Annotated in this window: 65 protein-coding genes, 1 tRNA gene and 1 pseudogene (1 of these 67 cut by a window edge); 49 read left to right on the top strand and 18 right to left on the bottom strand. The window is 64.9% G+C overall.

Annotated features, from left to right (window positions below; genetic code table 11):
- From DDT93_RS19485 to DDT93_RS19505, 5 genes are all read left to right on the top strand, one after another.
- On the top strand, window positions 1–356 hold a 356-nt coding region (locus DDT93_RS19485; RefSeq protein WP_456297928.1), incomplete at its 5' end, for an EF-Tu C-terminal domain-related protein.
- Between the two features lie 220 nt (window positions 357–576).
- On the top strand, window positions 577–891 hold the full coding sequence (rpsJ, locus tag DDT93_RS19490; protein WP_008756422.1) for a 30S ribosomal protein S10: 315 nt from the start codon (window positions 577–579) through the stop codon (window positions 889–891).
- 18 nt (window positions 892–909) lie between these two features.
- Complete coding sequence (gene rplC / locus DDT93_RS19495; RefSeq protein WP_109467568.1) at window positions 910–1773, top strand: 50S ribosomal protein L3; 864 nt, start codon at window positions 910–912, stop codon at window positions 1771–1773.
- The gene (gene rplD, locus DDT93_RS19500; protein ID WP_109467569.1) at window positions 1770–2387 is read left to right on the top strand and encodes a 50S ribosomal protein L4; all 618 of its coding nucleotides are present in this window, start codon (window positions 1770–1772) and stop codon (window positions 2385–2387) included. Before rplC ends, rplD begins: the two co-directional genes overlap by 4 nt.
- Window positions 2384–2680 (top strand): 50S ribosomal protein L23, encoded by a 297-nt coding sequence (locus DDT93_RS19505; RefSeq protein WP_109467570.1) that lies wholly within the window; start codon window positions 2384–2386, stop codon window positions 2678–2680. The genes rplD and DDT93_RS19505 overlap by 4 nt, the downstream gene beginning before the upstream one ends.
- Before the next feature lie 428 nt (window positions 2681–3108).
- On the opposite strand, the gene DDT93_RS19510 is transcribed toward DDT93_RS19505, so the two are convergent.
- Window positions 3109–3522: an SRPBCC family protein gene (locus tag DDT93_RS19510; RefSeq protein ID WP_109467571.1), complete on the bottom strand. Its 414-nt coding sequence runs from the start codon at window positions 3520–3522 to the stop codon at window positions 3109–3111.
- A gap of 452 nt (window positions 3523–3974) precedes the next feature.
- Here DDT93_RS19510 and rplB point away from each other — a divergent pair, with 452 nt between their 5' ends.
- From rplB to rpmD, 19 genes are all read left to right on the top strand, one after another.
- Window positions 3975–4817 carry a 50S ribosomal protein L2 gene (gene rplB, locus DDT93_RS19515; protein WP_109467572.1) on the top strand — a complete coding sequence of 281 codons (843 nt, stop codon included), beginning with the start codon at window positions 3975–3977 and terminating at the stop codon, window positions 4815–4817.
- A 3-nt stretch (window positions 4818–4820) separates the two neighbouring features.
- Window positions 4821–5099: a 30S ribosomal protein S19 gene (gene rpsS, locus DDT93_RS19520; RefSeq protein ID WP_109467573.1), complete on the top strand. Its 279-nt coding sequence runs from the start codon at window positions 4821–4823 to the stop codon at window positions 5097–5099.
- Window positions 5100–5102: 3 nt separating this feature from the next.
- Window positions 5103–5483 carry a 50S ribosomal protein L22 gene (gene rplV / locus DDT93_RS19525; protein ID WP_109467574.1) on the top strand — a complete coding sequence of 127 codons (381 nt, stop codon included), beginning with the start codon at window positions 5103–5105 and terminating at the stop codon, window positions 5481–5483.
- On the top strand, window positions 5483–6190 hold the full coding sequence (rpsC, locus tag DDT93_RS19530; protein ID WP_109467575.1) for a 30S ribosomal protein S3: 708 nt from the start codon (window positions 5483–5485) through the stop codon (window positions 6188–6190). Before rplV ends, rpsC begins: the two co-directional genes overlap by 1 nt.
- A gap of 12 nt (window positions 6191–6202) precedes the next feature.
- Window positions 6203–6616 (top strand): 50S ribosomal protein L16, encoded by a 414-nt coding sequence (rplP, locus tag DDT93_RS19535; protein ID WP_109467576.1) that lies wholly within the window; start codon window positions 6203–6205, stop codon window positions 6614–6616.
- 116 nt (window positions 6617–6732) lie between these two features.
- Window positions 6733–7509, top strand: coding sequence for a polysaccharide deacetylase family protein (locus DDT93_RS19540; protein WP_109467577.1), 777 nt, complete (start codon window positions 6733–6735; stop codon window positions 7507–7509).
- Window positions 7503–8354: a GNAT family N-acetyltransferase gene (locus DDT93_RS19545; protein ID WP_109467578.1), complete on the top strand. Its 852-nt coding sequence runs from the start codon at window positions 7503–7505 to the stop codon at window positions 8352–8354. The genes DDT93_RS19540 and DDT93_RS19545 overlap by 7 nt, the downstream gene beginning before the upstream one ends.
- Window positions 8355–8401: 47 nt before the next feature.
- Window positions 8402–9022 carry a 2OG-Fe(II) oxygenase family protein gene (locus DDT93_RS19550; protein ID WP_109467579.1) on the top strand — a complete coding sequence of 207 codons (621 nt, stop codon included), beginning with the start codon at window positions 8402–8404 and terminating at the stop codon, window positions 9020–9022.
- A gap of 195 nt (window positions 9023–9217) precedes the next feature.
- On the top strand, window positions 9218–9424 hold the full coding sequence (rpmC, locus tag DDT93_RS19555; RefSeq protein ID WP_109467580.1) for a 50S ribosomal protein L29: 207 nt from the start codon (window positions 9218–9220) through the stop codon (window positions 9422–9424).
- Between the two features lie 15 nt (window positions 9425–9439).
- Window positions 9440–9670: a 30S ribosomal protein S17 gene (rpsQ, locus tag DDT93_RS19560; RefSeq protein ID WP_109467581.1), complete on the top strand. Its 231-nt coding sequence runs from the start codon at window positions 9440–9442 to the stop codon at window positions 9668–9670.
- Between the two features lie 123 nt (window positions 9671–9793).
- On the top strand, window positions 9794–10162 hold the full coding sequence (gene rplN / locus DDT93_RS19565) for a 50S ribosomal protein L14 (protein WP_088635293.1): 369 nt from the start codon (window positions 9794–9796) through the stop codon (window positions 10160–10162).
- On the top strand, window positions 10162–10473 hold the full coding sequence (rplX, locus tag DDT93_RS19570) for a 50S ribosomal protein L24 (RefSeq protein WP_109467582.1): 312 nt from the start codon (window positions 10162–10164) through the stop codon (window positions 10471–10473). Before rplN ends, rplX begins: the two co-directional genes overlap by 1 nt.
- Complete coding sequence (gene rplE / locus DDT93_RS19575) at window positions 10466–11029, top strand: 50S ribosomal protein L5 (protein WP_109467583.1); 564 nt, start codon at window positions 10466–10468, stop codon at window positions 11027–11029. The genes rplX and rplE overlap by 8 nt, the downstream gene beginning before the upstream one ends.
- 18 nt (window positions 11030–11047) lie before the next feature.
- Window positions 11048–11353 carry a 30S ribosomal protein S14 gene (gene rpsN, locus DDT93_RS19580; protein WP_109467584.1) on the top strand — a complete coding sequence of 102 codons (306 nt, stop codon included), beginning with the start codon at window positions 11048–11050 and terminating at the stop codon, window positions 11351–11353.
- Between the two features lie 12 nt (window positions 11354–11365).
- A complete protein-coding gene (gene rpsH / locus DDT93_RS19585) occupies window positions 11366–11758 on the top strand; it encodes a 30S ribosomal protein S8 (RefSeq protein WP_109467585.1) in 393 nt (130 codons plus the stop codon).
- Between the two features lie 10 nt (window positions 11759–11768).
- Window positions 11769–12302, top strand: coding sequence for a 50S ribosomal protein L6 (gene rplF / locus DDT93_RS19590; protein ID WP_109467586.1), 534 nt, complete (start codon window positions 11769–11771; stop codon window positions 12300–12302).
- Window positions 12303–12313: 11 nt separating this feature from the next.
- Window positions 12314–12673, top strand: coding sequence for a 50S ribosomal protein L18 (gene rplR, locus DDT93_RS19595; protein ID WP_109467587.1), 360 nt, complete (start codon window positions 12314–12316; stop codon window positions 12671–12673).
- Between the two features lie 175 nt (window positions 12674–12848).
- On the top strand, window positions 12849–13427 hold the full coding sequence (rpsE, locus tag DDT93_RS19600) for a 30S ribosomal protein S5 (RefSeq protein ID WP_109467588.1): 579 nt from the start codon (window positions 12849–12851) through the stop codon (window positions 13425–13427).
- 5 nt (window positions 13428–13432) lie between these two features.
- The gene (rpmD, locus tag DDT93_RS19605; RefSeq protein ID WP_109467883.1) at window positions 13433–13618 is read left to right on the top strand and encodes a 50S ribosomal protein L30; all 186 of its coding nucleotides are present in this window, start codon (window positions 13433–13435) and stop codon (window positions 13616–13618) included.
- An 81-nt stretch (window positions 13619–13699) separates the two neighbouring features.
- Here the strand turns inward: rpmD and DDT93_RS19610 are convergent, their stop codons facing one another.
- A complete protein-coding gene (locus tag DDT93_RS19610) occupies window positions 13700–14176 on the bottom strand; it encodes a hypothetical protein (protein WP_109467589.1) in 477 nt (158 codons plus the stop codon).
- Window positions 14177–14515: 339 nt separating this feature from the next.
- Here DDT93_RS19610 and DDT93_RS19615 point away from each other — a divergent pair, with 339 nt between their 5' ends.
- The 8 genes from DDT93_RS19615 (at window position 14516) to rplQ (ending at window position 20355) form a co-directional block, all read left to right on the top strand.
- A complete protein-coding gene (locus DDT93_RS19615; RefSeq protein WP_109467590.1) occupies window positions 14516–14734 on the top strand; it encodes a DUF1127 domain-containing protein in 219 nt (72 codons plus the stop codon).
- Between the two features lie 282 nt (window positions 14735–15016).
- A complete protein-coding gene (gene rplO / locus DDT93_RS19620) occupies window positions 15017–15490 on the top strand; it encodes a 50S ribosomal protein L15 (RefSeq protein ID WP_109467591.1) in 474 nt (157 codons plus the stop codon).
- A 109-nt stretch (window positions 15491–15599) separates the two neighbouring features.
- A complete protein-coding gene (gene secY / locus DDT93_RS19625; RefSeq protein WP_109467592.1) occupies window positions 15600–16964 on the top strand; it encodes a preprotein translocase subunit SecY in 1365 nt (454 codons plus the stop codon).
- Window positions 16961–17605, top strand: a complete 645-nt coding sequence (locus tag DDT93_RS19630) for an adenylate kinase (protein WP_109467593.1) — start codon at window positions 16961–16963, stop codon at window positions 17603–17605. Before secY ends, DDT93_RS19630 begins: the two co-directional genes overlap by 4 nt.
- Before the next feature lie 195 nt (window positions 17606–17800).
- Complete coding sequence (gene rpsM / locus DDT93_RS19635) at window positions 17801–18169, top strand: 30S ribosomal protein S13 (protein WP_109467594.1); 369 nt, start codon at window positions 17801–17803, stop codon at window positions 18167–18169.
- 12 nt (window positions 18170–18181) lie between these two features.
- A complete protein-coding gene (gene rpsK / locus DDT93_RS19640; protein WP_109467595.1) occupies window positions 18182–18571 on the top strand; it encodes a 30S ribosomal protein S11 in 390 nt (129 codons plus the stop codon).
- A 115-nt stretch (window positions 18572–18686) separates the two neighbouring features.
- Entirely contained in the window at window positions 18687–19703 is a 1017-nt protein-coding gene (locus tag DDT93_RS19645; protein WP_109467884.1) for a DNA-directed RNA polymerase subunit alpha, read from the top strand.
- Window positions 19704–19932: 229 nt separating this feature from the next.
- Complete coding sequence (gene rplQ / locus DDT93_RS19650) at window positions 19933–20355, top strand: 50S ribosomal protein L17 (protein WP_109467596.1); 423 nt, start codon at window positions 19933–19935, stop codon at window positions 20353–20355.
- A gap of 70 nt (window positions 20356–20425) precedes the next feature.
- Here the strand turns inward: rplQ and DDT93_RS19655 are convergent, their stop codons facing one another.
- Window positions 20426–20881 (bottom strand): host attachment family protein, encoded by a 456-nt coding sequence (locus tag DDT93_RS19655; RefSeq protein WP_109467597.1) that lies wholly within the window; start codon window positions 20879–20881, stop codon window positions 20426–20428.
- 1 nt (window position 20882) lies between these two features.
- A complete protein-coding gene (locus DDT93_RS19660; RefSeq protein WP_109467598.1) occupies window positions 20883–21116 on the bottom strand; it encodes a hypothetical protein in 234 nt (77 codons plus the stop codon).
- Between the two features lie 136 nt (window positions 21117–21252).
- Here DDT93_RS19660 and DDT93_RS19665 point away from each other — a divergent pair, with 136 nt between their 5' ends.
- The 11 genes from DDT93_RS19665 (at window position 21253) to DDT93_RS19715 (ending at window position 31955) form a co-directional block, all read left to right on the top strand.
- A complete protein-coding gene (locus DDT93_RS19665; RefSeq protein WP_109467599.1) occupies window positions 21253–22632 on the top strand; it encodes a trypsin-like peptidase domain-containing protein in 1380 nt (459 codons plus the stop codon).
- A 4-nt stretch (window positions 22633–22636) separates the two neighbouring features.
- The gene (locus DDT93_RS19670) at window positions 22637–23959 is read left to right on the top strand and encodes a replication-associated recombination protein A (protein WP_109467600.1); all 1323 of its coding nucleotides are present in this window, start codon (window positions 22637–22639) and stop codon (window positions 23957–23959) included.
- A 6-nt stretch (window positions 23960–23965) separates the two neighbouring features.
- Window positions 23966–24307: a RidA family protein gene (locus DDT93_RS19675; RefSeq protein WP_109467601.1), complete on the top strand. Its 342-nt coding sequence runs from the start codon at window positions 23966–23968 to the stop codon at window positions 24305–24307.
- Between the two features lie 66 nt (window positions 24308–24373).
- A complete protein-coding gene (gene crcB, locus DDT93_RS19680) occupies window positions 24374–24757 on the top strand; it encodes a fluoride efflux transporter CrcB (RefSeq protein ID WP_109467602.1) in 384 nt (127 codons plus the stop codon).
- Window positions 24754–25809: an RluA family pseudouridine synthase gene (locus DDT93_RS19685; RefSeq protein ID WP_109467603.1), complete on the top strand. Its 1056-nt coding sequence runs from the start codon at window positions 24754–24756 to the stop codon at window positions 25807–25809. The genes crcB and DDT93_RS19685 overlap by 4 nt, the downstream gene beginning before the upstream one ends.
- A complete protein-coding gene (locus tag DDT93_RS19690; RefSeq protein WP_109467604.1) occupies window positions 25794–26480 on the top strand; it encodes an HAD-IA family hydrolase in 687 nt (228 codons plus the stop codon). The genes DDT93_RS19685 and DDT93_RS19690 overlap by 16 nt, the downstream gene beginning before the upstream one ends.
- Window positions 26477–27184, top strand: coding sequence for an ATP12 family chaperone protein (locus tag DDT93_RS19695; RefSeq protein WP_109467605.1), 708 nt, complete (start codon window positions 26477–26479; stop codon window positions 27182–27184). The genes DDT93_RS19690 and DDT93_RS19695 overlap by 4 nt, the downstream gene beginning before the upstream one ends.
- Window positions 27185–27407: 223 nt before the next feature.
- Window positions 27408–28424, top strand: a complete 1017-nt coding sequence (locus tag DDT93_RS19700) for an amino acid ABC transporter substrate-binding protein (protein ID WP_109467606.1) — start codon at window positions 27408–27410, stop codon at window positions 28422–28424.
- Between the two features lie 129 nt (window positions 28425–28553).
- Window positions 28554–29822, top strand: coding sequence for an amino acid ABC transporter permease (locus tag DDT93_RS19705; RefSeq protein WP_109467607.1), 1269 nt, complete (start codon window positions 28554–28556; stop codon window positions 29820–29822).
- Window position 29823: 1 nt separating this feature from the next.
- Window positions 29824–31152, top strand: a complete 1329-nt coding sequence (locus DDT93_RS19710) for an amino acid ABC transporter permease (protein WP_109467608.1) — start codon at window positions 29824–29826, stop codon at window positions 31150–31152.
- A gap of 11 nt (window positions 31153–31163) precedes the next feature.
- Window positions 31164–31955: an amino acid ABC transporter ATP-binding protein gene (locus tag DDT93_RS19715; RefSeq protein ID WP_109467609.1), complete on the top strand. Its 792-nt coding sequence runs from the start codon at window positions 31164–31166 to the stop codon at window positions 31953–31955.
- An 85-nt stretch (window positions 31956–32040) separates the two neighbouring features.
- Here the strand turns inward: DDT93_RS19715 and DDT93_RS19720 are convergent, their stop codons facing one another.
- The 8 genes from DDT93_RS19720 to ttcA form a co-directional block, all read right to left on the bottom strand.
- Window positions 32041–32538: a SixA phosphatase family protein gene (locus DDT93_RS19720; protein ID WP_109467610.1), complete on the bottom strand. Its 498-nt coding sequence runs from the start codon at window positions 32536–32538 to the stop codon at window positions 32041–32043.
- Window positions 32535–33146 carry a ferredoxin gene (locus DDT93_RS19725; RefSeq protein WP_109467885.1) on the bottom strand — a complete coding sequence of 204 codons (612 nt, stop codon included), beginning with the start codon at window positions 33144–33146 and terminating at the stop codon, window positions 32535–32537. Before DDT93_RS19725 ends, DDT93_RS19720 begins: the two co-directional genes overlap by 4 nt.
- A gap of 37 nt (window positions 33147–33183) precedes the next feature.
- Window positions 33184–34047, bottom strand: a complete 864-nt coding sequence (argB, locus tag DDT93_RS19730) for an acetylglutamate kinase (RefSeq protein ID WP_109467611.1) — start codon at window positions 34045–34047, stop codon at window positions 33184–33186.
- A 96-nt stretch (window positions 34048–34143) separates the two neighbouring features.
- Complete coding sequence (gene yihA / locus DDT93_RS19735; RefSeq protein WP_109467612.1) at window positions 34144–34800, bottom strand: ribosome biogenesis GTP-binding protein YihA/YsxC; 657 nt, start codon at window positions 34798–34800, stop codon at window positions 34144–34146.
- Complete coding sequence (locus DDT93_RS19740; RefSeq protein ID WP_109467613.1) at window positions 34797–35540, bottom strand: MOSC domain-containing protein; 744 nt, start codon at window positions 35538–35540, stop codon at window positions 34797–34799. The genes yihA and DDT93_RS19740 overlap by 4 nt, the downstream gene beginning before the upstream one ends.
- A complete protein-coding gene (gene yidC / locus DDT93_RS19745; protein ID WP_109467614.1) occupies window positions 35537–37378 on the bottom strand; it encodes a membrane protein insertase YidC in 1842 nt (613 codons plus the stop codon). The genes DDT93_RS19740 and yidC overlap by 4 nt, the downstream gene beginning before the upstream one ends.
- A gap of 201 nt (window positions 37379–37579) precedes the next feature.
- A complete protein-coding gene (locus DDT93_RS19750) occupies window positions 37580–39130 on the bottom strand; it encodes a putative bifunctional diguanylate cyclase/phosphodiesterase (protein ID WP_109467615.1) in 1551 nt (516 codons plus the stop codon).
- Window positions 39131–39193: 63 nt separating this feature from the next.
- The gene (gene ttcA, locus DDT93_RS19755; RefSeq protein WP_109467886.1) at window positions 39194–40063 is read right to left on the bottom strand and encodes a tRNA 2-thiocytidine(32) synthetase TtcA; all 870 of its coding nucleotides are present in this window, start codon (window positions 40061–40063) and stop codon (window positions 39194–39196) included.
- 99 nt (window positions 40064–40162) lie between these two features.
- Between ttcA and DDT93_RS26560 the strand changes: the two genes are divergently transcribed.
- Window positions 40163–41080 (top strand): alpha/beta fold hydrolase, encoded by a 918-nt coding sequence (locus tag DDT93_RS26560; protein WP_157960235.1) that lies wholly within the window; start codon window positions 40163–40165, stop codon window positions 41078–41080.
- Here DDT93_RS26560 and yidD read toward each other — a convergent pair.
- The 3 genes and pseudogenes from yidD to rpmH all read right to left on the bottom strand — a co-directional run bounded on the left by yidD (window position 41077) and on the right by rpmH (window position 41909).
- On the bottom strand, window positions 41077–41310 hold the full coding sequence (gene yidD, locus DDT93_RS19765; RefSeq protein ID WP_109467617.1) for a membrane protein insertion efficiency factor YidD: 234 nt from the start codon (window positions 41308–41310) through the stop codon (window positions 41077–41079). The genes DDT93_RS26560 and yidD overlap by 4 nt on opposite strands.
- Window positions 41307–41746, bottom strand: a pseudogene (gene rnpA / locus DDT93_RS19770) (ribonuclease P protein component). The gene yidD and the pseudogene rnpA overlap by 4 nt, the downstream one beginning before the upstream one ends.
- A 28-nt stretch (window positions 41747–41774) precedes the next feature.
- Window positions 41775–41909: a 50S ribosomal protein L34 gene (gene rpmH / locus DDT93_RS19775; protein WP_109467619.1), complete on the bottom strand. Its 135-nt coding sequence runs from the start codon at window positions 41907–41909 to the stop codon at window positions 41775–41777.
- A gap of 247 nt (window positions 41910–42156) precedes the next feature.
- On the opposite strand from rpmH, the gene DDT93_RS19780 reads away from it, so the two are divergent.
- From DDT93_RS19780 to DDT93_RS19800, 5 genes are all read left to right on the top strand, one after another.
- The gene (locus DDT93_RS19780) at window positions 42157–42888 is read left to right on the top strand and encodes a TVP38/TMEM64 family protein (protein WP_109467620.1); all 732 of its coding nucleotides are present in this window, start codon (window positions 42157–42159) and stop codon (window positions 42886–42888) included.
- Window positions 42888–44303 carry a dihydrolipoyl dehydrogenase family protein gene (locus DDT93_RS19785; RefSeq protein WP_109467621.1) on the top strand — a complete coding sequence of 472 codons (1416 nt, stop codon included), beginning with the start codon at window positions 42888–42890 and terminating at the stop codon, window positions 44301–44303. Before DDT93_RS19780 ends, DDT93_RS19785 begins: the two co-directional genes overlap by 1 nt.
- Before the next feature lie 17 nt (window positions 44304–44320).
- Window positions 44321–45706, top strand: a complete 1386-nt coding sequence (locus tag DDT93_RS19790) for a sensor histidine kinase (protein WP_109467622.1) — start codon at window positions 44321–44323, stop codon at window positions 45704–45706.
- 54 nt (window positions 45707–45760) lie between these two features.
- Window positions 45761–45837, top strand: a tRNA-Arg gene (locus DDT93_RS19795).
- Window positions 45838–46121: 284 nt separating this feature from the next.
- Window positions 46122–46793, top strand: a complete 672-nt coding sequence (locus tag DDT93_RS19800) for a hypothetical protein (RefSeq protein ID WP_109467623.1) — start codon at window positions 46122–46124, stop codon at window positions 46791–46793.
- A 12-nt stretch (window positions 46794–46805) separates the two neighbouring features.
- Here DDT93_RS19800 and DDT93_RS19805 read toward each other — a convergent pair whose 3' ends face one another.
- The 3 genes in view from DDT93_RS19805 to DDT93_RS19815 are tightly spaced (at most 30 nt apart) and all read right to left on the bottom strand, a layout consistent with a single transcriptional unit that may run on beyond the window.
- Window positions 46806–47681, bottom strand: coding sequence for a transglutaminase family protein (locus DDT93_RS19805; protein WP_109467624.1), 876 nt, complete (start codon window positions 47679–47681; stop codon window positions 46806–46808).
- Between the two features lie 4 nt (window positions 47682–47685).
- Window positions 47686–50076, bottom strand: coding sequence for a circularly permuted type 2 ATP-grasp protein (locus DDT93_RS19810; RefSeq protein WP_109467625.1), 2391 nt, complete (start codon window positions 50074–50076; stop codon window positions 47686–47688).
- 30 nt (window positions 50077–50106) lie between these two features.
- Window positions 50107–53158 carry the 3' portion of a transglutaminase family protein gene (locus tag DDT93_RS19815; RefSeq protein ID WP_109467626.1) on the bottom strand. The gene runs 350 nt beyond the window's last position, so 3052 of the gene's 3402 nt are visible here — the last part of the coding sequence; the start codon falls outside the window, past its right edge; it ends in the stop codon at window positions 50107–50109.

Genomic DNA, 53158 nt, shown 5'->3' on the forward strand with positions numbered 1-53158 from the left:
CGCTGCTGCGCGGCGTTGACCGTGAAGGCGTCGAGCGTGGCCAGGTTCTCTGCAAGCCGGGCTCGGTGACTCCGCACACCAAGTTCGAAGCCGAAGCCTACATCCTGACCAAGGAAGAAGGCGGCCGTCACACCCCGTTCTTCGCGAACTACCGTCCGCAGTTCTACTTCCGGACCACCGACGTGACCGGGACCGTGACGCTGGCCGAAGGCACCGAAATGGTGATGCCGGGCGACAACGTCTCCTTCGGCGTCGAGCTGATCGCACCGATCGCCATGGAAAACGGCCTCCGCTTCGCAATCCGCGAAGGCGGCCGCACCGTGGGCGCCGGCGTGGTGTCGAAAATCGTCGAGTAAGGTTCGCCTGACCCGATGACCCCGGCCCTGCGCCGGGGTCTCTTCCCGCCAAAGGCTTCGGTCCGAGGCGGGTTCCATTTTGAGGGCCAAGCGCCAAGGCCCCGGAGACGCTCCGGACCGGCGCAAGGCCCGAAAGACAAAAGGTTCGACGAGGGGCCCTGATGAGCATGGCTCCTCCTCTCAACTTGAAAAGCCCTTGAAGGGGACGACTGACATGGCAATGCAAAGCCAAAACATCCGTATCCGGCTGAAGGCGTTCGATTACCGTGTGCTGGATGCCAGCACGCAGGAAATCGTGAACACCGCCAAGCGGACCGGCGCCAACGTACGTGGCCCGATCCCGCTGCCGAACAAGATCGAGAAATTCACCGTTCTGCGTGGTCCCCACGTCGACAAGAAATCCCGTGACCAGTTCGAAATCCGCACGCACAAGCGCCTGCTGGATATCGTTGATCCGACCCCGCAGACGGTGGACGCGCTGATGAAGCTCGACCTCGCCGCCGGCGTGGACGTCGAAATCAAGCTGCAATCGTAAGCGAGGAGGGCAGTAGACATGTTGCGCTCTGGAATTATCGCAAAGAAAGTCGGGATGACCCGCCTCTTCCTCGAAGACGGCAAGCAGGTCCCCGTTACCGTTCTGCAACTGGACAAGCTGCAGGTCGTGGCACAGCGTACCGCTGAGAAAGACGGCTACACCGCCGTTCAGCTCGGCGCGGGCTCGGCCAAGGCCAAGCGCGTGAGCCAGGCGATGCGCGGCCACTTCGCCGCCGCGTCGGTGGAACCCAAGCGGAAGATCGCGGAATTCCGCGTCGACCCCGAGAACCTGATCAACGTCGGTGAGGAAATCACCGCTGACCACTACTTCGCTGGTCAGTACGTCGACGTTGCCGGTACCTCGATCGGTAAAGGCTTCGCCGGTGCCATGAAGCGGCACAACTTCGGCGGTCTGCGCGCCTCGCACGGTGTGTCGATCAGCCACCGTTCGCACGGTTCGACCGGTCAGTGCCAGGATCCGGGCAAGGTCTTCAAAGGCAAGAAGATGGCCGGTCACATGGGTGCCGTGCGCGTCACCACCCAGAACCTCGAAGTCGTGAAAACCGACGCCGAGCGTGGCCTGATCATGGTCAAGGGTGCGGTTCCGGGTTCCAAGGGTGGCTGGGTCACCGTCAAGGACGCCGTGAAGAAGCCGTTCCCCGAGAACGCGATCCTGCCCGCCGCGCTGAAGTCGGCCGCCGAAGCTGCTGCCAAGGCCGCTGAAGAAGCTGCCGCCGCTGCTGCCGCCGAGGCCGAAGCAGAAGCCAAGCGTCTCGCCGAAGAGCAGGCCGCCGCTGAAGCAGCCGCGCTGAAGGAAGCTGAAGCCTCGATCGAAGCCGACAAGGCCGAGGGCGAAGCCGAGAAGAAGGAAGGCGAAGAATGAAACTCGACGTCATCAACCTGGACGGCAGCGCAGCCGGCAGCGTGGACCTGGACGAGGCCCTGTTCGGTCTCGAGCCCCGCGCAGACATCCTGCACCGCGTGGTCCGCTGGCAGCGTAACAACGCGCAGGCCGGTACCCACAAGGTCAAGACCCGCTCGGAAACCAGCTACTCGACCAAGAAGATCTATCGCCAGAAGGGCACCGGCGGCGCACGCCACGGTGACAAGAACGCGCCGATCTTCCGTCACGGTGGTATCTACAAGGGCCCGACCCCGCGCAGCCACGGTCACGACCTGACCAAGAAGTTCCGCAAGCTGGGTCTGCGTCACGCGCTGTCCGCCAAGGCCAAAGCCGGCGAACTGGTCGTCATCGCCTCTGCAGAGGCTGACGGCAAGACCAGCGCGCTGGCCAAGCAGGTCGCAAAACTCGGCTGGAAGCGTGCGCTGATCATCGACGGCGCCGCAGTCAACGAGAACTTTGCCAAGGCCGCCCGCAACATCGAAGGTCTGGATATCCTGCCGTCGATGGGCGCAAACGTTTATGACATCCTCAAGCGTGACACCCTGGTGATCACCAAGGCGGGTGTCGAAGCACTGGAGGCTCGACTGAAATGAGCGCGAAGGCAGAACACTACGACGTGATCCGCAAGCCGATCATCACCGAGAAAGCCACCATGGCCTCCGAGGCCAACGCGGTTGTTTTCGAAGTGTCGATCGACAGCTCCAAGCCGCAGATCAAAGAGGCCGTCGAGGCTCTCTTCGGTGTCAAGGTGAAGGCGGTCAACACCACCATCACCAAGGGCAAGGTCAAGCGGTTCCGCGGCCAGCTGGGCAAGCGGAAGGACATCAAGAAGGCCTACGTGACCCTCGAAGAGGGCAACACGATCGACGTGACCACCGGTCTGTGATCCTGACCGTCCCGGGCTCGCCTCGGGACATCGGAGGAATTGCAGAAACCGCTGGCCGCGCGGCCCCGGATCAGGTCCGGGGCGGGTCGGACCAGAACAGAAGCCCCTCGCGGAAACGCGGGGGGCTTTTTCACTTGATCCACCCCGTCCCGGACTTGATCCGGGACCCCGCGGGGATCGCGGCAACCCGATGGTCTAGAGGCCGCGGATCGGGTCCGGGGCGCAGTGCACAAGAACGAAGCCCCTCGCGGATATTCGGGGGGCTTTTCACTTTCTCCACCCCGTCCCGGACTTGATCCGGGACCCCGCAGGGATCGCAGCAAACCGTTGGCCGCGCGGCCCCGGATCAGGTCCGGGGCGCGTTACGTTGGAAAACAAAGCCCCCTGCGGGAAGCCGGGGGAGACTTTGCCTTCAGCCCGCTCCGCCCTCAGAGACGCTCCACATACCCCTTGAAACTGTCGAGGATGGCCTGCCACCCCTGCCGCTGCATCTCGGCGGGGTTCTGGCTCTCCGCATCAAAGGTGGTCCTGACGCGGGTGTCACTGCCTTCGGGGATGAACTCCACTTCGACCATTCGGTCGTCATCCATGCGAGAGACCAGCTTGCGCCCGGGCACGACCTCGTCATGCGTCATGCCGAGATCGAAGCCGAAGCCGCCGTCCTTGGCCTCCATGCGGGCGTTGTACCGCCCGCCCGGTCGAAGGTCATTTTCGGCGGACGGGCAATGCCAGTCTGGCGACGCAAAGTTCCATGACGTGATATGTTCGGGTTGGGTGTAGCATTGCCAGACCAGGTCCGGTGCGGCGCCGACCAGCGCCTCGATGGTGATCTTCTCGCTCATGTGTCCTCCGGTGATATCAGGGTGGCCTCCGCCTCGGATGGATCAAGGCTGACACGTCACGGCAAATCAACCGCGAACCGGCTGGGGACGACACAGGCGGCTGGAGGTCGCCGACTGCGGTTGAGGGCTTTGGGGGAAACCGGCGGTCCCGGCAGGAGACAGGCCTTGACCCGGTAAGGACTCTCTAATAGATGGACCCATCGCCGAGGCCCCGGGATTCGTTCCGGGGCCTCGTGATATTGTCCCGTCACCGTTCCGGGCCCGACCCGGAACCTCGTGCAGGGGCCCCGGAGATCATCCGGGGCGGGGTAGGGACGCACTGAACCGGGGACCTTCGGGGCCCTAGAACCCGGGTAGTCTGTCGGATGCGGCCTGTTCCAGCTGCACGGCAAGTACCCAATACATAGCGGTCCAGATCATCGGGCCGCGTTTGCTAACGGAAGACAGAAAGCATGGCACTCAAGTCGTATAAGCCGACGACGCCGGGCCAGCGCGGGCTGGTGCTGATCGACCGTTCGGAGCTGTGGAAAGGACGCCCCGTCAAAGCCCTCACCGAGGGTCTGACGAAGTCGGGCGGCCGGAACAACACCGGACGTATCACCTCTCGCCGTCGCGGCGGTGGCGCAAAGCGCCTCTATCGTATCGTCGATTTCAAGCGGACCAAGTTCGACGTTGCAGGCATCGTTGCCCGCATCGAATATGACCCGAACCGGACCGCGTTCATTGCGCTGATCCAGTATGATGATGGCGAGCAAGCCTACATCCTGGCCCCCCAGCGTCTCGCAGTCGGCGACAAAGTCGTCGCAGGCGCCAAGGTCGACATCAAGCCCGGTAACGCGATGCCCTTCTCGGGCATGCCGATCGGTACGATCGTCCACAACATCGAGATGAAGCCCGGCAAGGGCGGCCAGATCGCACGCGCTGCAGGCACCTACGCCCAGTTCGTCGGTCGCGATGGCGGCTACGCCCAGATCCGCCTGTCCTCGGGCGAACTGCGCATGGTCCGTCAGGAATGCATGGCCACCGTCGGTGCCGTGTCCAACCCGGACAACTCGAACCAGAACTTCGGTAAAGCCGGTCGTATGCGCCACTATGGCAAGCGTCCGAGCGTCCGCGGCGTGGTTATGAACCCGATCGATCACCCCCACGGCGGTGGTGAAGGCCGGACCTCCGGTGGTCGTCACCCGGTGACGCCCTGGGGCAAGCCGACCAAGGGTGCCAAGACCCGCAACCGTAACAAGGCGTCGAGCAAGCTCATCATCCGCTCGCGGCATGCCAAGAAGAAAGGGCGCTAACATATGTCTCGCTCTGTATGGAAAGGCCCCTTCGTCGACGCTTACGTGCTGAAAAAAGCCGAAGCGGCCCGCGATTCCGGCCGTCACGAAGTCATCAAGATCTGGTCGCGCCGCTCGACGATCCTGCCCCAGTTCGTGGGCCTGACGTTTGGCGTCTACAACGGCAAGAAACACGTCCCTGTCAACGTCACGGAAGACATGATCGGTCAGAAGTTCGGTGAGTACTCGCCGACCCGGACCTATTACGGTCACGCCGCTGACAAGAAAGCGAAGCGGAAGTAAGCCATGAGCAAGGATAAGAATCCCCGTCGCGTGGCAGACAACGAAGCAATGGCAAAACTGCGCATGCTCCGTACCTCGCCGCAAAAGCTGAACCTGGTTGCTGCGATGATCCGCGGCAAGAAGGTTGAAAAGGCCCTGAACGACCTGACCTTCTCGAAGAAGCGGATCGCGGTTGACGTGAAGAAATGCCTTCAGTCCGCCATCGCGAACGCCGAGAACAACCACAACCTGGACGTCGATGAACTGATCGTCGCCGAGGCCTATGTGGGCAAGAACCTGACCATGAAGCGCGGTCGCCCGCGTGCCCGTGGCCGGTTCGGCAAGATCATCAAGCCGTTCTCGGAGATCACCATCAAGGTGCGTCAAGTTGAGGAGCAAGCCTAATGGGTAACAAAGTCAATCCGATTGGCATGCGCCTGCAGGTGAACCGCACCTGGGACAGCCGCTGGTATGCCGACACCAAGGATTACGGTGATCTTCTGCTGGAAGACCTGAAGATCCGCGACTTCATCAAGGAAGAGTGCAAGCAGGCCGGCGTGGCCCGCGTGATCATCGAGCGTCCGCACAAGAAGTGCCGCGTCACGATCCACACGGCTCGCCCCGGTGTCATCATTGGCAAGAAAGGCGCGGACATCGAAGTCCTGCGCAAGAAGATTGCCAACATGACCGCAAGCGAACTGCACCTCAACATCGTCGAAGTGCGCAAGCCCGAGCTCGACGCTGCCCTGGTCGGTGAGTCCATCGCCCAGCAGCTGGAGCGCCGCGTGTCCTTCCGTCGCGCCATGAAGCGTGCGGTTCAGAACGCCATGCGCATGGGCGCGCTGGGTATCCGTGTGAACGTTGCCGGCCGTCTGGGCGGTGCCGAGATCGCACGGACCGAGTGGTACCGCGAAGGCCGCGTTCCGCTCCACACCCTGCGTGCAGACATCGACTATGCACACGTCGAAGCCACGACCGCCTACGGGATCATCGGGATCAAGACCTGGATCTTCAAAGGCGAGATCATGGAGCACGACCCGTCCGCCCGCGACCGCAAGGCGCAGGAAATCCAGGACGGTCCGGCGCCCCGTGGTGCTGGCGGCCGGCGCTAAGGAGACTGAAAAATGCTTCAACCTAAGCGTACTAAATTCCGCAAGCAGCATAAGGGCCGGATCAGCGGCGAAGCCAAGGGCGGCAGCGACCTGACGTTCGGCACCTTCGGCCTCAAGGCCCTGCAGCCCGAGCGCGTCACGGCTCGTCAGATCGAAGCGGCTCGCCGCGCGATGACCCGCCACATGAAGCGTCAGGGCCGTGTCTGGATCCGTATCTTCCCGGATACGCCGGTCACCTCCAAGCCCACCGAAGTCCGGATGGGTAAAGGTAAGGGTTCGGTCGACTACTGGGCAGCCAAGATCAAACCGGGCCGGATCATGTTCGAGCTGGACGGTGTTGGCGAAGACATCGCTCGCGAGGCCCTGCGCCTGGCCGCGATGAAGCTGCCGATCAAGACCCGCGTCGTCGTCCGCGAGGACTGGTAAGCGACAGACGGAGCGATCCGTCGACAGAATTGGCCCCCGGCGCGCAAGCGGCGGGGGTTTTCTTTTGCCTGCGGCACGGATTGCAAAGGCCGGTGATATCGGTGAGTTTCGCGGTCATGGCAACGTGGACCGAACTCGACGAGGAACTCAACCGCTGGACCGAGGCCGGGGTCGTCGCCGATTTCTGGTGGCGCGACGACGATGCCGAGGCGCCGGGGCCGGAACTGGACCGGCTGCTGGCGCTGGCCGAGGCACATGGGGTGCCCATGCACCTCTCGGTGATCCCTGTCAGCGGGGTGCCGGAACTGGGCGACCGGCTGGCCCGGGCCCGCGACACCTGGCTGCTGCAGCACGGCTTTGCCCACGTCAACCACGAGCCTGCGGGCGCGCGGCCCTCCGAAGTCGGGGTGACCCGCGATCTCGGGGCGCAGCTTGACGATATCGGAGAGGGATGGCGTCGTTTATCCGACGCAGGGCTGCCGAACTTGCTACCGGTCTTCGTGCCGCCGTGGAACCGGATCGCGGAGACCACCACGGCGCAGCTTCCCGCGCTGGGGTTCCGGATGCTCTCGTCCAGTCTGGCCCGCGCCAGCGCTACGCCGGTGCCGGGTCTGGCGCAGGTCAACGTGCATGCCGATCCGATCCGCTGGAAGAACGGGGTTGAGTTCCGGGGCGAGGGCAAGTTCCTTGACTGCGTGGTGGAGCATCTTGCCGACCGCAGGGAAGGGCGTGCGGATGCCGCCGAGCCCACCGGCGTGACAACGCACCACCTGCAGCACGATGCCGAGATCTGGTCCTTTCTCGAAACCCTCACGGCCCGGCTCAGCGCCCATCCTGCGGTGCGCTGGGTTCGCCTTGCCGATCTTGTTCAAGCCGAGGAGACATCATGGTAGTCATCGCCAAGGCCCGGGATGCCGAACGGGAAGAAATAGCCCTGTTCATGCAGGAGGTCTTTCCCAAGGCCAAGTGGGGCATGGACAAGTGGCGCGAGGTGCTTTCGGGGCGCTGGAGCGGTAGGGACGACAGCTATGCCGTCACCGTGCGCGACGAGGGCAGGCTGGTCGGTGTGCTTGGGCTGGTAAAGGCCACGCGCCAGACAGGGGCGGGGCCCCGGACGACGGCCAACATGAGCTCGTGGTACCTGCTGAAGGAATACCGGCAGTACGGGGTCGGCCGTGACATGGTGGAGTTCGCCGTGCGCGAGGAGGATGCCACGATCACCAACTTCGGCAGCTCGCCGGGCGCGGTGCGTACTGTGCTGAACGCCGGTCTGGCCCCGCTGGAGAAGGAGCAGCTGATCTGGCGCGCCGGTCACGCGGTCGGGGCGACGGAACTGGTGGACGGCCCGGCCTGCAGCGTCGAAGATCTATCGGCGGGCGAAAAGCAGATTGCCTTGGATCATGCCGGACTGAACGTCCGCCCCGTGGTGGCCCGTACACTGGACGGGCCCTGTCTGCTCATGGTCTCGGCCCAGCACAAGCACGATGACCACGTGACCCATACCGCTTACCACGTGAGCCGGCCCGAGGTCTTCCGGCGCCATGCCCGGGCGATCGCCGGGGCGCTGCTGCCGCAGGGCGACGTGCTCTCGGTGGACCGGCGCCTGCTGGGCGCCGAGGCCGTAGCGGACGAGGTGGTGCCCTACGAGATTCCGCACTTCTATACCCCGGGGCGCATGGAGCCCGCCGAGGTGGACCTACTCTACAGCGAAATCGCGATCCTCAACATCAAGCTCTGATCCTGCGGGCTCTCGCCAGACCCGGTGGCTTGCGCTAAGACGCGGCCATGTCTGAAATCGAGTCGCTCTTCGTCACCCGCCTGTATCGCGCCAAGCTCACCGAGTTCGGCGATGCCATCGACCCGTCCGAACTGGAGGCGTCCTGCTATTCCATCGCCGAGGACGATGAGGCGGGGCAGGAGTGGTGCGAGGAGAACGGCTATCCGGGTTATACCAGCTACGCCTCGCTGACCGATCTCGGCTGGCGGTTCCCGATCTTCGAGGACATCATCAAGGCGCTGGACAAGCATGTGGCGGCTTTTGCCGAGGACCTCGAGTTCAACCTCGACGGACGCGAGCTCAAGCTCGAGGATATCTGGATTAACATCCTGCCCGAGGGCGGCATGCACGCCTCGCACCTGCATCCGCACAGCGTGATCAGCGGGACGACCTATGTCTCGATGCCGGACGGGGCCAGCGCGCTCAAGCTGGAAGACCCTCGGTCGGCCCGGATGATGGCCGCTCCGGCCCGCCTGAAGGACGCTCGCCGGGACATGCGGACCTTTGTCTACGTGACCCCCGAGGTCGGGGACGTGCTGCTGTGGGAAAGCTGGCTGCGCCACGAGGTCCCGATGAACATGTCCGAAGACGAACGCATCAGCGTCAGCTTCAACTACAGCTGGGCCTGATCGGTCCCTTGCCGGGCCCCTTTCCGGGGCCCGACGCGGGGAATGGCGCAAATGACGCGGCGCTCGTCCATTCCCCAGTGAACAGGGGTTGCTTTATGCCCCAACCCCCTGTATGCGAGCCGCTCATCCACGTACTCCACTGGAATCAGGGTGACCCTTTGCGGGCCCTCCGGTGATGTTGAAAGGAAAAGGGCGATGAACGCCAAAGAACTGCATGACAAGACTCCGGACCAGCTCCGCGAGGAACTTGCCAACCTGAAAAAAGAGAGCTTCAACCTGCGCTTCCAGCAGGCCACCGGCCAACTGGAAAACCCGGCAAAGATCCGCGCTGCGCGTCGGAACGCTGCCCGTGTGCTGACCGTTCTCAACCAAAAAGCCGCTGCTGCGGCTTCGCAAGAATAAGAAGGAGCCTTCCCGATGCCCAAACGTATCCTGCAAGGCACCGTGACCAGCGACGCCAACGAACAGACCGTCACCGTTCTGGTCGAACGTCGTTTCACGCACCCGGTTCTGAAGAAGACCATCCGGAAATCCAAGAAATACCGGGCGCATGACGAGAAGAACGCATTCAAGGTGGGCGATTCCGTCCGCATCATCGAATGCGCACCGAAGTCGAAAACGAAACGCTGGGAGGTGCTTGAGGCGTAAGACCGCACCGCGGCCCAATTCGGGCCGTAGCGCGATCTCACATCGAAAGTTACCTTTCGGTTTGATCGAAACCCTGGGGCCCCGACTGGATTACGGGCGTCCCCAAAGGTCGGGAGAAACCACATGATCCAGATGCAGACCAATCTGGATGTTGCTGACAACAGCGGCGCTCGCCGCGTTCAGTGCATCAAGGTCCTGGGTGGTTCCAAGCGGAAGTACGCTGGTGTCGGTGACATCATCGTCGTATCCGTCAAGGAAGCCATTCCGCGCGGCCGCGTGAAAAAAGGTGACGTCCGCAAGGCCGTCGTCGTGCGCACCGCCAAGGAAGTTCGTCGCGAAGATGGCACCGCCATCCGCTTTGACCGCAACGCAGCTGTCATCCTGAACAACAACAACGAGCCCGTCGGCACCCGTATCTTCGGGCCGGTGGTTCGTGAGCTGCGCGCCAAGAACTTCATGAAGATCATCTCGCTGGCTCCGGAGGTGCTCTGATGGCTGCGAAACTGAAAAAAGGCGACAAGGTCGTCGTGCTCGCCGGCAAGGACAAGGGCAAGGAAGGTACCATTACCTCCGTTGACCCGAAGGCCGGCAAAGCCGTCGTGGAAGGCATCAACATCGCCATCCGCGCAACCCGCCAGAGCCAGACCAGCCAAGGTGGCCGCATCCCCAAGGCGATGCCGATCCAGCTGTCGAACCTCGCTTTCGTCGATGCCAACGGCAAACCGACCCGCGTCGGGTTCAAGATGGAAGGCGACAAGAAAGTGCGCTTTGCCAAGACCACGGGGGACGTGATCGATGCTTGATGCTGCAACCTATACCCCGCGCCTGAAGGCCGAGTACCGGGAAAAGATCCGGGCCGCGCTGAAGGAAGAGTTCGCCTACAAGAACGACATGATGATCCCGCGTCTGGACAAGATCGTCCTGAACATCGGCGCCGGGGCTGAAGCCGTTCGCGACAGCAAGAAGGTCAAATCCGCTCAGGACGACCTGACGCAGATCGCCGGCCAGCGCGCCGTCGTGACCAAGGCGAAGAAGTCGATCGCAGGTTTCCGCGTCCGTGAAGACATGCCGCTGGGCGCCAAGGTGACCCTGCGTGGCGACCGGATGTACGAATTCCTCGACCGCCTGATCACCGTTGCGCTGCCGCGCGTCCGCGACTTCCGCGGCGTGTCCGGCAAGTCCTTCGATGGCCGCGGCAACTACGCCATGGGCATCAAGGAACATATCGTGTTCCCCGAGATCAACTTCGACAAGGTCGATGAAGTCTGGGGCATGGATATCGTCATCGCCACCACGGCAAAAACCGACGCAGAAGCCAAGGCGCTGTTGAAGCAATTCAACATGCCCTTCAACTCCTGATCGCGGGAAGGAAAAGACATGGCTAAGAAAGCAATGATCGAACGCGAAAAGAAGCGTCAGCGCCTGGTGGAACAGTACGCCGCCAAACGTGCTGAGCTGAAAGCGATTGTGAACGACGAGAGCAAGCCGATGGAAGAGCGTTTCCGCGCCTCCCTGAAGCTGGCGAAACTGCCGCGCAACAGCTCGGCAACCCGCCTGCACAACCGTTGCCAGCTCACCGGTCGTCCGCACGCTTACTATCGCAAGCTCAAAATCAGCCGTATTGCCCTGCGCAACCTCGGCTCCAATGGCCAGATCCCTGGCCTCGTGAAATCCAGCTGGTAAGGGAGGCATAAGATGAACGATCCTATCGCAGATATGCTGACCCGTATCCGCAACAGCCAGCTGCGCGGCAAGTCGACGGTGATGACACCGGCTTCGAAACTGCGCGCCTGGGTTCTGGATGTGCTGGCAGACGAAGGCTATATCCGTGGCTATGAAAAAGTGACCGGTAACGACGGTCACCCGGCTCTGGAAATCAGCCTCAAGTACTTCGAAGGCACCCCTGTCATTCGCGAACTCAAGCGGGTCTCCAAGCCCGGCCGTCGCGTCTACATGGGCGTCAATGACATCCCGTCGGTCCGTCAGGGCCTGGGCGTGTCGATTGTCTCCACGCCGAAAGGTGTGATGTCGGACGCAGCTGCACGCGAAGCCAATGTTGGCGGCGAAGTGCTCTGCACCGTCTTCTAAGGAGGTCCTGATGTCTCGTATTGGTAAGAAACCGGTCGAGCTGCCCAGCGGCGTTACCGCCTCTGTTTCGGGCCAGACCGTTGAAGTCAAAGGTCCGAAGGGCACCCGCTCCTTCACCGCGACCGACGACGTCACGATCACTGTCGAAGACAATGTGGTCAAGATCGACCCGCGCGGGAAATCCAAGCGCGCACGCCAGCAGTGGGGCATGAGCCGCACGATGGTTGCGAACCTGGTGACCGGCGTGACCACCGGCTTCAAGAAGGAGCTCGAGATTCAGGGTGTGGGTTACCGCGCCGCTGTAAACGGGAACACTCTGAAGCTGAACCTCGGCCTGTCTCACGACGTTGACTACGTTGCACCGGAAGGTGTGACCGTCACGGCGCCGAAGCAGACCGAGATCGTGGTCGAAGGCATCGACGAGCAACTCGTCGGCCAGGTCGCCGCGAACATCCGCAAGTGGCGCGCGCCGGAGCCCTACAAGGGCAAGGGCATCCGCTACAAGGGCGAGTTCATCTTCCGCAAGGAAGGCAAGAAGAAGTAAGGACCGGACAGATGGCAAACAGCAAAAGAACTCTGTTCCTGAAGCGCCGCCTGCGCGTCCGGAACAAGCTTCGCAAGGTGAACGCAGGGCGTCTTCGTCTCTCCGTGCACCGTTCGAACAAGAACATCAGCGTCCAGCTGATCGACGATGTGAAGGGCGTGACTCTCGCCTCCGCATCCTCGCTCGAGAAGGACCTGGGCATCGTTGGCAAGAACAACGTCGAAGCAGCCGCCAAGGTGGGTGCAGCGATCGCGGAACGCGCCAAGAAAGCCGGTGTCGAAGAAGCATACTTCGACCGCGGCGGCTTCCTGTTCCACGGCAAGGTGAAGGCTCTGGCCGACGCTGCGCGTGAAGGTGGCCTCAAGATCTGATGGATCGGGTGCGTGCCTGGCGCGCACCCTTCCTCACCGCCGAGCCTGAAGTGCGCGCTGGTCGCGCACTTTTCGCTGGCACAGTGCGGGTGGTTCGCCGCCCCGATGATCCGGGAGCCCTGGGCTCACCGTGATTGAAAAAAAGGCGCCAAGCGCCAGAGAGAAAGGAAGCCTGATGGCTCGAGAAGAAAACCGCCGGGGTAACCGTCGCGAACGCGAGGAAGCACCGGAATTCGCAGATCGCCTGGTTGCGATCAACCGCGTGTCCAAGACCGTGAAGGGTGGTAAGCGCTTCGGCTTCGCTGCTCTCGTCGTTGTTGGCGATCAGAAAGGCCGCGTCGGCTTTGGCAAGGGCAAGGCGAAGGAGGTCCCCGAGGCCATTCGCAAGGCAACCGAGCAAGCGAAGCGCCAGATGATCCGCGTTCCGCTGCGCGAAGGCCGCACCCTGCACCACGACATGGAAGGCCGTCATGGCGCTGGCCGCGTCGTGATGCGCATGGCACCGGAAGGTACCGGTATCATCGCTGGTGGTCCGATGCGCGCTGTCTTCGAAATGCTCGGCATCAAGGACGTCGTGTCCAAGTCGATCGGTTCGCAGAACCCCTACAACATGATCCGTGCCACCATCGACGGGCTGAAGAAAGAAGCCAGCCCGCGTTCGGTTGCGCAGCGTCGTGGCAAGAAAGTTGCCGACATCCTGCCCAAGCGTGAAGACGCTGCGCAGGCTTCGGCTCAGGTCGCTGAGGAGGCTTGATCAACATGGCTACTATCGTCGTTAAGCAGATCGGCAGCCCGATCCGTCGCCCGGCCAAACAGCGTGCCACGCTGGTCGGCCTTGGCCTGAACAAGATGCACAAGACCCGCGAACTGGAAGATACCCCTTCCGTGCGCGGCATGGTGAACTCGATCCCTCACCTGGTCGAAATCATCGAAGAAAAAGAGTAAACGATCCTTCGGCTTCGGCCGTCTGACCGATCTCGAACACCCCGGAGCGCCGCTCCGGGGTGTTTTCTTTTGGCGCGGCGTTCAGGGCGCATTGTCCGGTTTGGTGAAACGGATGGTGCGCTGGGGCGTGCGGTTCAGCCTCGGAACCAACCGTGGGCGTGGGCGCCCGGCGAGCAGCGAGAACACCAGCCCCAGCCAGCCAAGTGAACTGCCAGAGACCAGCGCGATCGTCAGCGGGAGAGAACCCCGTGCGGTCAGGACCGGATCTGCCCGAACAGAGGTGAGCGCCCCCGGCGTGCGGGCAAAGGCCTCCTGAAGGGCATGCAGACGGTCGGCGGGGGTGTCGGGCCGGACGAAGAGGGAGGGGAGGGGCAGGGCATCGGGTTGATGATCCAGCGGCGAGGGATGTGTGGACCGCTGCGGTGCGCTGTCATTCCTGATCCCCTCCTGCGCGCTCCCGGCGGATGCTAGGGCAGGGGAGGGCAGGCTGGCAGATTGGACGGCCCCGACGGGCAACAGGGTGGCGAAAACAAGTAAAACGGCGACTTGAACAACCATCGGAACCGTCCTCTGCGCAGGCTCCTTAAGGTTGAGTCAAACTCGCTAATTTTCGGAAAACGCGAAAAAGAAAATCGCGCCGGATTCGGCGTGTTGAGGGCCCGAACCCCGGATTTCGTTAGGACTCCATTAGCAATGGTAAAGGTCAGTCGCGGTCAACGAGCGGAACTCTGACGTCGCGACCCGTGAGCCATGCACGAGCCTTGCTTCCTGAGCATAGCGGGCAGACCTGAAGATCCGTTGTTCAGCGCGCGGGAATGATTATTCTGCAATGCAGCATAAGGGCCCCGGGAGGAGCGGAGGCGAAGGGGCCCGCGACCGAACGATAGGAACACGACAATGGCACATAACATCTCCCTCCCCGCACAGCCGCATGGCCTGAGCAACCGTCTTCGCAACCTCGTTGGCGACATCAAGGACGCGCTGGCCCGCCGCGCTGTCTACCGCAAGACCCTGGCCGAGCTGAGCAGCCTGAGCAACCGTGACCTCGGCGACCTCGGCATCTCGCGCAGCGGCATCCGTCGTCTGGCGCTCGAAGCGGCCTACGGCAACAACTGATCCCTGCTCAGGACGGGGTGGCGCGATCCCTCGGCGCAACCGGTGCCGTCCCGCCAGAGCGAGAACGAAGGGCAGCCCGGGAGACCGGGCTGCCCTTTGTCCTGACTGCCGTTCCGGGGTTCGGGCCACGTCACCTGCGCCACGATGCGCGATCCCCTTGCGTCGCGCCGCCGTGGCGTCTATACGCCCCCGGTGGCCCTACGGGTCCGATTCATCAAAACCAAGAAATGCCGTGGTTGACCCATACGCTTCGGGGGTCACATCCGGCTTAGGAGAAGCGAAATGAAACTTCATGAACTGCGCGACAATCCGGGCGCAACCAAGAAACGCAAGCGCGTTGGCCGTGGTCCGGGTTCCGGCATGGGCAAGACCGGTGGTCGTGGTATCAAAGGTCAGAAATCCCGTTCGGGCGTGGCCATCAACGGTTACGAGGGCGGCCAGATGCCGCTCTACCAGCGTCTGCCCAAGCGCGGCTTCAACAAGCCGAACCGCAAGAGCTTCGCTGTCGTCAACCTGGGCCTGATCCAGAAATTCATCGACGCCAAGAAGCTGGACGCTTCGGCTGCGATCACCGAGGACGCGCTGGTCGCTTCCGGTCTGGTGCGCCGCAAGCTCGACGGCATTCGTGTGCTCGCCAAGGGCGACTTCTCGGCCAAGATCGACCTGCAGGTCACCGGCGCTTCGAAGTCGGCGGTTGAGTCGGTCGAGAAAGCCGGCGGTTCCGTTACCGTCGCCGCACCGGCTGCGGCCGAGTAACGGGTTGTGAGCGGCGCTTGCGCCGCTTACATAGACACGTGTTTTCCCATAGCGCCGCCTGAGCCGGAAAACGGTTCAAGGCGGCGTTTTACCAGAAGAGACCCGATTCATGGTATCAGCAGCAGAACAAATGGCGGCCAATACGAGCTGGGCCGCATTGGGCAAAGCCACCGATCTGCGCAACCGAATCCTTTTCACCCTTGGCGTACTTATCGTGTACCGCCTGGGTACCTACCTCCCTGTTCCCGGCATTGATGGTAACGCCCTGCGCGACTTCATGACCCAGGCAGGGCAGGGGATCGGCGGCATGGTCTCCATGTTCACCGGCGGCGCACTGGGGCGGATGGGCATCTTCGCCCTCGGCATCATGCCCTACATCTCGGCCTCGATCATCGTGCAGCTCATGGCGGCGATGGTGCCCCAGCTCGAGCAGCTGAAGAAAGAGGGTGAGCAGGGCCGCAAGAAGATGAACCAGTACACCCGCTACGGTACGGTGCTGCTGGCGATTGCCCAGTCCTACGGCCTCGCGGTCAGCCTCGAAACCGGCGACCTTGCGACCGATCCGGGTCTCTACTTCCGTCTTTCCACCATGATCACCCTCGTCGGCGGGACCATGTTCCTGATGTGGCTGGGCGAACAGATCACCTCGCGCGGGATCGGCAACGGCGTGTCGCTGATCATCTTCGTCGGCATCATCGCCGAGGTTCCGGCCGCGCTGGCACAGTTCTTTGCCTCGGGCCGCAGCGGTGCGATCAGCCCCGGCGTGATCGTCGGTGTGATCGTCATGGTGATCGTCGCGATTACCTTCGTCGTGTTCATGGAACGCGCGCTGCGCAAGATTCACATCCAGTACCCGCGCCGTCAGGTCGGGATGAAGGTCTATGACGGCGGCTCCTCGCACCTGCCGATCAAGGTGAACCCGGCGGGCGTTATCCCCGCGATCTTCGCCTCGTCGCTGCTGCTGCTGCCGACCACGATCTCGACCTTCAGCCAGGGCGCCGCAAGCGGTTCGATCATGTCGTGGCTGCTGGCCAACTTCGGTCCCGGCCAGCCGCTGTACCTGCTGTTCTTTGTCGCGATGATCGTGTTCTTCGCCTACTTCTACACGTTCAACGTTTCGTTCAAACCGGACGATGTGGCGGACAACCTGAAGAACCAGAATGGCTTTGTTCCGGGCATTCGCCCCGGCAAACGGACGGCGGAGTACTTTGAATACGTGGTGAACCGCGTGCTCGTGCTGGGCTCGGCCTATCTGGCCCTGATCTGCCTGATGCCCGAGATCCTGCGCAACCAGTTCTCCATTCCGTTCTACTTCGGCGGCACCTCGGTCCTCATCGTGGTTTCGGTCACCATGGATACCATCCAGCAGATCCAGAGCCACCTTCTGGCCCACCAGTACGAAGGCCTGATCGAGAAGTCGCAGCTGCGCGGCCGGTCCAAGAAACGCACGAAACGGAGCCCCGCGCGTCGATGAACATCATTCTTCTGGGGCCCCCGGGGGCCGGCAAGGGAACGCAGGCCCGTCACCTCGTCGAAACGCGCGGAATGGTGCAGCTCTCGACCGGCGACATGCTGCGCGAGGCCAAGGACAGCGGCACCGAGATGGGTAACATCGTCGCCGAGGTCATGGCCAAGGGGCAGCTCGTCACCGACGAGATCGTCATTGGCCTGATCCGGGAGAAGCTGGAGAGCAAGGAAGGCTCGGGGTTCATCTTCGACGGCTTCCCGCGCACGCTGGCGCAGGCGGATGCCCTGGGTGAACTGCTGGCGGCAGAAGGCGAGGCGCTGGACGCTGTCATCGAGATGGAAGTGGACGACGACGCGCTGGTGGCACGGATCACCGCGCGGTCGACCTGCGGCACCTGCGGTGAGGTCTACAACGACAACACCAAGCCGATCCCGGCGGACGGGCACTGCGTCAAGTGCGGCGGGACCGAGTTCAAGCGCCGTGCGGACGACAACGAAGAGTCGCTGCGCACCCGCCTGATGGAATACTACAAGAAGACCTCGCCGCTGATCGGCTACTACTATGCCAAGGGCGATCTTTCCAAGATCGACGGGCTGGCACCGATCCAGGAGGTTCAGTCCTCCATCGCGGGCGTTCTGGACAAATAGCCGGCGGGGCTTGACGCCCTGCCGAAAACCCCATATCGACCACCATCTCGTAAGAGAATCGTTTTTGTGCGCGCGAATCTGCCGTGCAATTATGAACACCTCGTAAATGCTAGGCCCGCTGGCGCCACTGCCAAGGCCAAGTGTTGTGAAAAAAGGTTCTGGAGCTACGGAACCGCAACGAAAGGAAAGTGACACGTGGCACGTATTGCCGGCGTAAATATCCCGACTGCCAAGCGGGTACCTATCGCCCTCACCTACATCACCGGTATCGGTCATACCTCGGCCAAGGCCATCTGCGAAGCGGTGGGCATCGACCCGACCCGTCGCGTGAACGAGCTGAGCGATAGCGAAGTTCTGCAGATCCGCGAGCATATTGACGCCAACTACACCGTCGAAGGCGACCTGCGCCGCGAGACCCAGATGAACATCAAGCGTCTGATGGACCTCGGCTGCTACCGTGGCCTGCGTCACCGCCGGAACCTGCCGGTTCGCGGTCAGCGCACCCATACCAACGCACGCACCCGCAAAGGCCCCGCAAAGGCCATCGCAGGCAAGAAGAAGTAAGGGGGCGGATCAATGGCACGCGATAAGACTCGTACCAAGCGTAAGGTTTCCAAGAACATCGCCGCTGGCGTTGCTCACGTGAACTCTTCGTTCAACAACACCAAGATCCTGATCTCCGACGTTCAGGGCAACGCCATCTCCTGGTCTTCGGCCGGGACCATGGGCTTCAAGGGTTCGCGGAAATCGACCCCCTATGCCGCCCAGATGGCTGCCGAGGACGCGGGCCGCAAGGCTCAGGAACACGGCGTGAAGACCCTTGAAGTCGAAGTGCAGGGCCCCGGTTCGGGCCGCGAGAGCGCGCTCCGCGCCCTGGCCGCCGTCGGCTTCAACATCACTTCGATCCGCGACGTGACCCCGATGGCACACAATGGATGCCGTCCGCCGAAGCGCCGCCGCGTCTAAGCACAGATTTTAAGGCTGGGGCTGCGTGTTTCCGCGCGGCCCCAGTCCGTCATTTTGAACCTCGGGCGTCTGCACTTTCGTTGGACATGGGGCGCAGACAGGAATGGAGGGTTACATGATCCACAAGAATTGGGCCGAACTGATCAAGCCGACCCAGCTTGACGTCAAGCCGGGCAACGATCCCGCACGTCAGGCAACGGTTGTCGCAGAACCGCTCGAGCGGGGCTTTGGCCTGACGCTCGGCAACGCGCTGCGCCGCATCCTGATGTCCTCTCTGCAGGGCGCCGCAATCACCTCCGTCCAGATCGACAACGTGCTGCACGAGTTCTCGTCCGTGGCCGGTGTCCGTGAAGACGTGACCGATATCATCCTGAACCTCAAGCAGGTCAGCCTGCGCATGGAAGTCGAAGGGCCCAAGCGCCTGTCGATCAATGCGAAGGGCCCCGCTGTCGTCACCGCAGGCGACATCAGCGAGAGCGCCGGCATCGAGATCCTGAACCGCGACCACGTGATCTGCCACCTGGACGACGGTGCGGACCTGTTCATGGAACTGACCGTCAACACCGGTAAGGGCTATGTCTCGGCCGACAAGAACAAGCCTGAAGACGCCCCGATCGGCCTGATCCCGATCGACGCGATCTACTCGCCGGTCAAGAAGGTCTCCTACGACGTTCAGCCGACCCGTGAAGGTCAGGTTCTGGACTATGACAAGCTGACCATGAAGGTCGAGACCGACGGTTCCATCACGCCGGATGACGCCGTGGCCTTTGCCGCGCGCATCCTGCAGGACCAGCTGTCGATCTTCGTGAACTTCGACGAACCGGAAGCCGCTGGCCGCCAGGACGAGGACGATGGTCTGGAGTTCAACCCGCTGCTGCTGAAGAAGGTCGACGAGCTGGAGCTCTCGGTCCGTTCGGCAAACTGCCTGAAGAACGACAACATCGTCTACATCGGCGACCTGATCCAGAAGACCGAAGCCGAGATGCTCCGCACCCCGAACTTCGGTCGCAAGTCGCTGAACGAGATCAAGGAAGTGCTGTCCGGCATGGGCCTGCACCTCGGCATGGACGTCGAGGACTGGCCGCCCGACAACATCGAAGACCTCGCGAAGAAATTCGAAGACGCCTTCTAAGGCGTCTTCGGCCCCGGGCTCGACCCGGGGTCCCGTGGTCGGCGGGAGGCCCCGGAGTTCTTTCGGGGCATGGTAGTAGCTCCGGGAGGAACTCCCAGTGTGACGAACCAGCCCACCGCGACCCGATCCAAATGCCCGGAGAGCCGGGGACCATCAGGGCAATCCCGCCCCAACAGAGCCGCTGACACGCATCGGCGGACGTACAAAGCATAAGCTAGGAGACTACGAAATGCGTCACGCACGAGGCTATCGCCGCCTGAACCGTACCCACGAGCACCGCAAGGCGCTGTTCGAGAACATGGCCGGTTCGCTCATCGAACACGAACAGATCAAGACCACCCTGCCGAAGGCAAAGGAACTGCGTCCGATCGTCGAGAAGCTCATCACCCTCGCCAAGCGCGGTGATCTGCACGCTCGCCGTCAGGCAGCTTCGAAGCTGAAGGAAGACAAGGACGTCGCCAAGCTGTTCGAAGTCCTGGGCCCGCGCTACAAGGACCGTAAGGGCGGTTACGTCCGCGTCCTGAAAGCCGGCTTCCGCTATGGCGACATGGCACCGATGGCGATCATCGAATTCGTGGACCGCGACCGCGACGCCAAGGGCGCCGCTGACAAGGCCCGCGTGGCTGCCGAAGAGGCTGCCGCTGACGAATAATCCCTACGGGATATTCCGATAGGGAAGGGCGCCGCGGATCACTGCGGCGCCCTTTTCGTTTCTGTACCGGTCAGGCGTGCTCCAGTTCGCGCTTGACCAGTTTCTCGATCTCGCGGACCGGGTGATTGGTCAGGGTCTTGGGCACCTCGGCGATCACCTTGTCGATCACTTCCTTGTGCATCCCGTCGCGCAGATGGCCCAGCACCGCAGGAGAAGCGACCAGCACGAGCCGGTCGAAATCGCCCCGGTGCGCCCGCTTGTAAAGCAGGTCCGAGAGGTCGGCGGCAAAGCGTTCCTTTGCCAGTTCATGCCAGTCGGTATCCTCGTAGGCCGATTTCTGACCGGGCCCGTTGTCGGCGATTCGGCCGGGGCGGTTGGCGCCCTGGACATGGTCGGGCGGGTTTTCCTGCCGTTCCTTGGCCACGACTTCGAGGTTGGGGTTCTGGTGATCGGTCAGATTGCGCAGGAACAGCGCTTTCTCGCTGTCCGTCACCACGATCCAGGTGCCTTCGCTCAGGTTTGCCATGTTACGCGCCCCCCGTGCCGTGGTGCCCGCCAAGATTGCCCTGGCCCTTCTCGTCGGACTTGGTCACCCGGGTGGCACCGGGGCGGTCCTGCTCGTCGCGCTTCATCAGGTCGCGTGTGCCGACCTTGCGTTCGAGGTTGCCGCCCGCGCGGCCCTGCTGCTGGGGAGTGTCCGTGTCATCCACGTAGAGATCGGTTTCGCGGGTTCCGTCCTGAGAACGTTGTCGCTCGGCCATGTCGGTCCTCCTGTCCTTTCATGTGCAGGAGATCAACGCATGGGTTCGGGGCAATGTTCCGCGCCGCGCATTCCGCAGGGTTGCCTTGCAATGCCGCGCCGGCTGCGCATATCAGGTCAAGTTACGGAGGCCTCACATGTTTCGAATCCTGCTCGCAACCCTTCTCCTGACCACAGCACCCGCCCTTGCCGAGACCCGCGTGCCGACGAGCCAGACCGAGATCTCGCTCGGCTTCGCTCCTCTGGTCAAACGCGCGGCGCCTGCCGTGGTGAACATCTACGCCTCGCGCGTGGTGCAGACCCGGTCAAGCCCCTTTGCCGACGATCCCTTCTTTCAGCAGTTCTTCCAAGGGATGGGGCAAAGCCGACCACGCGTGCAGAACTCTCTGGGTTCCGGGGTGATCCTCTCCGATGACGGCTACGTGGTGTCGAACTTTCACGTGGTCGGCGAGGCGACGGACATCAAGGTGGTGATGACAGACCGGCGCGAGTTCACGGCTTCGGTGGTGCTGGCCGACAAGGAAGCGGACCTTGCCATCCTGCGGCTCGACGGTGCCAGTGGCCTGCCGCACCTGACCCTCCGGGATTCCGACAAGGTCGATGTAGGCGAGCTGGCCCTTGCCATCGGCAACCCCTTCGGGGTGGGGCAGACGGTATCGAGCGGCATCGTCTCGGGCCTTGCCCGGTCGGGCGTCGCCACCGGCAACGCGCGGGGGTACTTCATCCAGACCGACGCGCCGATCAACCCGGGCAACTCGGGCGGTGCGCTGATCGACGTGAACGGTGATCTGATCGGCATCAACACCTCGATCCTGAGCCGCTCGGGCGGGTCCAACGGGATCGGCTTTGCGATTCCCTCGAACCTCGTGGCCGAGTTCATGGAACAGGCCCGCGCGGGGCAGACGGATTTCGAACGTCCCTGGGCAGGCATGTCCGGCCAACCGATGGACAACGACCTTGCCAGTTCGCTGGGGCTTGGGGTGCCAGATGGCATCGTGATCTCCGACCTGCACGAGGCGAGCCCCTTCCTGAAGGCGGGGTTCAAGGTCGGGGACGTGATCACCAAGGTGGGCGGCCTGCCGGTGAACACCCCCTCCGAGATGCTGTTCCGCATGACGCTGACAGGTATCGGACAGATGGCCGAGGTGACCCGGCTGCGCAACGGTGAGGAGACCGACGTCGCCGTGCCGATGATCTCGCCGCCGAACGAGCCGCCGGCGGAGGAGACCGTTCTGGGTGAGAACACCGTGCTGCCGGGGCTGACCGTGGCACGCGCGAATCCGGCTACCATCGTCGAATTCGGTCTGCCGCTGCACAGCGAGGGCGTGCTGATCACCGACGCGGGCGCGCTGGGGCCGCGCGCGGGGCTGCAGGCGGGGGACATGATCGTCGCGGTGAACGGCACCCGCATCGAGACGAGCGGCGAGGCCGAGGCGGCGCTGACCAATCCGGGGCGGCGGGTCCAGATCGACCTGATCCGGGGTGGGCGCCCGATCTCGCTGCGGTTCCGGCTGTAACGGCATGGCGGATCTCTTCGATACAGGGGCAACCGAAGCCGCGCCCGAGCGCAACCGGCCGCTCGCCGACCGGCTGCGCCCCCGGTCGCTCTCGGAGGTGATTGGGCAGCAGCAGGTTCTGGGGCCGGACGCGCCGCTGGGCGCCATGCTGGAAGCAGGTAGCCTTGGCAGCCTCGTCCTCTGGGGGCCGCCGGGGGTGGGCAAGACCACCATCGCACGCCTGCTGGCCGATGCGACCGACCGGCACTTTGTCCAGATCAGCGCCATCTTCACCGGGGTGCCGGACCTCAAGAAGGTCTTCGAGGCGGCGAAGCTCAGGCGCGGGAACGGGCAGGGGACGCTGCTGTTCGTCGATGAGATCCACCGCTTCAACAAGGCGCAGCAGGACGGTTTCCTGCCGCACATGGAGGACGGGACGATCCTGCTGGTTGGGGCGACCACGGAAAACCCCTCGTTCGAACTGAACGCCGCTTTGCTCAGCCGCGCGCAGGTTCTCGTGCTGGAGCGCCTGTCGCCCACCGATCTGGAACTGCTGACCCAGCGGGCCGAAAAGGAACTGGGGCGCAAGCTGCCCCTGACCGGCCCGGCGCGCGATGCGCTGCACGAGATGGCGGATGGCGACGGGCGCGCCCTGCTGAACCTGATCGAACAGGTCGCCGCGTGGAAACTGGACGCGCCGCTGGACACGGCGGGGCTGGGCACCCGGCTGATGCGGCGGGCGTCGAAGTACGACAAGTCGGGTGACGAGCACTACAACCTGATCTCGGCGCTGCACAAATCGGTGCGCGGGTCGGATCCGGACGCCGCGCTCTACTGGTTCGCGCGGATGCTGCAGGGGGGCGAAGATCCGCGCTTCCTTGCTCGCCGCATCACCCGGATGGCGGTCGAGGACATCGGCCTTGCCGATCCGCAGGCGCAGACCATCTGCCTGCACGCCTGGGAGACCTACGAAAGGCTCGGCAGCCCGGAGGGCGAACTGGCGCTGTCGCAGGCAGTGGCCTACCTCGCGCTGGCGCCCAAGTCGAACGCGGGCTACGTCGCCTACAAGGCCGCCGTGCAACTGGCCAAGAAGACCGGCAGCGCGCCGCCGCCCAAGCATATCCTCAACGCACCGACCCGGCTGATGGAAGAGCAGGGATACGGTGCGGGATACAACTACGACCACGATGCCGAGGATGCCTTCTCGGGGCAGAACTATTTCCCGGATGACGTGAAACGCCCGGTGCTCTATGCCCCGGTGGAGCGCGGATTCGAGCGCGAACTGAAGAAGCGGGTGGACTGGTTCGCGAAGAAGCGGACCGAACGCCAGCGACAGGACAAGGACTGAATTGAGATGATCGAACGTTTCGAGACGAACCAGCGTATGAGCCAGGCCGTGAAGCACAACGGCACCGTCTACCTGGCTGGCCAGGTGGCCACCGGTGACAGCGTGGCCGCGCAGACCCAGGGGTGCCTCGACCAGATCGACGCGCTGCTGGCCAAGGCTGGTTCGAGCAAGGAGAACATCCTGCAGGCGGTCATCTGGCTGGCCGACATGGGCGATTTCGCCGAAATGAACGGCGTCTGGGACGCATGGGTGCCGCAGGGCCACACCCCGGCCCGCGCCTGCGGCGAGTCCGCGCTGGCGACCTCGGAGTTCAAGGTAGAGATCATCATCACCGCTGCCTGCGACTGATGCATCGACGGGCGCCCCAAGGGGCGCCCGCTTGACATTATCGCCTGCGCGCGCAAGGGAACACACATGATCCAGACAGTTTCATTCGTGGCCCTTGGCGGGGCAATCGGTGCGTCGCTGCGCTATCTTGCCGGGGTGGCGATCACGCGCCTCATGGGCGGCCCGCAGCCGTTTCCGCTGGGCGTCATCACCGTCAACATCCTCGGCTCGTTCATCATGGGCCTGTTCATCGTGGCGGTGGCGCAGAAGGGCCTGACCCATTTCGCGCCCTTCGTGGCCACCGGGATACTGGGCGGTTTTACCACCTTCTCCTCTTTCTCGCTGGAGACCATGACGCTGTTCGAGCGGGGCGACTACGGGCTTGCGGCGATGTACGTCGCGCTCTCCGTCGCTGTTTCGATCATGGCGCTGGCCTTCGGCCTCTTCATTGCGCGGAGTGTCTGGGCATGAGCGGCGTACAGATCATCACGGTAGCCGAGGAAGACGGCGACCAGCGCATCGACCGCTGGCTGCGCCGCATGTTCCCCCATGTCAGCCAGGGGCGCATCGAGAAGATGTGCCGCAAGGGCGAGCTGCGGGTCGATGGTGGCCGGGTCAAGGCCGCAACGCGGCTTGAGGCCGGTCAGCAGGTGCGCATTCCGCCGCTGCCCGACAGCGACAACAAGCCGGCACCGGCGCCGACCCGCATCTCCGAGGCGGATGCCCGGATGATCCGGTCCTGCGTGATCTATCGCGATGACCACGTGATTGCGCTGAACAAGCCGCCGGGGCTGGCGGTGCAGGGCGGCAGTGGCACGACAAAGCACGTGGACGGGCTAGCCGAAGCGCTGATGTTCGACCTCGACGAGAAGCCGAGGCTGGTGCACCGGCTCGACAAGGACACCTCGGGTGTCCTGCTGCTGGCGCGCACGCGCGCGGTGGCGGCCGGGCTGACCGCGAGCTTCCGCCATCGTGAGACGCGCAAGATCTACTGGGCGGTGGTGGCCGGGGTTCCGCACCCCAAGGAGGGTCTCATCAAGACCGGCCTCGTCAAGGCGCCCGGGCACGGGTCCAAGGGCGAGGGGGAGAAGATGCTGAACATCCACCCCAATGAGATCGACGACACGCCGGGCGCCAAGCGCGCGGTGACCGAGTACATGGTGATCGAGGCCGCCGCCAAGCGCGCTGCTTGGATGGCGCTTAACCCGGTGACGGGTCGCACGCACCAGCTGCGCGCGCATATGGCCGAGCTGGGCCACCCGATCGTGGGTGATGGCAAGTACGGCGGCTCAGGGCAGGACAACCTCGGTGATGGCTGGGGCGCACAGCTGGGCGGCGACATCAGCAAGAAGCTGCACCTGCACGCCCGTGCGCTGATCCTCGAGCATCCGGTGACGAAGGCGCCGCTGCACCTCGTCGCGCAGCTGCCCGAGCACATGCAAAAGACCTGGAACACCTTCCAGTGGGATCCGCGCGAGGTTCCGGACGACCCGTTCGAGGACGAAGAATGGACGCCCCGCTGAAACTTGTCGTCTTCGACGTGGACGGCACGCTTGTCGACAGCCAGGGCCTGATCGTCGACGTCATGGGCGCAGCTTTCGAGGCGAACGGCCTTGCGGCCCCCGCGCGCGAGACGGTGCTGCCCCTTGTCGGCCTGTCGCTGGAGCGGATCATGCGCGACCTGGCATCGGACCACCCGGCCACAGTTCACGACGGGCTGGTGGCCGGATACCGCGAGGCCTATGGCCAGCGGATGACGGGCGATGCCGCCGCCGCCAGCGCGCCGCTGTTTCCTGGCACCGTGGCGATGCTGGACCGGCTGTCGGCCGACCCGAATGTCCTGCTGGGGATCGCGACCGGGAAATCCCGGCGCGGGTTGGACTCGATGCTCGACGGGCACGGGCTGCGCCAGCGGTTCGTGACCATCCAGGTCGCCGACGACCACCCGTCGAAACCAAACCCCTCGATGCTGTTCGCGGCGCTGGCCGAAACCGGTTGCGATGCGCAGAACACGGTGATGGTGGGCGACACGCTGTTCGACATGGAGATGGCGGGCAACGCGGGCGTGGCCGCGGTGGGTGTAAGCTGGGGCTATCAGGAGGCGGCGCTGCTTGAACCGCGGGCGCGACGGGTCATCGACCGATGGGACGGGCTGGAGGACGCCCTCGCTACAATCTGGAAGGCAAACGCATGAGTGAATGGGCCCCGCGCCGGTTCTGGAAATCGGTCACGGTCGTCCCCGAAGAGGGCGGCTTTACGGTAGAGCTGGACGGCCGCCGGGTGAAAACCCCGGCCAAGGCCGCGCTGGTGCTGCCCGGTCAAGCGATGGCCGAGGCCGTGGCGGCGGAATGGGATGCGCAGACCGAGAAGGTCAATCCGCTGACCATGCCCTTCACGCGCTCGGCCAATGCGGCGATCGACAAGGTCACGCATCAGCACGCCGAGGTCGCGGCGATGCTGGCCGAATACGGCGACAGCGACCTGCTCTGCTATCGCGCCGAACACCCGGACGAGCTGGTGGACCGTCAGAGCGCGGAGTGGGACCCGGCGCTGGACTGGGCCGAGGCCGCGCTCGGCGTCCGGCTTGAGGCCCGCAAGGGGCTGGTCCATGTGGCACAGGACAGAGGCGCGCTGGAGCGGTTGTCTGCCCGCGTGCACGCGATGACGGCATTCGAACTCGCGGCGTTTCACGATCTCGTCAGCCTGACCGGCTCGCTGGTTCTGGGGTTCGCGGCAACGCAGGATTGGCGCGACCCCGAGGCGATCTGGCAGCTCTCTCGTCTGGACGAGAACTGGCAGGAGGAACTATGGGGACCCGACGAGGAGGCACAGGCCTCGGCCGAGGTGAAACGTAAGGCATTCCTGCACGCAAAGCGCTTTTTCGACCTGTCGCGTTAGAGTTTCGGCCTGCCTTGTGCAGGCAGGGAGAAGCGGTTGCTTTCCCACAGGGCAACCCGGCAGATCCTTATTCATTTCTCTGATCAAAGCCTTGACGTTTGTTGATGATTGCGCCCAAACTTAGGCCCACTGAGGGGGGAAACCCGCTTTCGGTGCTCACCCGGCTCTGCTAAGGCCGGTAATTCGCCCGTAACGAGGCGAACAAAATCAGGAAGAGGTCAAAATGAAAAAAACCGTATTCATTGGCGCACTCACCGTCGCCGGTCTGGCAGCTGGTGCAGCTGCGGCTGGTACGATGGATGACGTCAAGACTCGCGGCAAGCTGAACTGCGGCGTGACAACCGGTCTGGTCGGCTTCGCTGCTCCGGACGCAAGCGGGGAGTGGAAGGGCTTTGACGTCGCGGTATGCCGCGCTGTGGCAGCTGCCGTGCTGGGCGATCCGGCTGCCGTCGAATTCGTTCCGACCACCGGCAAGACCCGCTTTACCGCCCTGGCATCGGGCGAAGTCGACCTGCTGGCACGTAACACCACCTGGACCTTCAGCCGCGACGTCGACCTGAAGTTCACCTTCACCGGTGTGAACTACTACGACGGTCAGGGCTTCATGGTTCCCAAGGAACTGGGCGTCTCCTCGGCCAAGGATCTCGACGGCGCGACCGTCTGCATCCAGACCGGCACCACCACCGAGCTGAACCTCGCGGACTTCTTCCGCGCCAACAACATCAGCTACGAGCCGGTTCCGATCGAAACCAACGCCGAAGCGCAGCAGCAGTACCTTGCCGGTGCCTGCGACGTTTACACCACCGACGCATCGGGCCTCGCAGCGACCCGCGCAACCTTCGAGAACCCGGCAGACCACGTCCTGCTGCCGGAAATCATCTCCAAGGAGCCGCTCGGCCCGCTGGTTCGCCACGGCGACGACGAATGGGCTGACATCGTCCGCTGGACCCTCTACGCGCTGGTTGCTGCCGAAGAAATGGGCATCTCCTCTGCCAACGTCGAGGAACTGTCCAAGGGCACCAACAACCCCGAGATCAACCGTATCCTCGGCACCGAGGGCAACCTCGGCGAGATGTTCGGCCTGGACGCCGAATGGGCCAAGCGCGCCATCATGGCGGGCGGCAACTACGGTGAAGTCTTCGCGACCAACATCGGCGAGAACACTCCGATCGGCCTCGCACGTGGTCTGAACGCACAGTGGAAAGACGGCGGCCTGCAGTACGCACCCCCGTTCCGCTAAGGACATCGGGAAAGGGCGCGGGGCAACCCGCGCCCTTTCTCCTACAACAATAATGATCCGACCATGGGGGCGAGCCGGGACATACCCGGCCAGGGCACCCCGATCGGACAGCCAACAGGGGCGTCACATATGACGACAATCACCGATCAGCCTAAGTCGCAGTTTCGGTTGTCGATGCTGTTGTACGATACGCGTTATCGTTCGGCCACCATTCAGGTTATCGCAATGCTGGCCTTCATGCTGCTCGCGGCATGGCTCATCTCGAACACGGCACAGAACCTCGCCGCACTCGGCAAACCCATTGATTTCGGCTTCTTCGGAGAGCGCTCCGGGTACGACATCAACCAGCGGCTGCTGGAATACACCTCGAACGACTCGCACCTGCGCGCGTCGTTCATCGGACTTCTGAACACCCTCGTCGTCGCTGTACTCGGCTGCGCCACTGCGACGGTCATCGGCATCTTCGTCGGGGTCCTGCGCCTGTCCAACAACTGGCTGGTCGCAAAGGTCATGACGGTCTACGTGGAAATGTTCCGCAACGTGCCGGTGCTGCTGTGGATCGTCTTCACCATGGCGATCCTGATCGAGACTCTGCCCTCTCCCAGCGCTTTCCGCGGAGAGACTCCAGAGGCTTCGATGAACCTCTTTGGGTCGGTCGCCGTCACGAACCGGGGCATCTACGTGCCCGAACCGCTGTTTTCGCGCGGTCTGGGCAACATCCACCTGTTCGGCGACAGCTCGCTTCGCTTCGACGTCAGCCTCGATCTGATCGCCATACTGGTGGTGCTGGGCGCAAGCATCTGGGCTGCCATCGCGGTGCGCCGCCGGGCGGATCGCATCCAGGAAGCCACCGGCACACGCCCGACCACCTGGTACCTCACGCTGGGCCTCATCGTCATCCCGACGCTGATCCTGCTTGTCGTCCTCGGGTTCTACCTCGGTTTGCCCGAGCTCAAGGGCTTCAACTTCTCGGGCGGCACGCACTTGCGCAACTCGCTGATCGCTCTCTGGCTGGCGCTGTCGCTCTACACGGCCGCCTTCATCGCCGAGATCGTCCGGGCGGGCATCCTTGCCATCAGCCACGGCCAGACCGAGGCTGCCTCGGCACTGGGGCTCCGCTCGAACCGGATCATGAGCCTCGTGATCCTGCCGCAGGCGCTGCGGGTGATCGTTCCGCCGCTGATCTCGCAGTACCTGAACCTGACCAAGAACTCGTCGCTGGCCATCGCCGTCGGCTACATGGACATCACCGGCACACTGGGAGGCATCACGCTGAACCAGACGGGCCGCGAGCTGGAGTGCATCCTGCTGCTGATGCTCATCTACCTGATCATCTCGCTCAGCATTTCGGCGGTGATGAACTGGTACAACGAATCCGTGAAGCTGAAGGAGCGCTGACATGAGTGGAGTGCATGCACATACCGTCGCCTATGTCCGCGACACCATGCTCGACCAGAAGGAGCCGCCCTCTACCTCGGTCGGCGCCATCGGCTGGGCGCGGCAGAACCTGTTTTCGGGCTGGTTCAACACGATCCTGACGATCATCGTCCTGGGACTGGTCGCCTTTGTCCTCGGCAACATCCTGCCCTGGATCTTCTCGCCCACCTGGAACGCGGCTTCGCTGTCCGAGTGCCGGGAAATCCTCGCCGCGGCGGGGTCGGTCTCGGATCACGGCACGTCGGGCGCCTGCTGGGGGGTCATCAATGAACGCTGGGTCCAATTGCTGTTCGGGTTCTACCCGAGCCACCTCTACTGGCGTCCGATCCTTGCGCTGGTCCTTCTCTGCGTCGCGCTGGCACCGATTCTCTTCGCGAGCTCGGTTCCGGCCAAGCTGATCTACTTCTCGGCGCTCTATCCCTTCATCTTCCCCTGGTTGCTCTGGGGCGGGACGGTCTGGGGGCCGCTGGCCGCGCTGGCCGGTGTCGTGATCGGCTATGTCGTCTACAGTGTGCTGAGCGAGCGGGTGAACGCCCTGCTCGGCCTGATCGTGGGCGTGGCTGCCGCGCTGATCTGGTGGTTCGTGCTTTCCGGCTATGTCGTCGACGGGCTGTCCTCGATCCTGCCCATCGGGCTGGAAACAGTGGAAAGCCGGAACTTTGGCGGCTTCATGCTGTCGATCACCATCGGTGTCGTCGCCATCGCCTGTTCGCTGCCGCTGGGCATCGTGCTGGCGCTGGGGCGTCAGTCGGACCTGATGATCGTCAAGTACCTCTGCGTGGGCTTCATCGAGTTCATCCGGGGCGTGCCGCTGATCACGCTGCTGTTCGTGGCCTCGACGCTGCTGAACATCTTCATGCCGCCGGGCACGAACTTCGACATCATCCTGCGGGTGATGATCATGGCCACCCTGTTCTCCTCCGCCTACATGGCCGAGGTGATCCGGGGCGGTCTGGCCGCACTGCCGAAAGGGCAGTACGAAGGCGCCGACTCGCTCGGGCTCGACTACTGGCAGGCACAGCGGCTGGTGATCATGCCGCAGGCGCTGAAGATCTCGATCCCCGGCATCGTGTCGACATTCATAGGCATGTTCAAGGACACCACGCTGGTGTCGATCATCGGTCTTCTCGATCCGCTGGGCCTCTCCAACGCCATCCGGGCAGACGCGAACTGGAACGGCATCGTGTGGGAGCTCTACGGCTTCATCGCGCTTCTGTTCTTTGTCATCTGCTTCGCCATGTCCCGTTATTCCATGTACCTGGAGCGCAGGCTCCGGACTGACCGCCGCTAAGGAGTCCTGCAATGTCCGAACTCACTACCGACCGCGAAATCGACCGATCCAAGATGCAGATCTCGGACGAGGTCGCCATCGAAATCTCGAAGATGAACAAGTGGTACGGGACTTTCCACGTGCTGCGCGACATCGACCTGACCGTCTACCGGGGCGAACGCATCGTCATCGCCGGGCCCTCGGGCTCGGGCAAGTCGACGCTGATCCGCTGCATCAACCGCCTGGAGGAACACCAGGCGGGGTCGATCGTGGTCGACGGGACCGAGCTCAGCTCGGACCTGAAGAACATCGACAAGATCCGCTCGGAAGTCGGGATGTGCTTTCAGCACTTCAACCTGTTCCCGCACCTGACCATCCTCGAGAACTGCACCCTCGCACCCATCTGGGTTCGCAAGGTGCCGAAGAAAGAGGCCGAGGCCACGGCGATGCATTTCCTCGAGAAGGTGAAGATCCCCGATCAGGCCCACAAGTACCCGGGCATGCTCTCGGGCGGTCAGCAGCAGCGTGTGGCCATCGCGCGTTCGCTCTGCATGAAGCCGCGCATCATGCTATTCGACGAACCGACCTCGGCGCTCGACCCGGAGATGATCAAGGAAGTGCTCGACACCATGATCGAGCTGGCCGAGGAAGGCATGACCATGCTCTGCGTCACGCACGAGATGGGTTTTGCCCGTCAGGTGGCCAACCGCGTGATCTTCATGGATCAGGGCCAGATCGTGGAGCAGAACGAACCGGAAGAGTTCTTCAACAACCCGCAGAGCCCGCGGACCAAGCTGTTCCTCAGCCAGATCCTCGGCCACTGAAACGGCGCGCCCCGGAGGTGATCCGGGGCTCCTCTTCGCAGGTCCTGTCAGAAACGCCCCGGGGGATTCCCGGGGCGCTTTCGTTTCAGACCCCCGGCAGTTCCCTCGGGACGATGAAGCCGGTGGGTTCCCCAGAACGCCACGCAATCGAACTCCAGTCTTCCGTGTCGAAACGGGCCACCAGAGTCGCGCCGGTCGGGTAGTCCGCAAAGCGGGGATGGCCTGGCGCTCCGTTCAGGATACGCGCGGCGAAGCCCGCGATCCCGGGGTTGTGCCCGATCATCAGGACCGTGGCGCCCTTTGCCCCTGACAGCACCTCCAGCATGGTATCGGGGTCCGCATGGTAGAGGCTGTCGAGGTAGCTCGCGGGGGCATTCAACGCTAGGCCCGCGAGCGTTTCCCGTGTGCGGACCGAGGAGGAGCACAGCACCTCGTCGGGCAGCAAGCCCTCCTTCCGCAGCCAGTCCCCGAGCGCGGTGGCCGAACGCTGGCCGCGACCGTTCAGCGGGCGCGCGTGGTCGTCGAGGTCGGGGCTGTTCCAGCTCGACTTGGCGTGGCGCATCAGGATCAGGGTGCGGGTCATCGCGGGTGGAACGCCTTCATGTGGTGGGCGGACTGCGCGGGGTCTCGGCCAGCGCCGGCGCTGAGCGGGCAGGCGCGGCGGGCCCGGCACCCATTGTCCATGCAGTCCTCTCCTTCGGGAGTATCGAGGAAGGCGTGGCAGGCGTCCAGCGCATAGGGCTGGCTGGCCGAGAGCGCCCCGACCGGGCAGGCGGTGGTGCAGGGCTGGTCCGCGCAGGACAGGCAGGGGCTGGGCGCGGTTGCCGGGGGCAGGGGGATGTTCCGGTCGAACCGCAGCGCGCCCCGGTAGGAGATCATCATGCCCACGGTGTCGTGCACCAACATGCCCACCGGGCTTTGGAAGGCGCGCCCCGAGTGCAGAGCCCAGCGGATGAAGGGAGCGTAAGGCGGGCCACCGAAAGGGTAGGCGGCAGAGGCGCCGAGCGTATCGGCAAAGCCCCCGATCACCCGCAGGGACCAGCGGTCGACCGGATCGGGCAGGGAGTCGGCGGCCTCGGGGGCCGCCATGAAGCGGGGCCAGAACCCGGGCCCGCAGCCCAGCAGAACGAGGGTTTCGTCGGGTGCGGGGTGCAACCCGCCCATGACGATGAGCCCCTCGGCCCCGGCCATCCTGGCAATGCGGTCCAGCAGGGCGAGGGGCAAGGGCTCAGTCCGCGCGGATCATCGACCCGGCGCCCTGTTCGGTGAACAGTTCGAGCAGGCAGGCGTTGGGGGCACGGCCGTCGATGATGACAGCGGCCCGGACGCCCCCCTCGACTGCGTCGAGCGCGGTTTCGGTCTTGGGGATCATGCCGCCCGCGATCACGCCGTCGGCGGTCATCTGGCGAATCTCGGCGGCCTTGAGTTCGGTCAGGACCTCGCCCGCGGCGTTCTTGACGCCGGAGACGTCGGTCAGCAGCAGCAGGCGATCGGCCTTGAGCGCCTTGGCATAGGCCCCGGCGGCGGTGTCGCCGTTGACGTTGTAGGTCTCGCCATTGCGGCCCGCGCCGATGGGCGCGATCACCGGGATCATTTCCTTCTCGAACAACAGCTTGAGCAGGCTGGGGTCCATCTGCGTCGGGGTGCCGACAAGGCCGAGCGCGGGATCGGTCGGTTCGCAGATCATCAGGTTGGCATCCTTGCCGGAGAGGCCCACGGCCTTGCCACCCTGCTGCTGGATCGCCTGCACGATCTTCTTGTTCACGATGCCGGAGAGCACCATCTCGACCACCTCGACGGTGGCGGCGTCGGTCACGCGCTTGCCGTTGACGAACTCGGACTTGATTTCGAGCTTGTCCAGCAGGCGGTTGATCTGGGGGCCGCCGCCGTGCACGACCACCGGGTTCACCCCGCAGAGGCGCAGCAGCACCACGTCGCGGGCAAAGTCGGCCATCGCCTCGTCGCTGCCCATGGCATGCCCGCCGAGCTTGATGACAACGATGGCGTCGTCAAAGCGCTGCAGGTAGGGCACCGCGCGAGACAGGGTTTCAGCGGTGGCGGTCCAGTCGCGATTCATATCCTGAGTCTTCATTCTCTCTTCCCGTGGGCACCCTTGTTAACTTCAGCAGCTCTCTGTGCCAAGGCACGGCCAAAGGAAAGCAGAAGTTTGGGCCCGGGAAAAGGCGCGTTATTCCAGACCGGCAATGATCGCCCGAAGGGTCGCGATGCCGTCGCCCTTCTCGGACGAGGTCAGAACGATCTCGGGGTAGGCCGCCGGATGCCGGGACAGCGCTCCGCGCACCTGCCCCAGAACCTTCTCGCGCTCGGCGGCGCTGATCTTGTCGGACTTGGTCAGGACGCACTGGAATGTCACGGCGGAACTGTCGAGCAGCTTGAGAATCTCCTGGTCCACCTCCTTCACGCCGTGGCGGGAATCGATGAGGACGAACGCGCGCCGCAGGGTGGGGCGGCCCGAGAGATACTGCTTGAGCAGGCGCTGCCACTTCTGCACCTTGTCGAGCGGAGCGTTGGCATAGCCATAACCCGGAAGGTCGACGAGGTAGAGCTCGGGGCCTTGGGTGAAGTAGTTGATTTCCTGCGTCCGGCCCGGCGTGTTCGAGGCACGGGCCAGGGCCTTCATCCCGGTCAGCGCATTGATCAGCGAGGATTTCCCGACGTTGGAGCGCCCGGCAAAGCAGATCTCCAGCCGGTCCGCCGGCGGCAGGCCTGACATGGCGACCACGCCCTTGACGAACTCGGACTGCCCGGCAAACAGCTTGCGGCCCTTTTCGACCTCGGCCGGGTCGGGCTGCTCTGCCAGCGGAAAGGGGAGGGGAGTGCTCATGATATCACCACACTGTCGCCGAGGGCGATCTCGCCGGTTCCGATCACTTCGGCGTACATCCCGAGATCCTGGTGGCCGAAACCGTTCAGGGTCTTGAGGGTCTCAGCGTCGCGCAGGCCGGTCTCGGGGTTGGCGGTCGTCGCCATGCAGCGGCGCACGCGCTCGCGCACGAGGAAGCGAACGCTGCCGATCTGGATTTCCCGACCGGCCCAGCCGAATTCTTCCCAGGGCTCCAGCCCGTCGAGCCAGACGTTGATCCGCCAGCGCTTCTCGGAGAGCGACTGGCCCATCGACTCTTCGACCGCACGGTGCGAGGCGAGGTTGCCGATGCTGACCGAGGGATAATCGGTATCGGTCATGCCACGACCGGGGACCCGGATCACCCGGGCCGAGGCGGCGCGCCCCTCGGGCATGATCGGGCGGGTCCAGGCAACCAGCCGGTCACCTTCGGTATCGGGGTCCAGCGTCAGTTCGGCAAGTTCGGGATGGGTCAGGGTGACCCGGCCCGCCGCCTCGTCGTAAACTGCGTTGATGGCCATGAGCCCGGGGGCCTTGGCCCCGATGGAAAAGTTCGCACAGGGCGACCAGGCCGAGGCGTCCGCCTTGGACGCCTCGTGCGCGACGGCCCAGACCCGGTCTCCGGGCATGGTCTTCCCGGCCTCGAGCGAGACGCTGTTCAGCGCCTCACGCCCGTGGCTCTTGATCGGGTGCCGCCAGAGACCGGAGACCTTTGCCATCACTTCTTGACCGCCTTTTCGTCCTTCTTCTTGCGCTTGAAGGTGCCGGTGATGTTGCCGAGAACATCCGGTTTGTACCCCTGGCTGCGCATGATCAGGTACTGCTGGGTGAAGGTGATCGTGTTGTTGGTGATCCAGTAGACCACCAGCCCGCTGGCAAAGCCGCCGAGCATGAACATGAACACCCAGGGCATCCAGGCAAAGATCATCTGCTGGGTCGGATCGGCGGGCGCCGGGTTCAGCTTCTGCTGCAGGAACATCGAGATCCCGAGCAGCAGTGGCAGGATGCCGACAAAGATCAGCGCCATCGTGGTGCCAGCCTCGGGCGCGGCCCAGGGCAGCAGGCCGAAGAAGTTGTAGATCGAGGTCGGGTCAGGCGTCGAGAGGTCCTGGAACGGACCGAAGAACGGGGCCTGACGCAGTTCGAAGGCAACGAAGATCACCTTGTAGAGCGAGAAGAAGATCGGGATCTGCAGCAGGATCGGGAGACAGCCCGCGGCGGGGTTCACCTTTTCCTTCTTGTAGAGCTCCATCATGCCCTGCTGAAGCTTCTGGCGGTCGTCGCCAGCCTGCTCCTTGAGCTTCTCCATCTGCGGCTGCAGTTCCTTCATCTTGGCCATCGAGACGTAGGACTTGTAGGCCAGCGGGAAGAGCAGCGCCTTGAGCAGAAGGGTCAGGGCGATGATCGACAGGCCCATGTTGCCGATCCACTGGTGGATGTGGTGCAGCAGCCAGAAGATTGGCTTGGTCAGGAAGAAGAACCAGCCCCAGTCGATGCTGTCGAGGAAACGGTCGACGCCAGCCCGCTGGTAGTTGCGGATGGTTTCCCACTCCTTCGCACCGGCAAAGAGCTGCGTGGTCACGCTCGCGGTCTGCCCTGCGGCCACGGTCTGCGTGGGCAGCACGGCCTCGGTCTGCAGGATGTCGCGGCGTTCGTCGTACTTGGCGACCGACTTGAACGGCTCGCCGGTGGCCGGTACCAGGGTGGTCATCCAGTAGTGGTCGGTGAAGCCGATCCAGCCGGTTTCGGCGACCTGCTTGACGTCGGCGCGGGCCCCCTCGCTGGCCTGCACCTCGAAATCGGGCATATCGTTGTAGTCGATCTCCTGCAGCTGGCCGTCCGACATGCGGATGACGCCCTCGTGCAGGATGAAGAATTTCTTGCGGTCCGCAGGCGCGCCGTGGCGTGCAATCACGCCGTAGGGGGCAAGGCTCGCGGTGCTGTCAGAGCCGTTCTCGACCGATTGGGTGACCGTGAACATGTACTTGTCGTCGATCGCGATCTTGCGACTGAATGTCATGCCCTTGTCGTTTTTCCACGTCAGGGTGACCGGCGTGTCGACGCTCAGCTTGTCGCCCTCCGAGAGCGTCCATTCGGTCTTGGCGTTGGGGACATCCGCGGCTTCGAGGCCCGCGCCCGGTGCCCAGCCGTAGAGGGCGTAGTAGGCGCCCGGTTCGCCGACCGGCTTGAGAATCTGGACGTTCGGCGAGGCCGGGTCGATGGTCTCGTGGAAGTTCTTCAGGGCCAGCTGGTCGATGCGGCCGCCCAGCAGCGAAATGCTGCCGCTGAGTTCGGGCGTGTCGATCTCGACGCGGGGCGCTGCGGCAACTGCCTCGGCGGTGGTGTCGCCGCCGGTGGCGCCTGTGGTCGAGGCGCTGGCATCCGCGGTCGGTGCGCCCCCTGCGCTCGGGGTCGTCGCAGTATCCGTCGCCGTCTGGCTGGTCTCGGTCGCGGGAGCGGTTTCCGGCTGTTCCGGTGGCGGGAACAGGAGGAACCAGACCAGGATCACGAGAAAGGAGAGCGCGGTTGCGATGATGAGATTCTTGTTCTGATCGTCCATCGGGGACAGCCACCTTCGTCAGTGTAAGACAGTGGTGGGTTCAACAGAGTGAGGCCCCAAAGGTCAAGCTGAATCGGGGCGTCACGGCGCGCTGGGCGGCATTTCCCGGTTCACGACTGCGCAGAATCGCGGTCCGGGGCCGGTCGGGCCCGGCCGGGGTGCGATTGTCGGGCCGGTTTGGCCCCGACGCCGGGCGCGCAGCTAACCGGCACTACGCCGGATCACCGGGGTATCCACCAGCTTGGCGCGGTGATCGGCGACCCAGGCCAGCGTCTGGTCGAACGGCATCGGCCGCCCGATGACATAACCCTGCACATAGGTGCAGCCAAGCTGAGCGAGCAGGGCATGTTCGCCCACCGTCTCCACCCCCTCGGCCAGAGTTTCCACCTCGAGCCGCTCGGCCATCGTCAGGATCGCGGCGACCATGCGCTGTTGCTCCGAGTCCTGGTCGGCGCGCATCACGAAACTGCGGTCGATCTTGATCCGGCTGATGGCGAAGCGGCGGATGGACGCAATCGAGGCGTGACCGGTGCCGAAGTCGTCGAGGTCGATCCGGCACCCGAGGGCGGCGAGGCCGCGGATGTTGGCGGCCAGCCGGTCCTCACCCGGATCGTCCTCGGCGGCGCAATCGGTGAAGACGGTTTCGAGGATCTCGATGCAGAGTCGCTCTGCCGGGAGCTCGAAACGGTCGAGATCCCAGCGGATGCGCTCCACCAGCCCCGGTGCGCGCAGTTCCTCGGTCGAGAAATTCACTGCCACGCAGGGAATGTTCAGCCCGGCGTTGTCCCATGCCTTCAGGGCGGTGAGGGCATGATAGAGAATGACCTGCCCCAGCCTCTCCAGCAGGCCCGCGCGCTCCAGCGCGGGCAGGAAATCCTCGGGCGGGATCATTCCGTGCTCGGGGTGGACCCACCGGGCCAGCGCCTCGAACCCGCTGACCTGGCCGGTGTCGGTGGAAACCTGCGGCTGATACCAGGGCTGGATCTGCCCCTTTTCGATTGCGCCCGCGACGGCATCCTGCAGGTCGCCGCGCGGCGACGGCGCGGCGCGACGATCCGGGGCATAGGCGCGCACGCTGGCGGGCCCGGCCTGCTGGGCGGCGGCCAGTGCCGTGCCTGCGGCGGCCAGCCAGTCCTGCCCGGTCTGTCCCGGGGCGCGGGCGCTCTGGCAGAAGCCGATGCTACAGCTCAGCCGGGTGGGGACCTCGCCGACGAGGTAGGGTTCTTCGATCGCGGCCATCAGGCGGCCCGCGAACTGCACGCAGAGTTCGAGATCGAGGTGGTGGGTGGGGGAGAGGCTGAGGGCGAAACGACCATCGCCCAGCCGCGCGGCAAGATCGCCGGGGCGCAGGAGCCTACGGATACGCTCTGCGACGCTTGCGGTCAGGCGGTCCATCGTGGCGAGGTCGGCCCGGCCGGGCAGGGTGCCGTAGTCCTCGATCTGGAGCACGAAGCAGGCAGATTGCAGCTCTCCCTTGCGGCAGTCCCCGAGAACGCGCGCCAGCGTGCCCTCGAACCCGTCGCGCCGCAGGAGCCCGGTGGTGGCGTCCAGTCCGTGACGCGCATTCGGCAAGAGGGTTCCGGCCACCGCAAGGAGGAGTGGCAGCCCGAGGGAGACCAGCAGCAGCGCGGGCTCCCCCCCGATCCAGAAGGCGGCAAGACAGAGGGCAGGCAGAAACGCGAGTGCGGGCGGGCTGGACAATGTCGGCGCAAGCCTGGCCCGGAGACGGGCCAGCGCGGCAGAGATGGGCATGACAAACCTCCCTTGTGGCGCGGGCTGCGCGGGGGAAGGTACGTCAGCGGTCTGACTGGGCGGTTAACGCAGCAGCGGAATCTCTTCGCCGTTCCCGTCGGGCTTCCGACCGCTGCGTTCGAGGCCGAGGAAGTCGAAGAGCTTGGGATCGAGAAGGTGCGACGGACGTGCGTTCATCAGCGCCCGGAACATCACCTGGCGCCGGCCGGGGCTGTTGCGCTCCCACTGGTCGAGAATCTGTTTCACCTGCTGGCGCTGAAGCCCGTCCTGTGACCCGCAGAGATCGCAGGGAATGATCGGGTAGTTCATGTCGCGGGCAAACTTCTCGCAATCCTCCTCGGCCACATGGGCGAGGGGGCGATAGACGAACAGGTCGCCTTCCTCGTTCACCAGCTTCGGCGGCATGGTCGCAAGGCGGCCGCCGTGGAAGAGGTTCATGAAAAAGGTCTCGAGGATGTCGTCGCGGTGGTGGCCCAGCACGACCGCGGTGCAGCCTTCCTCGCGCGCGATGCGGTAGAGGTTGCCGCGCCGCAGACGCGAGCAGAGCGCGCAAAAGGTGCGGCCCTGCGGAACCTTGTCGACGACGATGGAATAAGTGTCCTGGTACTCGATCCGGTGGGGCACACCCATCTTCTGCAGGAACTCGGGCAGGACTGTCGCCGGAAAGCCGGGCTGGCCCTGATCGAGGTTGCAGGCGAGAAGTTCGACCGGCAGCAGGCCGCGCCACTGCAGTTCATGCAGGACGGCCAGCAGAGTGTAACTGTCCTTGCCGCCCGACAGGCAGACCAGCCATTTTCCCCCGCGCTCAAGCATACCGTACTGCTCGATCGCCTCGCGCGTATGGCGCACGATACGCTTGCGCAGCTTGCGGAACGCCGTGGTGTCGGGCGCACCGGCGAACAGGGGATGGATATCGTCATTCTCGTCGAGCATGGGCCTGCTTTAGTGAAGGCGGGGCGCGACTGCAACGGGTTTGGCGTTTGGCCGGGCCGGGTGCATACTCCCGCCATTGATTTGAGCGGAGTTCATTTTATGGCGCTGTTTTTCACCCGCCGGACCTACAATGCGTCCAAACAGAAATTCACCGACAACGTTGCCTCGCTGACCCGCTACGTCCGGGTTCAGGCCTCGGGCGGAGGCAGTCACAGCGGCGGTATCATCAGCAGGGACGACTGGCTCGACCTCGTCATCGCCGGCGCGCAGTCGCGCGAGGTGCTGATCTACGTGCACGGCTTCAACACCGATCAGGCCGGGATGCTCTCACGGCTTGGCAAGGTGGAGGGCGGGCTGCGGGCGAACGGGTTCACCGGCGCGGTCGTCGCCTTCGACTGGCCCAGCCGGGGGGACGTCAACTTCTACGATTCCGACCGGACCAACGCCAAGGCTGTGGCGCCCTTCCTCGTGCCCGACGGCATTCTGGCGATCCTGCAGCGATCACCGGGCATCAAGGTGCACCTGCTGGCCCATTCGATGGGGGCCTACCTGACGCTCAGGGCCTTTTCGGGCGAGGGGCAGCAGCCGGGGCAGCCGCCCTGGAAGGTCGATCAGGCCCTGTTCGTCGCCGCCGACGCCGAGGCCGAGGCCCTGCGGCGCGGCGCGTGGGGGGCGCTGGTGATGGAGCATCGCTGCCAGCGGCTGACCAACTACTATAATGTGGTGGACCAGACCCTGACGCTGGCGGGCGGCATCATCCACGGTGGCCGCGAGAGGGCGGGGCGCGTCGGGCTGCCCGACCTTGCACCGGCCAACGCCGTTGACCTCTATACCACGCAGCAGTTCCGGAACGTGGTACCCGACAACCAGCAGGGTGGCTTCTTCGTCTCCCACAACTGGTACTACGACGATGCGGGTTGTCTTAGGGATATCCGGCTGACGGTGGCCGGGCAGTCTGACGCCACCATGCCAACACGGGTCAACACCACGGCGGGCAACCGCGCGCTGCTGACCTAGTGATCGTGGCGGTCGGGCACGTTGTCGATGCCGGAGCCGCCCCAGGGGTGGCAACGGCCGATGCGGCGCAGGGCCAGCCATCCGCCGCGAAACGCCCCGTGCTTTTCGAGAGCTTCGAGCGCATAGGCCGAGCAGGTGGGGTGATAGCGGCAGTTGTAGCCGACCCAGGGCGAAAAGATCAGGCGATAGGCGCGGACCGGCAGGGCCAGAACATGGGCCAGCGGGGTCATTTCGGCGCGTGCAGCTTGCCGAGGGCGTGACGCAGATCGTTCTGGAGGTCGGTGAAGGGGCGGCCAGCGGTTTCGCCAGCGCGTCCGATCAGCACGTAGTCCCAGCCGGGCAGACCAAGCTCGGGCAACACCAGCCGGGCGACCTCACGCAACCGGCGCTTGGCTCGGTTGCGGGCCACGGCGTTGCCGACCTTCTTGGAACAGGTAAAGCCGACTCGGATGCCCTCGGCCTCGCCCTCGGCGCGCTTGCGGGCCTGCACCATCATGCCGGTCGCACCCTGCCGACGCGCGCGGGCGGCGCGCAGAAAGTCGGAGCGGTTGCTGAGGACCGAGTAGGGCAGCGTCATGCGTGGGCCCCGCGCAGACAAACGGACACCGCCGGGGGCACATCCCCGGGACAGGCAATGCCTTCCGAGGGGGCCACCGGCGGTGTCATGTCCGTCAGACGGTGCGAGTCGCGTGTATTACGCGCTCAGAACCTTGCGGCCACGTGCACGGCGTGCGTTCAGGACCTTGCGGCCGCCTTTGGTAGCCATGCGGGCACGGAAGCCGTGGCGGCGCTTGCGGACCAGGTTCGACGGTTGATAGGTGCGTTTCATCGCGCTTCTCCAGTTTTCGGGCGGGTGCGGCGCGGATTCGCCTTCCCGGGTATAGGAAGCCCGGTCTCTACTGTGCCTTTTTCGATTAGTCAAACCCCTGCGGCAGGAATTTCTGCCCCTGACATCAGAAATCGGGGCGGCACCGCAATGACCTGTCCGAAAGGTCCTTGCGTATCAAGGGTTGGTGAAGACCCTGTCGCCGCCGGGAGTGCCGTGCCATGACATCGTGACGCAAGGAGAGTGCCGAATGAACAGCGACGAGAGACCGGTAGGGCGGAGCTGGCTGCGGAATCTGCCGCTGATCGTCATTCTCTGCGTCGCCGTCGCGGGCTATCTGACATTGCGCGACGAGTTGAGCTTCGAAACCCTGCGCGCGCACCGGGATGCGCTCCTTGCCTTTCGCGACGAGAATCTCCTGGGGCTCGCCGCGCTCTTCGTGCTGACCTACGTGCTGATCGTCGGCTTTTCCCTTCCGGGTGCCTCGGTTGCCTCGGTGACCGGCGGCTTTCTCTTCGGGCTGGCGCTGGGCACGGTGCTGAACGTGATTTCGGCCACGATCGGCGCCGCGGCGATCTTTACCGCCGCGCGCTGGGGGCCGGGCACATTGGTCAGCGGGCGACTGGAAACCTCCGGGGGCCGCACCGGGCGACTGATGGCGCGGCTGCGCGAGAACGAGGTGAGCGTGCTGTTCCTGATGCGGCTGACGCCGGTGGTGCCGTTCTTCCTCGCAAACCTGCTGCCTGCGCTGGTCGGTGTGAAGTTCCGTAACTTCCTGCTGACCACTGCGCTGGGCATCATCCCCGGCGCTTTGATCTTCACCTCGGTCGGAGTCGGGCTGGGCACGGTGTTCGACCGGGGCGAGATGCCCGATTTCTCGCTGTTGTGGGAGCCGAAGATCCTGCTGGCAATCGCGGGGCTTTGCCTGCTGGCCGCATTGCCTATTGTTATCCGCGCGGTACGCGGACGGGAGGACCCCTGATGGAACGGATCGAAACGGACATCCTCGTGATCGGCGCCGGGTCGGGCGGCCTGTCAGTGGCCGCAGGGGCCAGCCAGATGGGCGCACGGGTCGTCCTGCTGGAGGGGCACCGGATGGGCGGAGATTGCCTGAACTACGGCTGCGTACCCTCCAAGGCGCTGCTCGCAGCGGCAAAGCAGGCTCACGCGCAGGCCAATGGCCGGGCCTTTGGCATCGCGGATCATGCGCCGCAGGTCGATTATGCCGCCGTGATGGAGCACGTCGCCGGGGTCATCGCCGAGATCGCCCCGGTCGACAGCCAAGAGCGGTTCGAGGGATTCGGCGTCCGCGTCATCCGCGAATACGGGCAGTTCCTGTCGCCCCGGGAGGTTCAGGCCGGGAATCACGTGATCCGCGCCCGTCGTATTGTCATCGCGACAGGCTCGCGCCCCTTCGTGCCGCCGATTCCCGGGCTCGACACCGCGCCCTATCTGACCAACGAAACCCTCTTCGACCTGCGCGAGCGCCCCGAGCATCTGATCATCATCGGCGGCGGTCCCATCGGGATCGAGATGGCGCAGGCGCACCGGCGGCTCGGATCGCGCGTCACCGTCATCGAGGGCGAGCGCGCGCTGAACAAGGAGGACCCGGATCTGCGACAGATCGTGCTCGACAGCCTCGCCGAGGAGGGCGTCGAGATCGTCGAGGGCTGCAAGGTGGCGGAGGTCCGCTCATCCGACGGCATCGAGATCGTGGCCGAGGATGGCCGGGCCTTCGCCGGGTCGCACCTGCTGGTGGCGACGGGGCGGCGCACCACTGTCGACCGGCTGAACCTCGAGGCCGCCGGTGTCGAGCTGTCGGGCCGGGAGATCCGCGTGGATGCCGGGCTGCGCACGTCCAACCGCCGGGTCTATGCCATCGGCGACGCGGCGGGCGGTGCGCAGTTTACCCATCTCGCGGGGTATCATGCCGGCGTGATCATCCGCTCCATCCTCTTCGGTCTGCCCTCGAAGGCGGGCATGGCTCATATTCCGCGCGTGACCTACACCGATCCCGAACTGGCGCAGGTCGGGCTGACCGAGGCGGAAGCGCGCGACCTTTACGGCGACAGGCTCGAGGTGGCGCGCTTTGACCTTGCACACAACGACCGGGCGGTGGCCGAACGGCGCGGCAAGGGTCTGGCCAAGGTCATGGTGGTGCGCGGACGCCCCGTGGGCGCCTCGATCGCCGGGCACCAGGCGGGCGACCAGATCGCGCTCTGGGCGCTGGCGGTCTCCGGCGGGTTGAAAATGGGCCAGGTGGCGGGAATGGTCGCACCCTATCCGACATTTGCTGAGGTTAACAAACGGGTTGCGGGGGCCTATTTCTCTCCGAAGCTGTTTGATAGTCAGGCAGTGAAACGTGTGGTCCGGGCGGTCCAGAGGTGGATCCCCTGACCTGGGAAAGGGCGCGCATGCTCAACACGCTGTCGGGACGGTTCCTGATCCTGACCACGGTCTTCGTCTTGTTGGCCGAGGTCCTTATCTTCGTGCCGTCCGTCGCAACCTTCCGTCAGGACTATCTGCACGACCGGCTGGAGCGCGCGCAGATCGCCTCGCTGGCACTGCTGGCGGACGACATGCTGGACATGGATCTGGAGAAGGAGCTGCTGGAGAACGCCGAGGTGTTCAACGTGGTCCTGCGCCGTGACGAGGTGCGGCAGCTGATGCTCTCCTCGCCGATCCCGCACCCGATCGCCAAGACCTTCGACCTGCGCGATCCCGGTGCCCTCGTGCTGATCCGCGATGCCCTTGTCCTGCTGATGGAGCCCAAGAACGAGATCATCCGGGTGATCGGTGCGCCGGTGCGGGACGCCGGCCTGCTGATCGAGATCACGATGGAGACCAAGAACCTGCGCAACGCGATGCTCGACTACGGGCTGCGGGTGCTGGTCATGTCGGCGGTGATGTCGGTGCTGACCGCCATTCTCCTGTTCCTCGCGGTCCGCGCCATCCTCGTGAAACCGATCAAGGGCGTGGTGCGCAACATGCAGCGCTATGCCGCCGCGCCGGAAGACGCGCATGGAATCATCACGCCCAAAGCTGGCGTGCGCGAGCTGCGCGAGGCCGAGGAGGCGCTGCACAGCCTGCAGACCGACCTGACGCAGGCGCTGCGGCAGAAGGAACGCATGGCCCAGCTGGGCGGCGCGGTGGCACGGGTCAGCCACGATCTGCGCAACATCCTCGCTTCGGCACAGCTGTTCACCGACCGCATCGAGGCCAGCGAGGACCCGCTGGTGCGACGGCTCGCGCCCAAGCTGGTGAACTCGATCACCCGCGCCGTATCACTCTGCGAGAGCACGCTGGCCTTCGGGCGCGCCGAGGAACCGGCCCCCGTGCTGACCCGGATGCGCCTGTGTGCCGTGGTACAGGACGTGATCGACAGCGAAGGCCCGACCTTCGAGGGCGGTCAGGTGGCCCTGTCGTCCGACGTGGGGGCCGACATGGTGGTGCTGGCGGACCCTGACCAGATCTTCCGCGTGATTCTCAACCTCGTCCGTAATGCGCATCAGGCGATTCTGGGCACGGGGCAGGAGGGGACGATCACCATCGGATCGTCGGAGGACGACGAGGCATGGCGAATCACGGTGGCCGACACCGGGCCCGGTCTGCCCCCCAAGGCGCGGGAACACCTGTTCAAACCGTTTCAGGGTGGCGCACGCAAGGGCGGCACGGGTCTGGGCCTTGCCATCGCGTCGGAACTGGTGCGCGGACACGGTGGTGCGCTGTGCCTGAAACAGACCGGCAGCACCGGGACGGTCTTTGAAATTCGCCTTCCCAAGGGTGAAGGTGACATTTAGTTCAAAATTCGGGTTGCAAACCCCCGGGGCCTTGGCTACATGCAGGGCCTCAGTGGTCCGATAGCTCAGCTGGATAGAGTACTTGACTACGAATCAAGGGGTCGGGGGTTCGAATCCTCCTCGGACCGCCACTGAAAACAAAGGCTTAGGCGATACCGCCTGAGCCTTTTGTTTTTTCGGGCCCGGGCTGTCGGGCACCGGTTTTTCCTCTTTCACAGACATCCGCAGAACGCCTGAAAAGGCTGCCTTTCCCCTGCTTTAAGCGTCTTCGCAGGCCATTCACCCTTTCTTAAGACCTGCGCGGCACCCTGCCTCGGCATCGGCAAATCACGGAACGGGCCGGTGTTCCGGGTCCGGTGCGGCGCATCGTTCCCCCACCGACTCACCCCGCGAGAGGCAGCCGGACGGCGATGACATGATTCGATGCTGCGTGACGATTGCGGCGCTGGCCGTCTTCGCTGCCGTGACGCAGAGGGCGGAGGCCGGGGCCTGGCCACGGGAGACGGGACAGTCCTTTGCCTCGGTCTCGGTCGAATCGCCGCTCTACGGGTTCGGAGGCGGCCGCTACGCGTCGCTCTACTACGAATACGGCCTCACGGAACGCGCGACGCTCGGGCTGGACATGGGGCGCGACGACCAGACCGGGGAGGTCAGCGCGATCTTGTTCCTGCGGCAGCCCCTCGGGGCGACGGCGGGACGCAATCTCTGGGCCTTTGAACTGGGGGCCGGTGTGACGGGCAGCGGAGGGCTCGCCACGCTCACTCTGCGGCCCGGACTGTCATGGGGCAGGGGATATCAGGCCGCTTGGGCTTCAGGGTGGATGGGCGTCGAGAGCACCTATGCCATGCGCCTGGATGGCTCCACCCTCGGCAAGGTCGACGCCACTTTTGGGGTCAGCCACCGCAACGGGTCGCTCACAATGCTCAAGGTGCAGTACGAAAAGCCGTCGGGCCAGTCGGGGTCCATCGCCATCGCCCCCTCGGTGGCGCTGAAGCTGGGGCGACGCGGCTTCCTCGAGCTGGGGCTGCGGCATCGCCTGCAGGACAGGTCCACGCTGGCCAAGGTCGGTATCTGGATCGCCTTCTGACGCTTTTCGCGCTCAGACCACGGGCGCGACGTCGACCTGGTGGGTGGTGGCATGGCCGCCCATCGCCCGGTGCGATCCCTTCACCGGGGCCACGTCCGCGTAGTCGCGCCCAAGGGCCACGACGATGTGGTCAGCGCCCACCATCATGTCGTTCGTCGGGTCGATCTGGACCCATCCGGTCTCGCCGCCGCACCATGCGCGCACCCAGGCGTGCATGGCATCGGCCCCCTCCAGCCGTTCCTGACCCTCGGGCGGGTAGGTCCGCAGGAACCCGCTGACATAGCCCGCGGGGATGCCGAGGGCGCGCAGGGCGGTGATCATGATGTGGGTGAAATCCTGACACACGCCGCGCCGGTTGCGGAAGGCCTCGATGGCCGTGGTGCCGACCTCGGTCGAGTCCGGGTCGAAGGTCATGTCGCGATGGAGCGCGGAGGCGAGGGCGCGCACCACCGCGAGGGTGGACATGCCCGGCTCGCACTGGCTGCGCGCGTAATCCACGATCTCGGGTTCGTGGCGGATCCGTTCGCTGGTGCCGAGGAAGTGGTGAGGCGATTCAGGTGCGATGCTGCGGATCGCTGCCAGCGTCTCGGGCAGGGCGGCGTGCGCGCAGCTCAGGTCCAGAGACACGTCGAGCGGGGTGCGCCGCACCCGGCCGGCAAAGCGGAAGGTGACCTCCGAGAGAGCCTGGTCATGGGCCAGTTCGGTCATCGGGTTGCCGAAGAAATCGCTCCGGTCGCGGCGAAAGTCCGGCTGCGGGTCGGTGCCGACAAAGCCCGAGATCAGCTTCTGTTCGGGCAGGGTCAGCGGCAGCATCCGCAGCATGACCCGGTTGCTCGCGGCGGGGGTCTCGTAGGTGTAGGTAATCTTCAGCGTGATGTCGTAGAGCATCGTCCTACTCCAGGTACATCGCGCCGAGCGCGTCCGAGATCAGCTTGATCTCGGCGCCCACCTCGGCCAGCCGCTCGGTGGTCAGTTCCTCGGGCGTGGCGGTGGCGAGCCGGGTTCGCAGACGCAGGACCCGCCGGGCAAAGTCGCTCATCCCCGGCTGGTTGTCGGGGCGGGGCAGCGCCTCGCCCTCCTCCTGCAAGATGTTGATCTGGTAGAGGATCGACCGGGGGTTCTCGCTGTCGAGCGCCAGCAGGTCGATCACCGTGTTCCGGTTGGTTTCGACAGCATAGCGGCGGCGGTGGGTCATCACGCTGTCGCCCACCTCGACCGCGACGTCGAAACTGCCCGCGGGCGCCTCGAGATCGGCGAAGGCCCCCAACATCTCGGCGATCTGGCCCGCGCGCTCCTGCGCACGGCCGATGGTCAGAAAGCGCCAGCCGGTCGAGCGGTACATGTTCTCGTGCACGAGACCCGAGAAGCCGGCCAGCTTGCGCAGCAGCAGCCCCATCACGCGGGCGGTGTCGTCGCCGGGCTCGGCAGCGGCCATCTCGCGCGCGGTCGCGGCGAGGTCGTCCAGCGCGTGCCAGCCATCGGTCGAGAACATGTCGCGGATCTTGCCGGCGCAGCCGCGCGCAAGGTCGAAAAGATCGAGCAGACCGGCGGGCACCGGTTCGGCAAGGTCCACGCCGTAACGGCTGACGAAGCTGCCGATATGGGCGACCAGCGGCATCTCGGGGTCACCGGCCTCGTAGAGCCGCAGGTGATAGGCCCGCAACTGCCGAACCAGCCCTTCGGCCCGTTCGATGTAGCGCCCGAGCCAGTAGAGGTTATCGGCGGCGCGGCTTGGCAGGGCGCCGGGCATGCGCCGGGAATAGGGGCCCCCGGCCTGCGCGGCGAGGCTGTCCTTGGCGACCGGCCGGTCGCTGGTGACCCAGACGTCGGCGACCGATCCGCCGCTCTGCATGGCAAGTGCGGTGGGGTCCTCGGTGCGCCCGATCCGGGCGTATCCGCCGGGCATCACCGTCCAGCCCTGCGGGGTCCGCGCGGCAAAGACGCGCACCACCATCGGCCGAGGCACAAGTTGTCCGTCGATCATCGCCGGGGTGGTCGAGAGGGTAACGGCCTCCTGTCCCACCAGCTTGGCGCCATCCCTGGCGAGCCAGTCGTCGACCGGCTGCTGCGCCGCGCCGCGGAAGGTGCCGCCCAGCACCGTGGCTCCATCGACCTCGAAGGGCAGGCTGGTCGACAGCGCCGGGCCGATCATCATGCGCTGAAGGTTCTCGCGCACGTATCTCAGTTCCTGTTCCTGCCCGCACCACCACGTCGCGATGTTCGGCATCTTCAGCGCCTCGCCGGTCAGCGCCTCGGAGATACGCGGCAGGAACGCCATCAGCGCCCGCGCCTCCAATACGCCCGACCCGATGCAGTTGAGCATCGTCATCGCGCCCGAGCGCAGCGCCGAGACCATGCCCGGCGTCCCGATGGCCGAGGTCTCGTCCAGCTCCAGCGGATCGGCGAAGCGCGAGTCGAGGCGCCGCCAGAGAACGCTCACCGGATCGGTGCCATTCACCGTACGCACGCTCAGCCTGCCGTCGTCGACCCGCAGATCCTCGGCTTCCAGCAGCATGAAGCCAAGGTAGCGCGCGATGTAGGCATGTTCGAAATAGGTGTCGGTATGCTGGCCGGGCGTGAGGATGGCGACCCGGCCATCGTCCTCGCGCAGGCCGTTCACCGCGTCGCGGAAGGTGCGGAAGAACCCGGCCAGCCGTTCGACGTTGGCGCCCGGGAAATGGTCGAAGAAGACCTTGCTGGTCGCCATCCGGGTCTCGACCGCAAAGCCCGCGCCGGAGGGGGCCTGCGTCCGGTCGCCGAGGACGAACCAGCTGCCGTCGGGCGACCGGCCGAGCTCGAAGGCGAGGAAGTGCAGGAAGTGCCCCGACCGCGGCTGGATACCGACGATGGGGCGCAGCCATTCGGGGTTGCGGGCCACCAGCTCCGGCGGCAGCAGCCCGTCCGATACCAGCTTGCCCGGGCCGTAGAGGTCGGCCATCACCCGCTCCAGCAGTTCGGCGCGCTGAACGATCCCCTCCGACAGGCGGGCCCATTCCCCGGCGCCGATGACCACCGGAATGTGGCTCAGTGGCCAGTCACGCTCGGTCGAGCCGGTCGTCGTGTACTGCCGGAAGAACACCCCGGCGTCGCGCAGGTACTGGTCCCCCCGGGCAAAGCGCTGGGCGAGATCCTCGCGCGTTCGACCCGAGAGGAAGTCGATGAACGGCTGCCACGCCTCGCGCAGGGTGCCATCGCCGCGCATCATCTCGTCGGACATGCCCTCGCGCGGATGGTAGCCATCCAGCAGGTCGCTCAGGGTCTGTGCCGCTTGCGCTTCGGTCATCTCGGATCCGGGGTCAGGGGTTGGCAGTGTTTACAATCCGCTTCGTCGCAGGTCGAGGGTCATCGGGAAATCGGGGTGCGGCTGCTCCGGTTGCGGCCAGTAGCTGCCGGGCGTGTGCCCGAGTTTCTCGAACCGCGCGAGGCGGCGGGCCTCGGCCTCGTTGCCGTTGACCGGGAAGGTCTCGTAGTTGCGTCCGCCCGGGTGGGCGACGTGATAGGTGCAGCCCCCGAGCGCGTGACCGGTCCAGGTATCAAAGATGTCGAAGGTCAGCGGTGCGTTGACCGGCAGAACGGGGTGCATCGACTCGGCCGGCTGCCATGCCTTGAAGCGCACGCCGCCGACCTGCACACCGCTGGTGCCGGTCTGGGTCATCGGCACCTGCCGCTGGTTACACGTCACGATGTAGCGCGAGGGGTCGGTCGCGGTCAGCTGCACCTGCATCCGCTCCACCGAGCTGTCGGTGTAGCGCACGGTTCCGCCGATGGCGCCACGCTCGCCCAGCACGTGCCAGGGCTCCAGTGCCTGCCGCAGTTCAAGGTGGACGCCCTCGTATTCGACCTCGCCGCAGAAGGGGAAGCGGAACTCCTTCTGCGCCTCGTACCATTCGGGGCGGAAGGTGAAACCGTGTTCGCCCAGATCACGCAGGACATCGAGGAAATCGGCCCAGACGAAATGCGGCAGCATGAAACGGTCGTGCAGCGTGGTGCCCCAGCGCACCGGCTTGCCCTTGACCGGACTCTTCCAGAACCGGGCGAGCAGGGCGCGGATCAGCACCTGCTGGGCAAGGCTCATCTTGGCGTCGGGCGGCATCTCGAAGCCGCGGAACTCGACCAGCCCGAGGCGCCCGGTGGGACCGTCGGGCGAGAACATTTTGTCGATGCAGATCTCGGCGCGGTGGGTGTTGCCGGTGACGTCGATCAGGATGTTGCGCAGCAGCCGGTCGGTGAGCCAGGGCGGCGGCGGGGTGCCTTCGTCGGGCGAGGGGATCTGCGCCAGTGCGATTTCCAGCTCGTAGAGGCTGTCGTGACGGGCCTCGTCGATGCGGGGGGCCTGACTGGTCGGGCCGATGAAAAGACCCGAGAACATGTAGCTGAGCGAGGGGTGCCGCAGCCAGTGCAGGATCAGCGAGCGCATCATGTCCGGGCGTCGCAGGAAGGGCGAGTCGTTCGGGGTCTCGCCGCCCACCACCACGTGGTTGCCGCCGCCGGTGCCGGTGTGCTTGCCGTCGATCATGAACTTGTCGGCCCCGAGGCGGCACTGCCGCGCCTCCTCGTAGACGCCGTTGGTGATCGCCTTGCAGTCGTCCCAGCTGTGCGCCGGATGCACGTTCACCTCGATCACGCCCGGATCGGGTGCCACGCGGATCACGTTGAGGCGTGGATCGCCGGGCGGGGTGTAGCCCTCGATGTGGACGGGCAGGCCCAGTTCCTCGGCGGTCGACTCGGCAATTGCCAGCAGTTCGAGGTAGTCTTCCAGCGCCTCGACCGGCGGCATGAAGATGCAGAGCCGCCCGTCGCGGGGTTCGATGGCGATTGCGGTACGCACCGCGCCGCCCGCTGGGTCGACGCCCTGTTCCATGATGCGCTGGCGCGGCCCGGTATCCTGTGCGCCCGAGACCGGCTGTTCGCGGCCCGGGGTGACCTCGGGCAGGGTCGCGGCCTCTTCGTCAGCGATGCGGGCGAGTTCGTCCATCAGGACGCGGCGGCGTTCCTCCTGCCGGGCGTGGAAGTCGGGCAGCGACTCGCGCGGGACCGTGGGGTCGGCGGGATAGACATAGGGATAGGCCGAAGGGGCGACATAGGGCAGGGAGCCCAGCGGCAGGCGGAAGCCCACGGGGCTGTCGCCGGGGACGAGGTAGAGATGGCCGCGCCGGGTCTTCCATTTCTCCGATTTCCAGCGGGTGCCGGTGGCCTTGGCCTGCCAGCGCTGGATCGGCAGGACGAAGCCTGCGGGCGTATCGAGCCCCCGGTTGAAGACGCGGGCGATGCGGGCGCGCGTCTCGGGGTCCTTCAGCTTGGAATCCTCGGGCGTCACGTTGGTCGGCAGGTCGGCTTCCTTGAGGATCCACTCCATCGGATCCTCGTAGGTCGGGTGGACGAACTCGGCCCCGACGCCGAGGTTGTCGGCAAAGGCCGACATGAACTGGTCGGCCTGATCGGCATTCGCGCCCTTGGCACCTTCGCGGGCGATCAAGTCGGGGTTCTTCCAGACCGGCATCCCATCGCGACGCCAGTAGAGCGAAAAGGTCCAGCGCGGCAGGGTCTCGCCCGGGTACCACTTGCCCTGCCCGTAGTGCAGGAAGCCACCGGGCGCGAAACGGTCGCGCAGGCGGCGGATCAGCGTGTCGGCGAGCCCGCGCTTGGTCGGCCCGACCGCCCCGGTGTTCCATTCGGCGCTCTCGAAATCGTCGATGGAGACAAAGGTCGGCTCGCCGCCCATGGTCAGGCGCATGTCCTGTTCCTCAAGCGTCGCGTCGACCTTGTGGCCGAGGGCGTCGAGCGCGTCCCAGGCCTCGTCCGAGAAGGGCTTGGTGATGCGCGGATGCTCGGCGACGCGCTTGACCTCCATGTGGAAGTCGAAATCGACCTGCGGCGTGCCCTGCGAGGAGAAGCCGCCGGCGATGGGGGCGGCGTTGGAGTAATGCGGTGTGGCGGCCAGCGGGATGTGGCTCTCGCCGGTCAGCAGACCGGAGGTCGGGTCGAGCCCGATCCAGCCCGCGCCGGGCAGGTAGACCTCGCACCAGGCGTGCAGGTCGGTAAAGTCGTGGTCCGTGCCCGCCGGACCGTCGAGCGAGACGAGGTCCGGTTTCAGCTGGATCAGGTAGCCGGACACGAAGCGGGCGGCGAAACCGAGGTTGCGCAGGACCTGGACCAGCAGCCAGCTGGTGTCGCGGCACGAGCCCTTGCGGACGGTCAGGGTCTCTTCGGGGGTCTGCACGCCGGGTTCAAGACGGATCACATAGCCGATCTCGTTCGACAGGCGGCTGTTCAGCGCGACGAGGAAATCGACGGTTCCGGTCTCGGTCACCGGCACGGACTTCAGGAATTCGGTCAGCAAGGGGCCCGGGGTTTCGGGACGGCGG

Origin of the sequence: Albibacillus kandeliae, assembly GCF_003116585.1 — a bacterium.
Taxonomy (GTDB): Bacteria; Pseudomonadota; Alphaproteobacteria; order Rhodobacterales; family Rhodobacteraceae; genus Albibacillus; species Albibacillus kandeliae.

Excerpts from the sequence above, each read along its gene's own strand:
- rpsJ (WP_008756422.1), top strand. The coding sequence starts at position 577 with ATGCAAAGCCAAAACATCCGTATCCGGCTGAAGGCGTTCGATTACCGT.
- rplC (WP_109467568.1), top strand. The coding sequence starts at position 910 with ATGTTGCGCTCTGGAATTATCGCAAAGAAAGTCGGGATGACCCGCCTC.
- rplD (WP_109467569.1), top strand. The coding sequence starts at position 1,770 with ATGAAACTCGACGTCATCAACCTGGACGGCAGCGCAGCCGGCAGCGTG.
- DDT93_RS19505 (WP_109467570.1), top strand. The coding sequence starts at position 2,384 with ATGAGCGCGAAGGCAGAACACTACGACGTGATCCGCAAGCCGATCATC.
- DDT93_RS19510 (WP_109467571.1), bottom strand. The coding sequence starts at position 3,522 with ATGAGCGAGAAGATCACCATCGAGGCGCTGGTCGGCGCCGCACCGGAC.
- rplB (WP_109467572.1), top strand. The coding sequence starts at position 3,975 with ATGGCACTCAAGTCGTATAAGCCGACGACGCCGGGCCAGCGCGGGCTG.
- rpsS (WP_109467573.1), top strand. The coding sequence starts at position 4,821 with ATGTCTCGCTCTGTATGGAAAGGCCCCTTCGTCGACGCTTACGTGCTG.
- rplV (WP_109467574.1), top strand. The coding sequence starts at position 5,103 with ATGAGCAAGGATAAGAATCCCCGTCGCGTGGCAGACAACGAAGCAATG.
- rpsC (WP_109467575.1), top strand. The coding sequence starts at position 5,483 with ATGGGTAACAAAGTCAATCCGATTGGCATGCGCCTGCAGGTGAACCGC.
- rplP (WP_109467576.1), top strand. The coding sequence starts at position 6,203 with ATGCTTCAACCTAAGCGTACTAAATTCCGCAAGCAGCATAAGGGCCGG.
- DDT93_RS19540 (WP_109467577.1), top strand. The coding sequence starts at position 6,733 with ATGGCAACGTGGACCGAACTCGACGAGGAACTCAACCGCTGGACCGAG.
- DDT93_RS19545 (WP_109467578.1), top strand. The coding sequence starts at position 7,503 with ATGGTAGTCATCGCCAAGGCCCGGGATGCCGAACGGGAAGAAATAGCC.
- DDT93_RS19550 (WP_109467579.1), top strand. The coding sequence starts at position 8,402 with ATGTCTGAAATCGAGTCGCTCTTCGTCACCCGCCTGTATCGCGCCAAG.
- rpmC (WP_109467580.1), top strand. The coding sequence starts at position 9,218 with ATGAACGCCAAAGAACTGCATGACAAGACTCCGGACCAGCTCCGCGAG.
- rpsQ (WP_109467581.1), top strand. The coding sequence starts at position 9,440 with ATGCCCAAACGTATCCTGCAAGGCACCGTGACCAGCGACGCCAACGAA.
- rplN (WP_088635293.1), top strand. The coding sequence starts at position 9,794 with ATGATCCAGATGCAGACCAATCTGGATGTTGCTGACAACAGCGGCGCT.
- rplX (WP_109467582.1), top strand. The coding sequence starts at position 10,162 with ATGGCTGCGAAACTGAAAAAAGGCGACAAGGTCGTCGTGCTCGCCGGC.
- rplE (WP_109467583.1), top strand. The coding sequence starts at position 10,466 with ATGCTTGATGCTGCAACCTATACCCCGCGCCTGAAGGCCGAGTACCGG.
- rpsN (WP_109467584.1), top strand. The coding sequence starts at position 11,048 with ATGGCTAAGAAAGCAATGATCGAACGCGAAAAGAAGCGTCAGCGCCTG.
- rpsH (WP_109467585.1), top strand. The coding sequence starts at position 11,366 with ATGAACGATCCTATCGCAGATATGCTGACCCGTATCCGCAACAGCCAG.
- rplF (WP_109467586.1), top strand. The coding sequence starts at position 11,769 with ATGTCTCGTATTGGTAAGAAACCGGTCGAGCTGCCCAGCGGCGTTACC.
- rplR (WP_109467587.1), top strand. The coding sequence starts at position 12,314 with ATGGCAAACAGCAAAAGAACTCTGTTCCTGAAGCGCCGCCTGCGCGTC.
- rpsE (WP_109467588.1), top strand. The coding sequence starts at position 12,849 with ATGGCTCGAGAAGAAAACCGCCGGGGTAACCGTCGCGAACGCGAGGAA.
- rpmD (WP_109467883.1), top strand. The coding sequence starts at position 13,433 with ATGGCTACTATCGTCGTTAAGCAGATCGGCAGCCCGATCCGTCGCCCG.
- DDT93_RS19610 (WP_109467589.1), bottom strand. The coding sequence starts at position 14,176 with ATGGTTGTTCAAGTCGCCGTTTTACTTGTTTTCGCCACCCTGTTGCCC.
- DDT93_RS19615 (WP_109467590.1), top strand. The coding sequence starts at position 14,516 with ATGGCACATAACATCTCCCTCCCCGCACAGCCGCATGGCCTGAGCAAC.
- rplO (WP_109467591.1), top strand. The coding sequence starts at position 15,017 with ATGAAACTTCATGAACTGCGCGACAATCCGGGCGCAACCAAGAAACGC.
- secY (WP_109467592.1), top strand. The coding sequence starts at position 15,600 with ATGGTATCAGCAGCAGAACAAATGGCGGCCAATACGAGCTGGGCCGCA.
- DDT93_RS19630 (WP_109467593.1), top strand. The coding sequence starts at position 16,961 with ATGAACATCATTCTTCTGGGGCCCCCGGGGGCCGGCAAGGGAACGCAG.
- rpsK (WP_109467595.1), top strand. The coding sequence starts at position 18,182 with ATGGCACGCGATAAGACTCGTACCAAGCGTAAGGTTTCCAAGAACATC.
- DDT93_RS19645 (WP_109467884.1), top strand. The coding sequence starts at position 18,687 with ATGATCCACAAGAATTGGGCCGAACTGATCAAGCCGACCCAGCTTGAC.
- rplQ (WP_109467596.1), top strand. The coding sequence starts at position 19,933 with ATGCGTCACGCACGAGGCTATCGCCGCCTGAACCGTACCCACGAGCAC.
- DDT93_RS19655 (WP_109467597.1), bottom strand. The coding sequence starts at position 20,881 with ATGGCAAACCTGAGCGAAGGCACCTGGATCGTGGTGACGGACAGCGAG.
- DDT93_RS19660 (WP_109467598.1), bottom strand. The coding sequence starts at position 21,116 with ATGGCCGAGCGACAACGTTCTCAGGACGGAACCCGCGAAACCGATCTC.
- DDT93_RS19665 (WP_109467599.1), top strand. The coding sequence starts at position 21,253 with ATGTTTCGAATCCTGCTCGCAACCCTTCTCCTGACCACAGCACCCGCC.
- DDT93_RS19670 (WP_109467600.1), top strand. The coding sequence starts at position 22,637 with ATGGCGGATCTCTTCGATACAGGGGCAACCGAAGCCGCGCCCGAGCGC.
- DDT93_RS19675 (WP_109467601.1), top strand. The coding sequence starts at position 23,966 with ATGATCGAACGTTTCGAGACGAACCAGCGTATGAGCCAGGCCGTGAAG.
- crcB (WP_109467602.1), top strand. The coding sequence starts at position 24,374 with ATGATCCAGACAGTTTCATTCGTGGCCCTTGGCGGGGCAATCGGTGCG.
- DDT93_RS19685 (WP_109467603.1), top strand. The coding sequence starts at position 24,754 with ATGAGCGGCGTACAGATCATCACGGTAGCCGAGGAAGACGGCGACCAG.
- DDT93_RS19690 (WP_109467604.1), top strand. The coding sequence starts at position 25,794 with ATGGACGCCCCGCTGAAACTTGTCGTCTTCGACGTGGACGGCACGCTT.
- DDT93_RS19695 (WP_109467605.1), top strand. The coding sequence starts at position 26,477 with ATGAGTGAATGGGCCCCGCGCCGGTTCTGGAAATCGGTCACGGTCGTC.
- DDT93_RS19700 (WP_109467606.1), top strand. The coding sequence starts at position 27,408 with ATGAAAAAAACCGTATTCATTGGCGCACTCACCGTCGCCGGTCTGGCA.
- DDT93_RS19705 (WP_109467607.1), top strand. The coding sequence starts at position 28,554 with ATGACGACAATCACCGATCAGCCTAAGTCGCAGTTTCGGTTGTCGATG.
- DDT93_RS19710 (WP_109467608.1), top strand. The coding sequence starts at position 29,824 with ATGAGTGGAGTGCATGCACATACCGTCGCCTATGTCCGCGACACCATG.
- DDT93_RS19715 (WP_109467609.1), top strand. The coding sequence starts at position 31,164 with ATGTCCGAACTCACTACCGACCGCGAAATCGACCGATCCAAGATGCAG.
- DDT93_RS19720 (WP_109467610.1), bottom strand. The coding sequence starts at position 32,538 with ATGACCCGCACCCTGATCCTGATGCGCCACGCCAAGTCGAGCTGGAAC.
- DDT93_RS19725 (WP_109467885.1), bottom strand. The coding sequence starts at position 33,146 with ATGGCCGGGGCCGAGGGGCTCATCGTCATGGGCGGGTTGCACCCCGCA.
- argB (WP_109467611.1), bottom strand. The coding sequence starts at position 34,047 with ATGAAGACTCAGGATATGAATCGCGACTGGACCGCCACCGCTGAAACC.
- yihA (WP_109467612.1), bottom strand. The coding sequence starts at position 34,800 with ATGAGCACTCCCCTCCCCTTTCCGCTGGCAGAGCAGCCCGACCCGGCC.
- yidC (WP_109467614.1), bottom strand. The coding sequence starts at position 37,378 with ATGGACGATCAGAACAAGAATCTCATCATCGCAACCGCGCTCTCCTTT.
- DDT93_RS19750 (WP_109467615.1), bottom strand. The coding sequence starts at position 39,130 with ATGCCCATCTCTGCCGCGCTGGCCCGTCTCCGGGCCAGGCTTGCGCCG.
- ttcA (WP_109467886.1), bottom strand. The coding sequence starts at position 40,063 with ATGCTCGACGAGAATGACGATATCCATCCCCTGTTCGCCGGTGCGCCC.
- DDT93_RS26560 (WP_157960235.1), top strand. The coding sequence starts at position 40,163 with ATGGCGCTGTTTTTCACCCGCCGGACCTACAATGCGTCCAAACAGAAA.
- yidD (WP_109467617.1), bottom strand. The coding sequence starts at position 41,310 with ATGACCCCGCTGGCCCATGTTCTGGCCCTGCCGGTCCGCGCCTATCGC.
- rpmH (WP_109467619.1), bottom strand. The coding sequence starts at position 41,909 with ATGAAACGCACCTATCAACCGTCGAACCTGGTCCGCAAGCGCCGCCAC.
- DDT93_RS19780 (WP_109467620.1), top strand. The coding sequence starts at position 42,157 with ATGAACAGCGACGAGAGACCGGTAGGGCGGAGCTGGCTGCGGAATCTG.
- DDT93_RS19785 (WP_109467621.1), top strand. The coding sequence starts at position 42,888 with ATGGAACGGATCGAAACGGACATCCTCGTGATCGGCGCCGGGTCGGGC.
- DDT93_RS19790 (WP_109467622.1), top strand. The coding sequence starts at position 44,321 with ATGCTCAACACGCTGTCGGGACGGTTCCTGATCCTGACCACGGTCTTC.
- DDT93_RS19800 (WP_109467623.1), top strand. The coding sequence starts at position 46,122 with ATGATTCGATGCTGCGTGACGATTGCGGCGCTGGCCGTCTTCGCTGCC.
- DDT93_RS19805 (WP_109467624.1), bottom strand. The coding sequence starts at position 47,681 with ATGCTCTACGACATCACGCTGAAGATTACCTACACCTACGAGACCCCC.
- DDT93_RS19810 (WP_109467625.1), bottom strand. The coding sequence starts at position 50,076 with ATGACCGAAGCGCAAGCGGCACAGACCCTGAGCGACCTGCTGGATGGC.